This window comes from Pseudomonas danubii (assembly GCF_042980055.1).
GTDB lineage: Bacteria > Pseudomonadota > Gammaproteobacteria > Pseudomonadales > Pseudomonadaceae > Aquipseudomonas > Aquipseudomonas danubii.
In genome coordinates this window covers 5,358,155-5,415,006 of record NZ_CP116502.1, presented here as the reverse complement: position 1 = coordinate 5,415,006, position 56,852 = coordinate 5,358,155, and the positions used below count along the sequence as shown (strand labels likewise).

Annotated in this window: 49 protein-coding genes (2 of these 49 running past the window's edge); 28 read left to right on the top strand and 21 right to left on the bottom strand. The window is 64.9% G+C overall.

Features of this window, described 5'->3' with window-relative positions:
* The 7 genes from gspD to PFZ56_RS24290 all read right to left on the bottom strand — a co-directional run.
* Positions 1 to 1,613, bottom strand: partial view of a type II secretion system secretin GspD gene (gspD, locus tag PFZ56_RS24320; protein ID WP_170003125.1) — the 5' portion only. 307 nt of this gene lie to the left of the window's left edge; the window shows 1,613 of its 1,920 coding nt (coding positions 1-1,613); the start codon lies at positions 1,611 to 1,613; its stop codon lies off the left edge, out of view.
* The gene (locus PFZ56_RS24315) at positions 1,610 to 2,158 is read right to left on the bottom strand and encodes a type II secretion system protein N (protein ID WP_110596061.1); all 549 of its coding nucleotides are present in this window, start codon (positions 2,156 to 2,158) and stop codon (positions 1,610 to 1,612) included. Before PFZ56_RS24315 ends, gspD begins: the two co-directional genes overlap by 4 nt.
* Positions 2,159 to 2,304: 146 nt before the next feature.
* Positions 2,305 to 3,858: an N-acetylglucosamine-binding protein GbpA gene (gene gbpA, locus PFZ56_RS24310; protein WP_170003127.1), complete on the bottom strand. Its 1,554-nt coding sequence runs from the start codon at positions 3,856 to 3,858 to the stop codon at positions 2,305 to 2,307.
* 317 nt (positions 3,859 to 4,175) lie between these two features.
* Positions 4,176 to 5,732, bottom strand: a complete 1,557-nt coding sequence (gene gbpA, locus PFZ56_RS24305) for an N-acetylglucosamine-binding protein GbpA (RefSeq protein WP_102881621.1) — start codon at positions 5,730 to 5,732, stop codon at positions 4,176 to 4,178.
* Between the two features lie 215 nt (positions 5,733 to 5,947).
* Entirely contained in the window at positions 5,948 to 9,583 is a 3,636-nt protein-coding gene (locus tag PFZ56_RS24300) for an ATP-binding protein (RefSeq protein WP_170003129.1), read from the bottom strand.
* A gap of 32 nt (positions 9,584 to 9,615) precedes the next feature.
* The gene (locus PFZ56_RS24295) at positions 9,616 to 10,257 is read right to left on the bottom strand and encodes a response regulator transcription factor (protein WP_102881619.1); all 642 of its coding nucleotides are present in this window, start codon (positions 10,255 to 10,257) and stop codon (positions 9,616 to 9,618) included.
* Between the two features lie 302 nt (positions 10,258 to 10,559).
* Positions 10,560 to 10,997 (bottom strand): Lrp/AsnC family transcriptional regulator, encoded by a 438-nt coding sequence (locus PFZ56_RS24290; RefSeq protein ID WP_102881618.1) that lies wholly within the window; start codon positions 10,995 to 10,997, stop codon positions 10,560 to 10,562.
* A 132-nt stretch (positions 10,998 to 11,129) separates the two neighbouring features.
* Here PFZ56_RS24290 and PFZ56_RS24285 point away from each other — a divergent pair, with 132 nt between their 5' ends.
* Both PFZ56_RS24285 and PFZ56_RS24280 read left to right on the top strand, forming a co-directional pair.
* Positions 11,130 to 12,023 (top strand): DMT family transporter, encoded by an 894-nt coding sequence (locus PFZ56_RS24285; RefSeq protein ID WP_170003131.1) that lies wholly within the window; start codon positions 11,130 to 11,132, stop codon positions 12,021 to 12,023.
* 135 nt (positions 12,024 to 12,158) lie between these two features.
* The gene (locus PFZ56_RS24280; protein ID WP_170003133.1) at positions 12,159 to 13,133 is read left to right on the top strand and encodes a Dyp-type peroxidase; all 975 of its coding nucleotides are present in this window, start codon (positions 12,159 to 12,161) and stop codon (positions 13,131 to 13,133) included.
* Between the two features lie 56 nt (positions 13,134 to 13,189).
* Here the strand turns inward: PFZ56_RS24280 and PFZ56_RS24275 are convergent, their stop codons facing one another.
* From PFZ56_RS24275 to PFZ56_RS24255, 5 genes are all read right to left on the bottom strand, one after another.
* On the bottom strand, positions 13,190 to 13,345 hold the full coding sequence (locus tag PFZ56_RS24275; protein ID WP_170003135.1) for a DUF2474 domain-containing protein: 156 nt from the start codon (positions 13,343 to 13,345) through the stop codon (positions 13,190 to 13,192).
* Complete coding sequence (locus tag PFZ56_RS24270) at positions 13,338 to 13,478, bottom strand: hypothetical protein (RefSeq protein ID WP_170003137.1); 141 nt, start codon at positions 13,476 to 13,478, stop codon at positions 13,338 to 13,340. Before PFZ56_RS24270 ends, PFZ56_RS24275 begins: the two co-directional genes overlap by 8 nt.
* Positions 13,465 to 14,481, bottom strand: coding sequence for a cytochrome d ubiquinol oxidase subunit II (gene cydB, locus PFZ56_RS24265; protein WP_102881614.1), 1,017 nt, complete (start codon positions 14,479 to 14,481; stop codon positions 13,465 to 13,467). Before cydB ends, PFZ56_RS24270 begins: the two co-directional genes overlap by 14 nt.
* A gap of 16 nt (positions 14,482 to 14,497) precedes the next feature.
* A complete protein-coding gene (locus PFZ56_RS24260) occupies positions 14,498 to 15,919 on the bottom strand; it encodes a cytochrome ubiquinol oxidase subunit I (protein WP_170003139.1) in 1,422 nt (473 codons plus the stop codon).
* A gap of 132 nt (positions 15,920 to 16,051) precedes the next feature.
* On the bottom strand, positions 16,052 to 18,376 hold the full coding sequence (locus PFZ56_RS24255) for an FdhF/YdeP family oxidoreductase (RefSeq protein ID WP_170003141.1): 2,325 nt from the start codon (positions 18,374 to 18,376) through the stop codon (positions 16,052 to 16,054).
* A 457-nt stretch (positions 18,377 to 18,833) separates the two neighbouring features.
* Between PFZ56_RS24255 and moaA the strand changes: the two genes are divergently transcribed.
* Genes moaA through moaE form a run of 5 tightly spaced genes read left to right on the top strand, consistent with a single transcriptional unit; the run spans position 18,834 to position 21,996 of the window.
* Positions 18,834 to 19,832 (top strand): GTP 3',8-cyclase MoaA, encoded by a 999-nt coding sequence (gene moaA, locus PFZ56_RS24250; protein WP_170003143.1) that lies wholly within the window; start codon positions 18,834 to 18,836, stop codon positions 19,830 to 19,832.
* 45 nt (positions 19,833 to 19,877) lie between these two features.
* Positions 19,878 to 20,777: a bestrophin family protein gene (locus tag PFZ56_RS24245; protein ID WP_102881610.1), complete on the top strand. Its 900-nt coding sequence runs from the start codon at positions 19,878 to 19,880 to the stop codon at positions 20,775 to 20,777.
* 26 nt (positions 20,778 to 20,803) lie between these two features.
* Positions 20,804 to 21,286, top strand: coding sequence for a cyclic pyranopterin monophosphate synthase MoaC (gene moaC / locus PFZ56_RS24240; RefSeq protein WP_102881609.1), 483 nt, complete (start codon positions 20,804 to 20,806; stop codon positions 21,284 to 21,286).
* The gene (locus PFZ56_RS24235; protein WP_102864824.1) at positions 21,283 to 21,534 is read left to right on the top strand and encodes a MoaD/ThiS family protein; all 252 of its coding nucleotides are present in this window, start codon (positions 21,283 to 21,285) and stop codon (positions 21,532 to 21,534) included. Before moaC ends, PFZ56_RS24235 begins: the two co-directional genes overlap by 4 nt.
* 3 nt (positions 21,535 to 21,537) lie before the next feature.
* Entirely contained in the window at positions 21,538 to 21,996 is a 459-nt protein-coding gene (moaE, locus tag PFZ56_RS24230) for a molybdopterin synthase catalytic subunit MoaE (RefSeq protein ID WP_102881608.1), read from the top strand.
* A gap of 88 nt (positions 21,997 to 22,084) precedes the next feature.
* Here the strand turns inward: moaE and fdhD are convergent, their stop codons facing one another.
* From fdhD to mobA, 3 genes are all read right to left on the bottom strand, one after another.
* Positions 22,085 to 22,912 (bottom strand): formate dehydrogenase accessory sulfurtransferase FdhD, encoded by an 828-nt coding sequence (gene fdhD / locus PFZ56_RS24225; protein ID WP_170003145.1) that lies wholly within the window; start codon positions 22,910 to 22,912, stop codon positions 22,085 to 22,087.
* 54 nt (positions 22,913 to 22,966) lie between these two features.
* A complete protein-coding gene (locus tag PFZ56_RS24220) occupies positions 22,967 to 23,860 on the bottom strand; it encodes a LysR family transcriptional regulator (protein ID WP_110596657.1) in 894 nt (297 codons plus the stop codon).
* Positions 23,861 to 23,968: 108 nt separating this feature from the next.
* Positions 23,969 to 24,586, bottom strand: coding sequence for a molybdenum cofactor guanylyltransferase MobA (gene mobA, locus PFZ56_RS24215; RefSeq protein ID WP_170003169.1), 618 nt, complete (start codon positions 24,584 to 24,586; stop codon positions 23,969 to 23,971).
* A 226-nt stretch (positions 24,587 to 24,812) separates the two neighbouring features.
* On the opposite strand from mobA, the gene moaB reads away from it, so the two are divergent.
* Together moaB and glp are read left to right on the top strand one after the other, a co-directional pair.
* Complete coding sequence (gene moaB, locus PFZ56_RS24210) at positions 24,813 to 25,352, top strand: molybdenum cofactor biosynthesis protein B (protein WP_110653247.1); 540 nt, start codon at positions 24,813 to 24,815, stop codon at positions 25,350 to 25,352.
* Entirely contained in the window at positions 25,349 to 26,554 is a 1,206-nt protein-coding gene (glp, locus tag PFZ56_RS24205) for a gephyrin-like molybdotransferase Glp (protein WP_170003147.1), read from the top strand. Before moaB ends, glp begins: the two co-directional genes overlap by 4 nt.
* Here glp and PFZ56_RS24200 read toward each other — a convergent pair.
* From PFZ56_RS24200 to PFZ56_RS24185, 4 genes are all read right to left on the bottom strand, one after another.
* A complete protein-coding gene (locus PFZ56_RS24200) occupies positions 26,551 to 27,591 on the bottom strand; it encodes an FUSC family protein (protein ID WP_170003171.1) in 1,041 nt (346 codons plus the stop codon). The two genes, glp and PFZ56_RS24200, sit on opposite strands and share 4 nt — an antisense overlap.
* A gap of 122 nt (positions 27,592 to 27,713) precedes the next feature.
* The gene (locus tag PFZ56_RS24195; RefSeq protein ID WP_170003149.1) at positions 27,714 to 29,339 is read right to left on the bottom strand and encodes an NADP-dependent glyceraldehyde-3-phosphate dehydrogenase; all 1,626 of its coding nucleotides are present in this window, start codon (positions 29,337 to 29,339) and stop codon (positions 27,714 to 27,716) included.
* A gap of 140 nt (positions 29,340 to 29,479) precedes the next feature.
* Positions 29,480 to 30,517: an AraC family transcriptional regulator gene (locus PFZ56_RS24190; protein ID WP_110596660.1), complete on the bottom strand. Its 1,038-nt coding sequence runs from the start codon at positions 30,515 to 30,517 to the stop codon at positions 29,480 to 29,482.
* Between the two features lie 9 nt (positions 30,518 to 30,526).
* Entirely contained in the window at positions 30,527 to 31,441 is a 915-nt protein-coding gene (locus PFZ56_RS24185) for a GGDEF domain-containing protein (protein WP_110596661.1), read from the bottom strand.
* 463 nt (positions 31,442 to 31,904) lie between these two features.
* Here PFZ56_RS24185 and PFZ56_RS24180 point away from each other — a divergent pair, with 463 nt between their 5' ends.
* The 8 genes from PFZ56_RS24180 (at position 31,905) to PFZ56_RS24145 (ending at position 41,809) form a co-directional block, all read left to right on the top strand.
* Positions 31,905 to 34,427, top strand: coding sequence for a TonB-dependent receptor (locus PFZ56_RS24180; RefSeq protein ID WP_110596662.1), 2,523 nt, complete (start codon positions 31,905 to 31,907; stop codon positions 34,425 to 34,427).
* Between the two features lie 39 nt (positions 34,428 to 34,466).
* The gene (locus PFZ56_RS24175) at positions 34,467 to 36,407 is read left to right on the top strand and encodes a phytase (RefSeq protein WP_110596663.1); all 1,941 of its coding nucleotides are present in this window, start codon (positions 34,467 to 34,469) and stop codon (positions 36,405 to 36,407) included.
* A gap of 81 nt (positions 36,408 to 36,488) precedes the next feature.
* Positions 36,489 to 37,199: a protein TolQ gene (gene tolQ, locus PFZ56_RS24170; RefSeq protein ID WP_102881598.1), complete on the top strand. Its 711-nt coding sequence runs from the start codon at positions 36,489 to 36,491 to the stop codon at positions 37,197 to 37,199.
* A gap of 16 nt (positions 37,200 to 37,215) precedes the next feature.
* On the top strand, positions 37,216 to 37,662 hold the full coding sequence (gene tolR, locus PFZ56_RS24165) for a protein TolR (RefSeq protein WP_102881597.1): 447 nt from the start codon (positions 37,216 to 37,218) through the stop codon (positions 37,660 to 37,662).
* Positions 37,659 to 38,480 (top strand): energy transducer TonB, encoded by an 822-nt coding sequence (locus tag PFZ56_RS24160; protein ID WP_102881596.1) that lies wholly within the window; start codon positions 37,659 to 37,661, stop codon positions 38,478 to 38,480. Before tolR ends, PFZ56_RS24160 begins: the two co-directional genes overlap by 4 nt.
* Before the next feature lie 201 nt (positions 38,481 to 38,681).
* Positions 38,682 to 39,104 (top strand): cytochrome c5 family protein, encoded by a 423-nt coding sequence (locus PFZ56_RS24155; RefSeq protein WP_262379683.1) that lies wholly within the window; start codon positions 38,682 to 38,684, stop codon positions 39,102 to 39,104.
* 85 nt (positions 39,105 to 39,189) lie between these two features.
* Positions 39,190 to 40,518: a D-arabinono-1,4-lactone oxidase gene (locus PFZ56_RS24150; RefSeq protein WP_170003175.1), complete on the top strand. Its 1,329-nt coding sequence runs from the start codon at positions 39,190 to 39,192 to the stop codon at positions 40,516 to 40,518.
* Between the two features lie 85 nt (positions 40,519 to 40,603).
* On the top strand, positions 40,604 to 41,809 hold the full coding sequence (locus tag PFZ56_RS24145) for a DSD1 family PLP-dependent enzyme (protein WP_170003177.1): 1,206 nt from the start codon (positions 40,604 to 40,606) through the stop codon (positions 41,807 to 41,809).
* 111 nt (positions 41,810 to 41,920) lie between these two features.
* Here PFZ56_RS24145 and PFZ56_RS24140 read toward each other — a convergent pair whose 3' ends face one another.
* Positions 41,921 to 42,871, bottom strand: a complete 951-nt coding sequence (locus tag PFZ56_RS24140; RefSeq protein ID WP_170003155.1) for a transporter — start codon at positions 42,869 to 42,871, stop codon at positions 41,921 to 41,923.
* 260 nt (positions 42,872 to 43,131) lie between these two features.
* Between PFZ56_RS24140 and PFZ56_RS24135 the strand changes: the two genes are divergently transcribed.
* The 3 genes from PFZ56_RS24135 to PFZ56_RS24125 all read left to right on the top strand — a co-directional run bounded on the left by PFZ56_RS24135 (position 43,132) and on the right by PFZ56_RS24125 (position 46,307).
* Entirely contained in the window at positions 43,132 to 44,169 is a 1,038-nt protein-coding gene (locus PFZ56_RS24135; RefSeq protein WP_102881593.1) for an AraC family transcriptional regulator, read from the top strand.
* Positions 44,170 to 44,433: 264 nt separating this feature from the next.
* A complete protein-coding gene (locus tag PFZ56_RS24130; protein WP_170003157.1) occupies positions 44,434 to 45,321 on the top strand; it encodes a Dyp-type peroxidase in 888 nt (295 codons plus the stop codon).
* A 17-nt stretch (positions 45,322 to 45,338) separates the two neighbouring features.
* Positions 45,339 to 46,307, top strand: a complete 969-nt coding sequence (locus PFZ56_RS24125; protein WP_170003179.1) for a Gfo/Idh/MocA family protein — start codon at positions 45,339 to 45,341, stop codon at positions 46,305 to 46,307.
* A 212-nt stretch (positions 46,308 to 46,519) separates the two neighbouring features.
* Here the strand turns inward: PFZ56_RS24125 and PFZ56_RS24120 are convergent, their stop codons facing one another.
* Positions 46,520 to 46,810, bottom strand: a complete 291-nt coding sequence (locus PFZ56_RS24120) for a type II toxin-antitoxin system ParD family antitoxin (protein WP_170003159.1) — start codon at positions 46,808 to 46,810, stop codon at positions 46,520 to 46,522.
* A 167-nt stretch (positions 46,811 to 46,977) separates the two neighbouring features.
* On the opposite strand from PFZ56_RS24120, the gene lexA reads away from it, so the two are divergent.
* The 8 genes from lexA to PFZ56_RS24080 form a co-directional block, all read left to right on the top strand.
* On the top strand, positions 46,978 to 47,595 hold the full coding sequence (gene lexA, locus PFZ56_RS24115; RefSeq protein ID WP_102881589.1) for a transcriptional repressor LexA: 618 nt from the start codon (positions 46,978 to 46,980) through the stop codon (positions 47,593 to 47,595).
* On the top strand, positions 47,595 to 48,212 hold the full coding sequence (gene imuA, locus PFZ56_RS24110; RefSeq protein ID WP_170003161.1) for a translesion DNA synthesis-associated protein ImuA: 618 nt from the start codon (positions 47,595 to 47,597) through the stop codon (positions 48,210 to 48,212). The genes lexA and imuA overlap by 1 nt, the downstream gene beginning before the upstream one ends.
* A 7-nt stretch (positions 48,213 to 48,219) precedes the next feature.
* A complete protein-coding gene (locus tag PFZ56_RS24105; protein ID WP_394304485.1) occupies positions 48,220 to 49,635 on the top strand; it encodes a Y-family DNA polymerase in 1,416 nt (471 codons plus the stop codon).
* The gene (locus PFZ56_RS24100; RefSeq protein WP_394304484.1) at positions 49,632 to 52,736 is read left to right on the top strand and encodes an error-prone DNA polymerase; all 3,105 of its coding nucleotides are present in this window, start codon (positions 49,632 to 49,634) and stop codon (positions 52,734 to 52,736) included. The genes PFZ56_RS24105 and PFZ56_RS24100 overlap by 4 nt, the downstream gene beginning before the upstream one ends.
* A 650-nt stretch (positions 52,737 to 53,386) precedes the next feature.
* A complete protein-coding gene (locus PFZ56_RS24095; protein ID WP_170005092.1) occupies positions 53,387 to 54,046 on the top strand; it encodes a CsgG/HfaB family protein in 660 nt (219 codons plus the stop codon).
* Between the two features lie 28 nt (positions 54,047 to 54,074).
* Complete coding sequence (locus PFZ56_RS24090) at positions 54,075 to 54,446, top strand: DUF4810 domain-containing protein (protein ID WP_102881584.1); 372 nt, start codon at positions 54,075 to 54,077, stop codon at positions 54,444 to 54,446.
* The gene (locus PFZ56_RS24085) at positions 54,443 to 55,102 is read left to right on the top strand and encodes a DUF799 domain-containing protein (protein ID WP_102864846.1); all 660 of its coding nucleotides are present in this window, start codon (positions 54,443 to 54,445) and stop codon (positions 55,100 to 55,102) included. Before PFZ56_RS24090 ends, PFZ56_RS24085 begins: the two co-directional genes overlap by 4 nt.
* Before the next feature lie 238 nt (positions 55,103 to 55,340).
* A protein-coding gene (locus PFZ56_RS24080) for an ATP-binding protein (protein WP_170005090.1) crosses the window boundary here: on the top strand, positions 55,341 to 56,852 show its 5' portion. 207 nt of this gene lie beyond the right edge of the window; 1,512 of the gene's 1,719 nt are visible here — the first part of the coding sequence; it begins with the start codon at positions 55,341 to 55,343; its stop codon lies beyond the right edge, outside the window.

Genomic DNA, 56,852 nt, shown 5'->3' with positions numbered 1-56,852 from the left:
TTGACGTTGTCCTTGATCAGCCCGCCGAGGACGATGATCTGCCCGTCGTTGGCCAGGATGGTGCTCTTGACCGAGCGCTTGTTGGTGATCACGTCGCTGGTGTTGATGCCTGGCGGCGCGGCGGCCAGTTCGGAGCTTTCCTGTTCGACATTCAGGCGCAGGAAGTTGCCTTCATTGATATGCGGCGTGACCTTGAGGGTGATCCCCACATCCTTGCGCTCCACCGTGGTGAAGGGGTTGCTGGCACCGGCGGTGTCGGTGGTGTAGGAGCCGGTCTGGAACGGCACGTTCTGGCCGACGAGGATTTCCGCCGCTTCGTTGTCCAGGGTCAGCAGGCTCGGGGTGGACAGCAGGTTGTTGTTGGAGTCGCTGGACAGGGCGGTGATCAGCGCGCCGAAGTTGCTGCCGCCGATGCCGATGATCGCGCCATCGGGCAGGTTCGGGCGCTTTTCGTCCTGCAGGCTGTTGAGCAGGGTGCCGATGGACAGGCCAGCGCTGTTGAAGTTGGCAGCGGCGGACAGCTTGCCGCGGTTGCCGGCCCATTGCACGCCCAGGGCCTGGTTGATGTCGCCGCTGACTTCGACGATTGCCGCTTCTACCAGCACCTGGGCCCGGGGCCGGTCCAGCTCGTTGATGATGCTTTCGAAGGTCGCCAGCTGGGCCGGCGAGGCCATCAGCACCAGGGCGTTCTGGCTGGTGTCGGCGCTGACCAGCACCGGGCTGTCGGGCTTCTGGCTGTCGCCGCTACGGTTGCCGGATTCCATGCGCTTGCCAATGCCGCTGAGCAGTTCTTCGAGCTTCTTCGCATCGCTGTGGTTGAGGCGGCGTACCCGCGCGGTGTCGCCGACATTGGTCGGCACATCCAGGCTTTGCGCCAGACGCTGCATCTGCTGACGGATCGGCGCCGGGCCCACCAGGATCAGGCGGTTGCTGCGCGAGTCGCCAATGGCCTTGGCGCTGGTCATCGCACTGTTGCTGTCGGCCAGGCTGTCGGTCAGGGTCTTGGCCACTTCGGTGGCCCAGGCATGCTTGAGCTGCACGATGCTGAACTGACGGCCACCGGCGTTATCCAGCTCGTTGATCACCATACGCACCCGCTCGACGTTGTTGGCGCTGTCGGAAATCACCAGGGCGTTGGAGGTGGTGGAAGGTGCCATGTAGGCGTCCGCGGCCACCAGCGGGCGCACCGCGCTGGCCACTTCGCTGGCGTTGGCGTTGTTCAGTTCGATGACCTGGGTCACGAACTCTTCGCTGGCGCCGCTGGGCTCGGCGTGGGCCTTGGTCTTGGCTTCGGCCACCGGCAGGATCAGCACCCGGTCGCCCTGGTCCATGGCGACAAAACCCTGGCTGCGCAGGGCGGTGAGAAACAGCGAGTAGATGCCCTGCTGATCCATGGCGGTGCTGGACTGCACCGTGACCTTGCCGTTCAGGCGCGGGTCCAGAATCATCGTCTTGCCGGTGATCTGGCCCACTTCGTTGACCAGGTCGCGCAGCTCGGCGTCCTTCATGTTCAGGGTCCATTGCTGGGCCGCGGTGGTTTTTTCCGTGGCGTACACGGGATTGATCAGGGTGCCCAGGGTCAGCAGGGACCCGGCGATAAATGCTCGATTCATGATGCTCCAGGGGGTTGCAGAGACGGTTGCAGCAGGCTCCCGCTGCCTGGCTGTGGATGGGGTTGGGCCGCGGCGGCGTCCTGGTCCTGCGGGGTCAGCAATAGCGTTTCGTGCTGGGGCAGGCTCAGGATCAGTTCCTCGCCAAAGCGTTGCACCCGCACTTGGTCGGTGCCGATCTGGCGCAGGCTGCCACCGCCGGGCAGGGGCTCGCCGATGCCATAGAAGCGGCGGCCTTCGGGCGATTCGATCAGGGCCCGGGACTGTTCCGGTTGCCCGGCCACCAGGCTGGCCACCAGGTTCAGCGGCACCCGGGGCAGGTCGCTGGAATGCTCCGGCAATTGCACGCCGAACAGCCGGGCGATGGCTTGCGGGTCGGGCTGGGCCCGGGGCGTCGGCGGCGCGACGGAGGGCGCCTGCAGGCTCGCCGGGTTCAGGCTTTGCCGGAACTGCCAGCTGCTGTAGGCCAGCCAAGTCAGCCAGGCCGCCAGAAACGACAAGGCGCCGACCAGCAGGCCAGCGCGAAGTGAGAGGCGAAGGGCGCTCATAAGCACATGCGCCTGGGCAGGTTTTCACCCTGCCAGTGCAGCAGCACATGGGTTCTTGAATAGGGGGTTGAGCTCATGGGGGGGCTTGACCGCTAACAAGGAGCGTGGCGCCGTGGCGCCACGCTCGGGTGGTTGACGCGATTGAGTTACTTGACGTTCCAGGCCGACTGCCAGGCGAAACCTACGCCCGGCTCGTAGGCATTGGCGCTGCTGGTCCACTGGGTGCACCAGCCGGCGACGGCGCCTGGCTTGCACTCATAGGTCTTGCCGTCCTTGGGTTGCAGCACCACGGTGCCGGCCTTGTAGGATTTCAGGCCATTGGGGAACACGTAGTCGTACTTGGCGCCGCCTTCACCGCCGTTTCCGCCTTCGTTGCCACCTTCACCACCGCCGGCTTCGGCCTTGAGGGTGAAGCGGGCGCCATCTTGCAGCACTTCACCTTTCTTCGAGGTGGCCACGACCACCAGGTCGTAGACCCCGGGGCTGACATTGTTCAGCGGGATGGAGAAGTGCGGGGTGTTGCCGGCCGGCGCTTGCTGGAAGGTCACGCTTTCGCCTTTGGCGTTGAGCACGGTGGCCTTCACGGTGTAGTCGCCGCCCTTGGCGATGGCGTTGAAGTGCAGTTCGGTCTTGCCGTCTTTCAGGGTGTATTCGGTCTGCATGCCGGTGATGGACAGCTGGCCCGGTTTGGCGGCCTGTTCCTTGTCGATCATCACGTTGACGATGTCGCTGCCTTTCTTGACCAGGATTTCGTTCCTGCCGAAATTCGGCACCACTTCGTCCTTGTCGTTGAGCAGGCCCATCTGGTAGCCCTGCTTGGCGGCATTGACCTTCTTCGCCAGCGCGTGCGGCCAGACGTCGGCCTTGGCCAGTTCGGCGCTGTCGATGTTCAGCACCACTTGCTTGGCGTTGAGCTCGCCCTGTGCGTTGAAGACGCGAGTCTTGACCTTGTCGCCGATGCTCAGGGCTTCAGGTTGTACCGCGCCCACGGTGTTCCAGTTCGACGGGATGACCTCGCCATTGTCGATGTTCAGGTCGACCACGCTGTAGAAAGTGGCGTCGGTGTCGTTGACTTTCCAGGTGGCCAGCAGCACGTGGTAACCGGAGCGGTCAGACGGGATGTTCACGGTGTGATGGGTTTCGCCGTTGGCCGGGGCCGGGACGGTGCCAGACGGCCATGGCTGATCCAGCAGTGGGGTCATTTCGAACGAGTCGCGGGTCAGCGGCTGGTTCGGATTCCAGTCTTTTTTGGTGATGTAGAACTGCCAGTAGCGGGTGGCGTGACCGGCTTTGTAGTGCCAGGTGAAGTTCTGCGGGCCCGGCTTGATGGTGGTCTTGGCCCAGCGGGTAGCACTCTGCTCGTTGATCGGGGAGAAGCGCACCAGGCCGCCGGCGGCGATGGTGCCGTCGGCCGGGCCGCATACCTTGAAGTCGCCGGTGCAGGCCTGGGCGTTGCTTGGAAAGTGCTCGAGATCGTTACGGCCAGGCACGCCGATGTACTCGGTGCTTTGTGGTTCGTACATCACCGGGCCGCAGTTGACGTTCAGTCTGCCGCCATCGGAATGGCACATGAAGGCGCGGGACTTGGGGCTCTCGATATAACCGTGGGCGGAGGCTTGCTGGGCGGCCAGTCCCGCCGTCGCCATGGCGATGACGATTGGCAGCTTGAGGAAGGAGCGAGTCCGGTTGGAGTTGATCATGGTGTATGCCTTGAGCAATTAAAAAATGAGTGTTGAAGCGCTGCGAGGGGCCGGTGATGGGGCACAGGGACACCCGTGATGTCCGCTGCTCCGGCAGCCTTGCCAGCGAGCACAGGCTACGTGCTGCTCCAGGGTGTTCACATGGGACGAGTACGAGAGTCGGAAGGCTCTAGAACAGGTTTTTTGCCGGATCTGGCGAGGGCTGGCGCGGCACGTCGAGTGAGCCTTTGCGGCCTTGCGCACGCGAGCCGACGGGAAAAAAAATGAGCGTGACGCTTGCGCGTCACGCCCCAAGGAGCAACTGGGGAGTTGCAGGATTACTGGCGGGTCCAGGCCATTTCCCAGTGAGAACCGATGCCCGGCTCGTAGTGAGTCGCGCCGGCCTTCCACTGCACGCAGTAGCCGCTATAAGGGAACGGCTTGCACTGGTAGGTCTTGCCGTCCTTGGGTTGCAGCACCCGTGTGCCGGCCTTGTAGGCCTTCAAGCCCTCAGGGAACACGTGGTCGTACTTGGCCGGGGTCTCGGGGGTGGTGCCGCCATCATTGCCGCCACCGCCCGGGGTTTCCTCGACCACCGGCTCGGCCTTGAGGTTGAAGCTGATGGTCTGTTGCAGCAGCTCGCCTTTCTTCGACGTGGCCAGCACCACCAGATCGTACTGGCCCGCTGTCAGGCCTTTGAGCGCGAGGCTGAAGTGCGGCGCATTGTTGCCACTGTCGGCTTGCTGGTGAGCGACGGTTTCACCCTTGGCATTGAGCACGCTGGCGGTGATGGTGAAGTCGCCGTTCAGAGCGATGGCGTTGAAGTGCAGGTCGACCTTGCCGTCCTTGAGGCTGTACTCGGACTGCATGCCGGTGACCTTGAGTTCGCCCGGCTTGGCGGCTTGTTCCTTGGCGATCAGCACGCTGTTGATGTCACTGTTCTTGTCGACAAAGATGCTGTTCTTGCCGAACTGCGGCACCACCTGGTCTTTGTCGTTGAGCTCACCGATCTGATAGCCGAGCTTGGCCCGGTTGACCTTCTCGGCCAGGGCCTTGGGCCAGATGCTGTCCTTGGCCAGTTCGGCGCTGTCGATGTTCAGGGTGACCTGCTTGGCCGACAGTTCGCCCTGGTCGTTGAACACCCGGGTCATGACCTTGTCGCCGATGCTCAGGGCCTGGGGTTGAACGGCACCGATGTTCTTCCAGTTCGAAGGCGCGACTTCGCTGTTCTCGATGTTCACGTCCACCACCTGATAGAAGGTGTTGGTGTTGTCGCCCACCATCCAGGTGCCGAGGACGATGTGGTAGCCGCTGCGGTCGGCCGGAATGTTGACCTTGTGGCTGGTGGTGCCGCCGGTCTTGGTCGGCAGGGTGTTGTTCCAGTTGTCGGTCAGCAGTGGCACCGGTTCGAACGAGTCGCGGGTCAGCGGCTGGTTGGGATTCCAGTCTTTCTTGGTGATGTAGAACTGCCAGTTACGGGTGGCGTGCACCGCGGTGTAGCGCCAGTCGAAGGTGTTCAGTCCGGGCTTGATGTTGACCTTGGTCCAGCGGTTGGCGGTCTGTTCGTTGAGGCCGGCGAAGTTGCGCAGGCCACCGGCGGCAATGGTGCCATCTGCGGGGCCGCACTTGGTGAACTCGCCGTGGCAGGCCTGGGCGGTGCTCGGGTAGCCGTCGCGGCTGCCGTTGGCCAGGTATTCGACGCTCTGCGGCTCGTAGGTCACGCCGCCGCAGTTGCTGTTCAGGTTGCCACCCAGGTTGCTGCACATGAAGGCGCGGGATTTCGGTTTTTCGATGTAACCGTGCGCCGCCGCCTGTTGCGCGCTGAGTGCCGCCAGGCCGATGGCCATCGCCAGCGGAAGCTTGAGGAATGAATGGAGGGTATGCCGCGTGATCATCGATTGTTCCCTGATTGGACGTTATTGGATTCAACAAGCAATCGAGAGCTGGCGTAGCGACTCACCGGGAGTCTGGCGCCATTGACTGTCAGTGCTCGAAAGCCGGCGCAAGGTTAGGCAGGCGGGGGCGGCGGTTGAATGAGACAAGTACGAGAATGGCGGCAGTGCCGGGCCGGGGCGCGCAGCCCGGCGCCCCGGCGTCCGCCTCAGGGAGGCTAGCCCTGGACCTGGGGTGTCTGGGGCAGAGGCGGGCTGTCGGCGTCGGGCGCTTCGCGCAGGCTGGCCAGCTGCTTGCGGGCCTCTTCGTAAACCTGCTCCATGGCGTTGAGCAGCGCTTGCTGGCAGTTGCGCACGGACGGCAGATGGGTCACGTCGACCTTTCTCAGGGCGTCGCAGGTTCTGGCCATGTCCTGCGCGTTGATCAGGCAGGCCACGCCGCTCAGGCGATGGGTCAGGTCGTTGATCAGGTGCGGGGTATTGGCCAGGACGCAGGTGCGCAGTTCGGCGATTTCCTGCTGCAGGTTCTTGGTCAGTTCGTTGAGGATGCGCCGATGCAGGGTCGGACTGTTTTCCCCCAGGTCCCTGAGGTGGTCGATGTCGAAGGCGCGCACCCGCTCTTCGCCGGCGCCGGTGTGGCTGCCCAGCACTTCCTGCAGCCGGGCCAGGGTCACGGGCTTGATCATCAGATCGTTCATCCCGGCGTTGGAGCACTGGGTCGCTTCGTTGCTCAGGGCGCTGGCGGTGTAGCCGACGATCAGGCGCGGCGGGGCACCGCTCTGTTGTTCGGCTTCACGCACCGCACGGGCCAGGCTGTAGCCGTCCATGCCCGGCATGTTGCAGTCACTGATCAACACGTCGTAGTGGCGGTGGCGCAGTAACTGCAGGGCTTCTTCGCCACTGCTGACGTGTTCTGCAACGTGGCCGATGCGCTCCAGCTGCAGGGTCAGCACCAGGCCATTGGTGGAGACGTCGTCCACCACCAGCACCCGCAAGGCTTTGCCGGTGATTGGTTTCACCTCCGGTTGTTCCGCCACTTCCGCGTTCGCCGTCTGCCAGCTCACGGGCAGTTCGACGTGAATGCAGCAGCCTTGTCCGGGTTCGCTTTCCAGCCAGATGCGGCCCCCCATCAATTGCACCAGCTGATGGCAGATGCTCAGGCCCAGTCCCGAGCCGCCGTACAGGTGTGCCGTGCGCGCGGTGGCCTGGCGGTAGGGCTCGAAAATCCCCGCCTGATTGGCCAGGGGAATGCCGATGCCGGTATCGCGAACACTCAGGGTCAGCAGGCTGTTGCTGTCCTGTACATGGGTTTCGCGCAGGGTGACCTGGATGTGGCCGCGGTCGGTGAACTTCAAGGCATTGCTCAAGAGGTTGTGCAGAATCTGCTGCAGGCGTAGCGAGTCTACCCAGTACAGCCGGTTGGGGCTGGCCTGATAGTCGAAGTTCAGTTGCAGGCGTTTCTCCCGGGCCTGCACGGCAAACAGCCCGAGACCGTTGGCCAAGAGGGGTTCCAGGGCGGTGGGGTGGGGCGCTAGTTGCATCAGGCCACTCTCTATTTTGTCCAGATCCAGGATGTTGCCGATCAGGTCGATCATCGAGGTCGCCGATTGCTGGGCAACCCGCAGATTGTGCGAGGGCGCCTGGCTGGCGCTGGTCTCCAGTTCCAGCAGACCGACCAGGGCATTGAGCGGGGTGCGCAGTTCGTGGCTCATGGAGGCGAGGAACTCGCTTTTGGCGGCACTGGCTTTTTGCGCAACCTGCTTGGCCTCGCGCAATTTGAGTTCCAGGTTCTTGCGCTCGGAGATGTCCAGCCAGCCCCCCAGCAACCCTTGCAGGACTCCGCGCGCGTTGTAGAACGGCACCAGCCATTGGTACAGGCAGAATTGCTGCTCGTTGATCCACAGGCTGGTGTCGAGAAAGCGGGGCCGGTGATTGGCCAGCAGCAGTTGATGCTCCTCTTGCAGCACCTCGGCGAACTCGCGCGGCATGTTCGGCTGCTCGGTGGGCAGGCAGCCCTCGACCTGTTCCTGGGAGGTGGCGAAGAACTCTTCATAGGCGCGGTTGCAGGTGCTCAACCGACCGTCCAGGTCGCAGACATACAGCGGTGTCGGCAGGCCATTGAGCAGGGAGAACTGAAACGCCAGCTTGTCCTGCAGGCGGGTCTGCGCGCAGATGGTTTCCCGCACCTGGATCTTCAGGCGCCAGTTCCAGATCAGCGACAGCACGAAGATGATCAGGATCACCACACCCACATGCCAGGCCTGCTCGACGACCCAGCTCCAGAGCGCGGTGCTGGAGTGTTGTTCGGCGATCAGTTGGATGTCGCTTTGCGGATTCCTGGCCATGGAATCGAGCAGCTTGTCGAGCACGCTCAGCAACTCTCTGGAACCTGGGGCCACGGCAAAGCGATGGGGGGCGGGCAGGGCGTCGAAGGCCAGGCCGAACTGCAGCCCGGAACCGGACAACGCCTCGGTGCCCACCGGGGTATCCAGGGTGGCGTCGACCTCACGTTGCAGCACCAGGTTCAGGGCCTGGCGATGATCGTCGGTGAGCACCAGATGGATATCCGGGTAACGCTGTTTCAGGTGTTCGAGCAGCGGGTGGTTGCGCGGCAGCGCCAGGTGTCGCCCCAGCATGGCGTCCAGGGAACTGGGGGAGCTGTCGCCATGGCGCACCACAAAGGCCCAGTTGCGAGTGCCGTAGCTCTGGCTCAGGCCGATGCCCCGGGCATTGTCGGGCAGACCCAGGTCGCGGGTGGTCAGGTCGGCGTTGCCGGCGGCCAGTTGTTCCAGGTCATCGGTCCTGGAGCGACTGGGCAGGATGTTGAGTTGCAGGCGAAACGAGTCGGCCAGGGTGCGCAGGATATCGATGCTCAGTCCGGCCCATTGGCCCTCGGCATTGCGGTAGATGTAGGGCGGCGCTTCTTCCACCAACAGATTGATCTGCCGGTGCGCGGTGAGCCAGCTCAGTTCGCTGGGGGTCAGGGAAAACGACTCGGTCGGCGCGAAGGGAAAGGGCTCCTGGCTCGACTGGTTCTGGATCTGGCGCTTGTGCTCCTCGGGAATGGCGTTGAGCACGTAGTCGATCAGTGCCCGCAGGGTGGCATCCTCGCGTCGCACGGCGAAGGCGAAGCCGGCGTCGGGCAATTGCGCAGAAAACTTGCTGTGCAGCCGCAGATCCGGGCGGGCCTGCATGTACAGGGTGGTGCGGAAGCGGTCGCTGATAAAGGCGTCGGCCTGTTTGCCCGCCAGTTGCTCAAGGGCCAGGGCGGTGGTGTGCACGCCGCTGACGTCGGCCCGTGGATAGGTCTTTCTGACGGTCTTGAGGTCCAGGTAGTTGTCCAGTACCAGCACCCGCTTGTCTTCCAGGTCCGGTGGCAGGCTCTTGTCGTTGATGCGCCCGACAATGATCGGCTGGTTGTTCAGGTACGCACGGCTGAGGGACAGGCCGGGGGTCCGTGCTTCAAGCGCGGTGGCCCGTGGCAGCAGGTCGATACGGTGTTCGAGCAGGGCTCGGATCGCGTCCTGGGGCGAGGCCAGTTCGACGTACTCAAAGCGCAGGTCAAGCTGCTTGCCGATGAGCTTGAGGTACTCGTCGGAGATCACTTTGAGCACCTGGTTGCCGGCACTTTCCAGAGGCCGCTCAGGGGGCACGATGGTTGCTACCCGCAGCACCTTGTGGGGCAGGGCGCTGCGCATGTCCAGCAGTCGGGTCAACGACGGGTTGCCAGGCTCTTGCGACGTGGCGCAGTGCGCGGGCAGGCTGAAAAACAGGCTGACCAGCACCATGAAGCTGAACAGCAGGCAGACACGTATCAGCCTCCAGAACTGGGGGGGGCGGGAAATCAGGGGCATAGGGGGGAAGCTCCAGAATTTTTCAGGACAGCTCAGCTCAGGCCGTGTTCCTGGATGTACAGAAACAGGCTGGCCGAGGTGTCCAGGCCTAGCTTGCGCATGGCGCTGCTCTTTTGCGTGCTGATGGTCTGTTTGCTGCGGCACAAGTGTTGGGCGATGGCGCCGATGCTCATGCCGGTGCCGTACAGACGCAGCACCTCGATCTCTCTGGCCGACAACTGCTCGGGCTGCAGCAGCGGCTTGCCATGCAAGGCGGTGCTGGTGTCCAGCAGATGCTGGATCGACGGCGACACGAAAGGTGCCCGCGGGTGGGCGGCAATCGCCTTGGGCAGGTCGTTGAGCAAACCGCGCTTGCTCACCAAGCCTTGGATTCCGAGCTTGAGCAGGCTGCTGATCAGCGCCGGGTTGTCGAGCATGGTGATCACCACGATGGCCAACTCCGGGTAGCGTGAACGCAGTCGCCTGATCAGACGAATCCCATCCACCTGATCGCCGCCGGGCATCATCAGGTCGGTCAGCAGCAGGTCGCAAGGCTGGCGCTGCAGGTTTTCCAACAAGGCTTCCACGCTGTGGGCCTGGGCAACGATTTCCAGTTCGGCGCGGTTTTCCAGCAGGGTATGAATCCCAATCAGGGTCAAGGGATGGTCATCGGCTATCTGGACGCGGATCGGCATGGGTTCTTGTACTCGGCTTTTCGACAGGCATGAGCCCACAACAATGCGCAGCTTCCGCAAAGGAGCAGGCATTTTGCTAGTGGGGTCGTCAGAGGATTCGCAGGGTATCACTGAAATTGACGCCAAAAAGACGTCTGGGGGATTTTAAGAATCGTCTTATGTCTGATGGGAAGCTTTCTGAAAAGCGGCCTAGAAGTCGGGTAGGTTTTTGTAAGAAACGCCTCTAGAACGGCCGCTCCAGAGGGAAATTTCTTGCTTGTTCCAGGGGCTTTTTCTGGGGTGAAGACGCCCAATTCACGGTCTTAATCCAGGGGTGGCAAACGCCGCTTGATCGGCGATTTCTTGATGATCGCGGTGTTGGTTTCGGCGAAATGGTTGAGGCGGTCCAGCAGGCTGTCCAGCTGTTCCATGGAGCGCACTTGAAGGCGGGCGATAAAGCAGTCGTCACCGGTGACCTTGTCGCATTCGGTGAACTCGGCAATCGCCAGGATCTGCCGTTCCACTTCCTGCAGTTTGCCCGGCAAGGGGCGAATGCGGACGATAGCCTGCAACTGGTAGCCCAGAAGTTTTGGATCGATCTCCAGGGTATAAGCGCTGATCACGCCGCGTTCTTCCAATCTTTTCAAGCGCTCGGCAACGCTGGGGGCGGATAGCCCGCTGATCTGCGCCAGGGCCTTGAGGGAGCGGCGGGAGTCCTGCATCAGGGCACTGATCAGTGCCTGGTCGATGGCATCAAGCATGGCGATCTCGTTAGGTAGGATGGCTGTTTTGCCTTGATAAAAAAGGCCTTGATTGAGTCTAGCCTAGGTTTTGAACTGGCGATGGGCTGGTTGCGCTGGGCATAATTTGGCCACTGTTAGAGGAGATTGATGATGGATGCACTGACGCGCCGCGGCTCGCTGGAAATGACCGCCGCCATGCTGATTTCCGGAACCATCGGCTGGTTCGTCCTGGTGTCCGGGCAACCGGTGCTGGACGTGGTGTTCTGGCGTTGCCTGTTCGGCGCCGGGACTTTGCTACTTATTTGTGGCGCTTTCGGTTTTCTTCGTAAGAACATTCTGACCAGGCGTGCGCTGATCCTGGCGGTGCTCAGCGGCGTGGCCATTGTCGGTAACTGGGTGCTGTTGTTCGGCTCCTATTCCCGAGCCTCGATCGCCATCGGCACCGCGGTGTACAACGTCCAGCCTTTTATCCTGGTGGCCCTGGGGGCGCTGTTCCTGGGGGAGAAGATCACCCCGCAGAAGCTGTTCTGGCTGTGCCTGTCCTTTGCCGGAATGCTGGCCATCGTCAGCGCCCACGGCACCCAGGGCGAAACCGGCAACGACTACCTGCTGGGCATCGCCCTGGCCCTGGGCGCGGCCTTGCTGTACGCCTTTGCCGCGCTGCTGATCAAGCGCCTGAGCGGCACGCCGCCGCACCTGATCGCGCTGATCCAGGTGTGCACCGGGGTTCTGTTGCTGGCGCCCTGGGCCAACCTCGGCGCACCGCCCCAGCAGGCCACGGCCTGGGCCAGCCTGCTGACCCTGGGCATCGTGCATACCGGGGTGATGTACGTGCTGTTGTATGGGGCGATCCAGAAGTTGCCGACGGCGTTGACCGGGGCCTTGTCCTTCATCTATCCGATTGCGGCGATCTTCGTCGACTGGCTGGCCTTCGGTCATCGCCTGGGCCTGCTGCAATGGGTGGGCGTCGGCGCGATTCTGCTGGCCGCCGCCGGCATGCAGCAGGGCTGGACCCTCAAGCGTCGGCGCAGCGTTTTGCAATGAGCGCGGGGGGCGCTGGGCGGGGGCCTGCAAAGGGTTTCACGCCAGCCTTCCAGCGGCAGCAAGCGCCCTCGCCACGGCCACAATCTGCTATTTTCCTGTCGGTGATTTTTCCGACCGCAGCCTGTGGAAGCCATAATGACCCAGCCTTACTCCCTGGCCGAGCGCAAGCCCGAGCCGCAAGCCATCTGCAACCCCATCACCCGTAGCGCCATCTTTATCGTCGCCACCCTGGCCCCCGGCGCCAGCGCGGCGAAAACCGTGCGTGAGTGGTGCGCCGATGTCGCCGCCCTGACCCGTTCGGTGGGCAAGCGCGTGCCGGGGGGCAATCTGTCCTGTGTCTGCGGTTTTGGCTCCAGTGCCTGGGACCGGTTGTTCGGCGGCCCGCGTCCGGCTGCGTTGCACGCTTTCCGTGAAGTGGGCGTGGAAGGGCGCCGCGCGCCATCCACCCCGGGCGACCTGCTGCTGCACATCCGCGCCGAGCAGATGGACCTGTGCTTCGAACTGGCCACGCAACTGCTCAAGCCTCTGGGGGATGCGGTCAAGGTGGTGGACGAGGTCCAGGGCTTTCGTTATTTCGACATGCGCAGCATGGTCGGCTTCGTCGACGGCACCGAGAACCCGGAAGGCCGCGAGGCCGTGGATTTCACCCTGATCGGCGATGAGGACCCGCCGTTCTGCAATGGCAGCTACGTGCTGGTGCAGAAGTACCTGCACAACATGGCGGCCTGGAACGAACTGACGGTGGAGGCTCAGGAACGCATCATCGGCCGCACCAAGCTGGCGGATATCGAGCTGGATGATTCAGTCAAACCCAGCTGTTCCCACAGCTCCCTGACCACCCTGGAAGAGAACGGCGAGGAAGTGAAGATCCTGCGCGACAACATGCCCTTTGGCCGTCCGGGCGCCGGGGAATTCGGCACCTACTTCATCGGCTACGCCCGCTCGCCACGGCCGGTGGAGCAGATGCTGGAGAACATGTTCGTCGGTCGCCCGGCGGGCAACTACGATCGCCTGCTGGATTTCAGTACGGCGGTCACCGGCGGGCTGTTCTTCGTGCCATCTGCCGATCTGCTGGAAGACCTGGCCGAGCGCGCTGCAGCCGACCAGTAAACGGCAAAACCCCGGCCCGTTGCTGCGAGTCGGGGTTCCAGGCGTTATACCCATCCTCAGTGGCTGTGCATTCCGGCGGCCTGCATCAGCAGCCGCAACAGGCCGGCCACCAGCCCCAGGCCGATCACACTGGCCAGCCAGATGCCGAGCATCCACAGCAGGCGCTGCCAGCCGGGTGCCGGTTGCGCAGATTGGGTCGTGACCTTATCCATGAGCCAGCTCCAGCATCAGTGCACCGCTGCAGGCGAGCATCAGCACCAGGCCAAAGAACAGCAGACTCAACTGCGCCACTTGCCGGTGCCAGGGCTGGCTGGTCAGGGACTTTGCTCGATCAATGGTAGCCATCGCCAATCCTCACTTTGCCGCGGAACACGTAGTAGCTCCAGCAGGTGTACATCAGGATGATCGGCAGGATGAACAGGGTGCCGATCAGGATGAACAACTGGCTGGACAGGGGCGATGCCGCGTCCCACAGGCTGATGGACGGCGGCACGATGTTCGGCCAGATGCTGAACGCCAGGCCGATGTAGCCGAGGAACACCAGCACCAGGGTGAACACGAAGGGCCAGTGGGAATGATGCTGGCGCAAGGTGCCCAGCAGTCCGCACAACGCCAGCAGGCCCAGCACCAGCAGCGCACTGAAGATCACGATATGGGCATGGCTGAACCAGCGGGTGGCAATCTCCGGGTGCAGCAGCGGGGTCCAGACGCACAACACCGCCACCACGGCCATCAGCGCGAACGCCAGAGGCCGGGTGTAGTGGCGCATGCGCGCTTCGAGCATGCCTTCGGTCTTGACCAGCAGCCAGGTGCTGCCCAGCAGCGCATAGGCCACGATCAGACCCAGGCCGCAGAACAGCGGGAAGGGCGCCAGCCAGTCCAGGGAACCGCCGGCGAACTGGCGATTGACCACCGGGATGCCGGAAATGTAAGTGCCGATCACGATGCCCTGGCACAGGGTCGCCAGCAGCGAGCCGCCGATAAAGGCCCAGTCCCAGATGTGGCGTTTTTGCGGGCTGGCCTTGAAGCGGAACTCGAAGGCCACGCCGCGGAAGATCAGCCCCGCCAGCATGAAGATCAGCGGCAGGTACAGGGCTTCGAGAATCACCGAGTAGGCCAGGGGAAAGGCACCGTACAGCGCTGCGCCACCGAGGATCAGCCAGGTCTCGTTACCGTCCCAGACCGGGGCTACGGTGTTCATCATCACGTCCCGTTCCCGGGCATCGGGGATCAGCGGGAAGAGAATCCCCAGCCCCAGGTCGAAGCCGTCCATGATCACGTACATCATCACCCCGAAGGCAATGATCACGCCCCAGATCAACGACAGGTCTATGCCTTGAATCGTCATGTCGATATCCCTTGTTTCAGTGGTGGTGGTCGCTGGACGCAAAGGTCTCGGCGATGGCGGACAGTGGACGGCGCGGCGTTGGCTCCTGGCCGACAGGGTGGGTCGGCGGGTGCTCGTGGTGGGGCTGCGGGCCCTTGCGCACCAGCTTCATCATGTAGCCTATGCCCACCGCGAACACCGAGAAGTAGATCACCACGAACAGCGCCAGGGAGATGCTCAGTTGGGTCACGCTGTGGTTGGACGCGGCGTCGCTGGTGCGCAGCAGGCCGTACACCACCCAGGGCTGGCGCCCGACTTCGGTGGTGATCCAGCCCGCCAGCATGGCGATCAGGCCGGTGGGGCCCATCCACAGCACCAGGCGCAGGAACAGGCGGTTGCGGTACAGCGCGCCGTTACGCCGCAACAGCAGGCCCAGCACCCCGGTGAGGATCATCAACATGCCGAGCCCGGCCATGATGCGGAAGCTGAAGAACACGATGGCCGAGTTGGGACGGTCTTCCTTGGGGAAGCTCTTGAGTGCAGGGATCTGTTTGTCCAGGCTGTGGGTCAGGATCAGGCTGCCCAGGTAGGGCACTTCCACGGCGTAGTCGGTTTTTTCGCCGTCCATGTTGGGAATGCCGAACAGCACCAGGGGCGAGGGTTCGCTGCCGTGGTTTTCCCAGTGGCCTTCGATGGCGGCGATTTTTGCCGGTTGATGTTCCAGGGTGTTGAGGCCGTGGGCGTCACCGACCACCGCCTGGATCGGCGCCACGATCAGCGCCATCCACAGCGCCATGGACAACATCTTGCGTACTGGCGGCGTGTTGTTGCCCCGCAGCAGGTGCCAGGCGGCGCTTGATCCGACGAAGAACGCCGTGGCGACGAACGCAGCAATCGCCATGTGCGCCAGGCGGAAGGGGAACGACGGGTTGAAGACGATCGCCAGCCAGTCCATGGGCATGATCCGCCCATCGACGATGGAGAAGCCCTGGGGCGTCTGCATCCAGCTGTTGGAGGCGAGAATCCAGAAGGTCGAGATCAGGGTGCCGATGGCCACCATCACCGTGGCGAAGAAGTGCAGCCCGCGGCCGACCCGGTTCCAGCCGAACAGCATGACCCCGAGAAAGCCCGCTTCAAGGAAGAACGCGGTCAGCACCTCATAGGTCAGCAGCGGCCCGGTGATGCTCCCGGCAAAGTCCGAGAAGCGGCTCCAGTTGGTGCCGAACTCATAAGCCATGACCAGCCCGGAGACCACGCCCATGCCGAAGTTGACGGCGAAGATCTTCGACCAGAAGTGATACAGGTCCTTGTAAGTGCTGTTGTGGGTCTTGAGCCACAGCCCTTCGAGCACCGCCAGGAAACTGGCCAGGCCGATGGTGATGGCGGGAAAGATGATGTGGAACGAGACCGTGAACGCGAACTGGATGCGTGCAAGGTCGAGCGCCTGTAGATGAAACATGACGATACCCTCGTAATGGCTTGATGCCCGAGCAGGCACTGCGCGGCCGTCGCGAACCCGTGGGCTCGTGGCGGGGGCAGGGGTACTGCACAGGTAAAGGCTGGGGTGGCGATCGCACCGCCCCAGGCTGGGTCACACGCCGACGGACTGGATCAGGTTGCTGGCCGCAGCCGGCTCCAGGCGGATGGCGATGAACTTGGAGGTCGGCGTGTAGGTGCGGTCGCCATAGCTTTCCAGGGGCACCAGGGGGTTGGTTTCCGGGTAGTAGGCGGCGGACTGGCCGGTGGGAATGTCGTAGGCGATCAGGGTGAAACCGCTGACCCGACGCTCCCGACCGTCGTCCCACAGCGAGACGATGTCGACCTTCTGCCCCGGCTCGAAACCCAGCTGGCGAATGTCCTGTTCGTTGGCGAACAGCACCTCGCGCATGCCGTAGACCCCGCGATAGCGGTCATCCAGGCCATACAGGGTGGTGTTGTACTGGTCGTGGGAACGCATGGTCTGCAGGATCAGGTCCGGCTTGACCTTGAGCTTGCGCACCCCGGCACTGATCAGGTGCTCGGGCAGCACGCTGGGGATGAAGCGCGCCTTGCCGGTGGCGGTGTTCCAGCGCCGCTGGGTGGCGTCGTTGCCCAGGTGGAAACCGCCGGGGTGCAGCAGCTTGAGATTGAAGTCCTCGAACCCCGGGATGGTGTCGGCGATCAGGTCGCGGATGCGTCCGTAGTCTTCGATGGTCCACAGCCAGTCGATGGGGTGCTGGCCCAGGGTGGCGTTGGCGATCCCGGCGATGATCGCCGGTTCCGAGCGCAGGTGCGGCGACTTGGGTTTCAGTTGGCCATGGGAGATGTGCACCATGCTGAAGGTGTCTTCCACGGTGATGCCTTGGGGGCCATTGGCCTGGATATCGATATCGGTGCGGCCCAGGCACGGCAGGATCAGCGCCTCGCGACCGGTCACCAGATGGCTGCGGTTGAGCTTGGTGGCAATGTGCACAGTGAGCTCGCAGTTGCGCAGGGCGGCGTGGGTGCGCGGGGTGTCCGGGGTGGCCTGGGCGAAGTTGCCCCCCAGGCCGATGAACACCTTGGCCCGGCCCTGTTCCATGGCCGAGATCGCCATCACTGTGTTGTGCCCGTGCTCCCGTGGCGGCTTGAAGCCAAAGCGCGTTTCCAGGGCATCCAGCAGCTCGGTGGGCGCCAGTTCGTTGATGCCCATGGTGCGGTCGCCCTGCACGTTGCTGTGGCCGCGCACCGGCGACAGGCCGGCGCCGGGGCGGCCGATATTGCCCCGCAGCAACAGCACGTTGATCACTTCCTGGATGGTCGGCACCGAATGGGTGTGCTGGGTCAGGCCCATGGCCCAGCACATGATTGCGCGCTTGGCCTTGCGGTACATGCGCGCCGCCAGCTCGATGTCGGCCAGCGTCAGCCCGGACTGCTCGACGATGTGGTTCCAGGACGTGGCATCGACCTCGGCCAGGTAGCTGTCCAGGCCCGAGGTGTGCTCGGCGATAAAGGCCCGGTCGAACACCGCTTCGCCATTGTTGGCCAGGGCCTCGCGCTCCCAGCGCAGGAGGAACTTGGCGATGCCGCGAAAGGCCGCCATGTCGCCGCCCAGGGCCGGGCGGAAGTAGGCCGAGGAGGTGGGCTCGGAGCCGTTGGTGAGCATCTCCAGCGGGTGCTGCGGATGCTGGAAGCGTTCCAGGCCGCGCTCCTTGAGCGGGTTGAAGCAGATCACCTGGGCACCGCGTTTCACCGCCTCGCGCAGCGGCTCCAGCATCCGTGGGTGGTTGGTGCCGGGGTTCTGGCCGATGACGAAGATCGCGTCGGCTTCTTCAAGGTCATGGAACACTACCGTGCCCTTGCCCACGCCAACGCTTTCGAACATGCCCACGGCACTGGCCTCGTGGCACATGTTCGAGCAGTCGGGAAAGTTGTTGGTGCCATAGGCGCGCACGAACAGCTGATACAGGTACGCCGCCTCGTTGCTGGCCCGGCCCGAAGTGTAGAACTCCGCCTGGTTCGGCGAGTCCAGCCCTTTGAGGTGGCTGGCGATCAGCTCGAAGGCTTCGTCCCAGGTGGTTTCCACATAGCGGTCCTGGGTGGCGTCGTAGCGCATCGGGTGGGTCAGGCGGCCCTGGTATTCGAGCCAGTAGTCGCTCTGCGCGGCCAGGGCCGAGACCGTGTATTTGTTGAAGAAGGCCGGGTTCACCAGGCGCCCGGTGGCTTCCCAGTTGACCGCCTTGGCGCCGTTCTCGCAGAACTTGACCATGCCGTTTTCCGGCGACTCGCCCCAGGCGCAGCCCGGGCAGTCGAAGCCGCCGTTCTGGTTGGTCTTGAGCATGGCACGGATGTTCTTGAAGGCGTTTTCACTGCCCAGCCAGTTCCTGGTCACCGCGATCAGTGCCCCCCAACCGGCGGCCGCCCCCTTGTAGGGTTTATATCGATCAACTTCGCTCATGATATTTCTCCAATACAGCGCACGCAGGCAACCGCCCGACGTTGAATCAATGTCAGTGATTGTTTTACTGCACAGGCTAAATGCGGTTTTGTGGTGAAGCCGTTTAAGTTCGGATCTGTTTGGGGCAACGGAGTCACTTATAGGGCCCGTTTCATGGGCCACGAATAAAGCCTATTCGGCGCCTGTATGGGCTGTCTAATCGCAATTAATGACCGGCTGATCGAAAGCCTCTATCACGAATTAAAAGTCATGATAATCAATGATTTGAGTTGAACTGCTGTTGCTGATTGCGGGCGGTTTTTTCGTTGATAGAGTGCATCGATCAATCAGTCGTAAATAGCGATTGGACGCAACTTTTAATTGCTCTTAGTCTTGCCGGCAACAACTCCTTAACGGTCGTTTTTGGCCGAGAACTACAACTAAGACCTATAAGTCGAATCCGTCGAAAGAGGCTGTTATGTCAGATCAAGTATTGGTGGATGGCTTTGCTCGACGGGTCGACTATTTACGTATGTCGGTGACCGATCGTTGCGATTTTCGTTGCGTGTATTGCATGGCCGAGGACATGCAGTTTCTGCCGCGCCAACGCATCCTGACCCTGGAAGAGCTGTACCAGCTGGCGCAGCGTTTCGTCGCCCTGGGTACGCGCAAGATCCGCCTCACCGGTGGCGAGCCGCTGATCCGTCCCGGGGTGGTGCAACTGTGCGAGCGCATCGGGCAATTGTCGGGGCTGCGGGAGCTGTGCATGACCACCAATGGCTCGCAACTGGGCAAGCTGGCAGCGCCGCTGTTCGAGGCCGGGGTCAAGCGCCTGAACATCAGCCTCGACAGCCTGGACCCGAAGCTGTTTCGCCAACTGACCCGCACCGGAGACCTGGCCCAGGTCATCGCCGGCATCGATGCGGCCAACGCTGCGGGTTTTGCGCGCACCAAGCTCAACTGCGTGGTGATGAAAGGGCGCAACGACCAGGAGATCAACGAACTGGTGGCGTTCGCCATCGACCGCAGCCTGGACCTCTCGTTTATCGAGGAGATGCCCCTGGGCAGCATCAGCGAGCACAGCCGCAGCGATGCGTTCTTTTCCAGCGCCCAGGTCCGTGAGCGGATCGCCGAGCGCTACACCCTGATGGAGTCCGCCGAGTCGACCCAGGGGCCGTCGCGCTACTGGCGCCTGGCCGAGGCGCCGCAGATCCGCCTGGGCTTCATCTCACCCCATAGCCACAACTTCTGCGGCACCTGCAACCGCGTACGGCTGACAGTGGAAGGGCGCTTGCTGCTGTGCCTGGGCAACGAACACTCGGTGGACCTCAAGGCCGTGCTGCGCGCCCATCCCGGCGACGCCGAGCGCCTGCAGCGGGCCATTGTCGAGGCGATGAAGCTCAAGCCCTATCGCCACCATTTCGAGCTCAACGACGAGGTCCAGGTGGTGCGTTTCATGAACATGACCGGCGGCTGATCGGTCCGCCATCTCCGCCTTCTTTGCTTTACAGGCCGTGCCCCGATGATCGTCAGATCCAAACCCAACCTGATCAGCGTGCTGATCTCCCTCAAGGGCTCGATTGCCAAGCGCATCGCCCTGCGCAGTCTGCTGGTGACCCTGCTGGCCTCGGCCATCGTGCTGATCGAAACCCTGCACCCGGCATACTTTTCCAAGGTCAATGCCACGCCTTTCACCTTGCTCGGGCTGTCGCTGTCGATCTTCATGAGCTTTCGCAACAACGCCTGTTACGACCGCTGGTACGAAGGGCGCAAGGCCCTGGGCGCGGTGCTCACCGAGGTGCGCTCGCTGATCCGCGAAACCCAGGTGCTCGGCGATGCCCAGGCCCGCAGCAGCATCCTGCGGGACCTGTGCGGTTTCGCCCACGCCCTCAAGGCCCGGCTGCGCCAGGAAGACGAGCTCAGCGCGGCAGGCACCTGGCTCAGCCATTGGCCGGCGGCCCGGACGCCGAACCTGCCGGACAGCATCCTGCGCCAGGTGTCGCGCCAGTGCTCGGCCCTGGCGACTTCGGGCGTGATCAGCGAGTGGCGCTACCTGCTGATCGCCAATCTGCTGTCCGGGATCACCGCCGCGCAAACCACCTGCGAGCGGATCAAGGGCACGCCGCTGCCGTTCCCCTACACCTTGCTGCTGCACCGCACCAGCTACATGTTCTGCATCCTCTTGCCCTTTGCCATGGCCGAGCCCCTGGGCTGGCTGACGCCGATCTTCACCGCCATCGTCAGTTACACCTTCTTTGGCCTGGACGCCATTGGCGACGAGCTGGAAGACCCCTTTGGCCACGACGAGAACGACCTGCCGATGGACGCCCTGGTGCGCACCCTCGAACGCGAGATTCTCGACGCCCTGGGGGCCACTGAACTGCCGCCGGCCCTGGTGCCGGTGGACTATGTCCTGAGCTGATCCACTGTCTTTATCCGAGGTTGCACATGAACGAACTCACTCACCTGGACGCCCAGGGCCGGGCCAGCATGGTGGATGTCACCTGCAAGGCCGCAACCGAGCGCGAAGCCCAGGCCCAGGCCTGGGTGCGCATGCTCCCGGCGACCCTGCAACTGATCCAGGACAACGGCCATCCCAAGGGCGACGTGTTCGCCGTGGCGCGCATCGCCGGGATCATGGCGGCGAAGAAGACCTACGAACTGATTCCCCTGTGTCATCCGCTGCTGCTCAGCGGCATCCGCGTCGAACTGCAAGCGCTGCCGCCGGACCGGGTACGGATCACCACCTGCTGCCGGCTCAACGGCGCCACCGGGGTCGAGCTGGAAGCCATGACCGCCGCCAGCGTGGCGGCGCTGACGATCTACGACATGTGCAAGGCGGTGGACCGGAGCATGGTCATCGAGGGCCTGCAACTGCTGAAGAAGCAGGGCGGCAAATCAGGGCTGTTCATCGCTGGAGAAACGCAATGATTCTGGTCAATTACTTTGCCCGCTACCGCGAACAGCTGGGCAGCGGCGGCGAGAAACTGCCCCTGGACGCCGACCTGCACACCGTCGATGACGTGCGCCAGTTGCTGATGGCCCGGGGTGAAACCTGGGCCACGGTGCTGGGGGAAAGCAGCCTGATGTGCGCGCTGAACCAGGACCTGTGCAAGCTCGATGCGGTCATCGAGGACTTCGATGAAATCGCCTTCTTTCCTCAAGTGACCGGGGGCTGAGGCATGAGCGTTCAGGTGCAGACCCAGGCCTTCAACCTTGATCAACTCAGCGCCGGCCTGCAGGCCGGCGATAGCCGTGTCGGCGCGGTGGTGACCTTTGTCGGTTATGTGCGCGACCTCAACCTGGGGGAGGCGGTACAGAGCTTGTACCTGGAACACTACCCGGGCATGACCGAGCGCTCGCTGCAGGGCATCGTGCAACAGGCCCGGGAGCGTTGGCCGCTGAACCGGGTGAGCCTGGTGCATCGGGTAGGGTTGCTGCAGGTGGGCGAGCCCATCGTCTTTGTCGGCGTGGCCAGTGCCCACCGGCAAGCCGCATTCGAGGCCTGCGCCTTCATCATGGATTACCTCAAGACCCGCGCCCCGTTCTGGAAGCGCGAAGTCACCCCCGGCGGCGAACGCTGGATCGACGGACGCGAGAGCGACCGGCGGGCTGCCGAACGTTGGGTTGCAGAACGTTGAGCGGCAGAACGTTGAGCTTATGCCGGTGAGTGAGGCTTGAGGGAAGGTGGGGAACAACGCCGGATGCCTGTCATCCGGCGTTGTGCATTTACACCGGGCTGTAGATCCGCGGGGCGTTGCGGTGGGGCACGTGAATCAGGTTCAGGTGGTGCTTGTTGGCCCATTGCACGGTCAGTGCGGTAGGCGCGGAGAGGCTGACCAGGGTGCCGAGACGGGCGCGCACGGCCTTGTGGATCAACTCCAGGCTGCAGCGGCTGGTGACCACGGTGAAGCCCTGGCGGCCATCGATCCCGGCGTTCAGCAGGGCGCCGATCAGCTTGTCCAGGGCGTTGTGGCGGCCGATGTCTTCCTGGCACAGGCGCACTTCACCCTGTTCATCGACGTACAGCGCCGCGTGCAGGGCACCGCTGCTGCGGGCCATGTGCTGGGCCTGTTCGATGCGCTCGCGCAGGCCTTGCAGATGCTCGGCGGGGGGCAGCGGCGAAGGTTCGAGGCTCTGCAGTTGCGGCAGCGCCTGTTCCAGGGCTTCCACGCCGCATAACCCGCAGCCGCTGGTTCCGGCCATTTGCCGGCGATGGTCCTTGAGGGCCCAGAAGGCCCGGCTGGAAATCTGCACATCGGCCTGGCAGGCCTGGGGAAAGTGGCTCAGGCGGATGTCGTAGATTTCGCTGAGGTCGCTGACGATGTCGTTGGTGATGCTGAAGCCGCGAATGAAATCCTCCAGGTTGCCGGGAGACACCATCATCACCGCCTGGCTCAGGCCGTTGTAGGTGATGGCCAGGGCAATCTCCGCGGCCAGCGGCGCCTCGGCCACTCCGCCCTCGGGGCTGTATTCGCGATAGGTCACGCGCTGCGGCGCGGGGGCCGGTGCATTGGCCTCGGGCTGTTGCTCCGTTTGTTCGATACGGCAAACCATGACGACACCTCAATACAGTCGATTCACTCCGGGGCACGCTGGCTCCGGGGGCGTTCATTCGCCCTTGGTGGCAAAGAGTTTCCTGGCTTCGGCAAAGCACTTTTCGGCAATCGCCGAGCGTGGCTCGGTCTTGCGCATCACCAGCCCCAGGGGCGCCAGCACGCTGGCGTCCGGCAGCTGGATAAAGGCCAGGTTGTCGATGGGCGAATCCAGGCCGCTGTCCAACGGCATGATCGAGCAGCAGAAGCCTTCGTGAATCGCCTGGAACAGCTGGTAGGTGGAATCGCTCTCCAGGATCGGCGTCGGGTTCAGGCCACGGCTGCGAAAGCTCAGGTCGATGGACTTGCGATAGTGCATGCCGGTGCTGAGCATCCCCAGGGGCAGCTCGGCGGCGTCCTCCCAGCTCATCTCGCTGCCTTCGAAATGAAAGTGCCGGGTGTCGTAGAGCAGGCCGACCCGGGTCTCGCCGATCTCGAAGAAGTCCAGGTAGTTGGGGTTGACGTGGTCCAGGTAGCAGACCCCCAGGTCCAGCTGGTTGTTGCCGATGTCCTCGATGATCCGGTCGGAGCTGGCGGACGACAGGCTGAACTTGAGTTCGGGAAAGCTCGCCGACAGCTTCTGTACATAGCTGATGGGGTTGAAGCCGCTCAGCGGCACCAGGCCCAGGCGCAGGTTACCCACCAGTTGCCCACGGCAGGCGGCGGCTTCGGCGAACAGCCCGTCATGGGCCGCCAGCAGGGTCTTGGCCCAGGCCAGGACCCGCTCGCCGGCCTCGGTGAAGCCTTCGAAGCGCTGGCCCCGGGTCACCAGGATCAGGTCCAGTTCGTCCTCCAGGTTGCGCAGGCGCATGGACAGGGTCGGCTGGGTGATGTGGCAGCGCGCTGCGGCCTGGCCGAAGTGTCGGGTCTGTTCCAGGGCGATGAGAAACTTGAGTTGCTTGATGTCCACAATGGCACCTGTGGTGAGGAAATCGGAGTCAGTAGTAACGCAGGTGTCCGGCCGATGGAAAGGCCTTCAATCTTCCCGGGCCGGACCTTCGGGGAACACCTTAGGTGTTCAGGCCAAGGGCCAGGGGTGTGTTTCAGACAGTAGTTCAGGGGTGTTGAAATTGCTCAGTCGCGGGTCGTCCACGGCGCAGGGCAGGGCGCTCAGCCCATGGGGCGCCAGGGCCCGCAGCAGGCTGCGTTCACCCAGGTTCCAGGCTTGGCGCAAGCTCGCTGCCAGCGCCGTTGGAATCAGGCTGAACATGGGTTGCCAGTAGCCGGCCTGCCGCACCATCAGCGGATGAGGGGCGTGCGCTGCGCGGGCATCCAGCAGGGCCTGGATCAGCGCGCTGTCGATCCGCGGCGCGTCGCAGGCCAGCACCAACAGCCATGGATGCCGGGCCACTGCCAGGCCTGCCAGCACGCCCGCCAGAGGGCCGGGAAAGTCCTCCTGCTCATCCGCCACCAAACGATCGGCATAGGGCCGGTACTGCTCGGCGTTGCGGTTGCAGGAAATGATCAGGTCATCGCTGAAGGGCCGCACCACCTTCTGCACATGGGCAATCAGCGGCTGGCCGTGCCAGGTCACCAGGCCCTTGTCCTGGCCGCCCATGCGCGAGCCGCGGCCACCGGCCAGCAGCAGGATCGAGCAGGGCAGGGAACAGGCGGGTGCAGGCTGGATCGGGGTCATGGCGGGACGCATATCAGGTCGGTGGCGCAAACGATGGCATTGTCCTTCGAGCACGTCCAATCGGAAGTGTTGAATGGCCGATTGACGGGCTTTATCAACCGTCACGCAAACCCCCGGGTGACGATAGAGCGGGTCGATAATCTGGTCAGCCAGAACGATTAGACAGCCGCGCTTTCGGGCCTTTAGCCTGCACTCATGGTTTTTATCTTGCCGGTCGGAGAATGACATGAGCGTGAAGTCGGATGCGTTGTTTGTACCCTTGAACATGGCCGTGCTGACGGTCAGCGATACCCGGGAATACGCCACGGATACCTCCGGGCAACTGCTGGTCAGTCGCCTGCTGGAAGCCGGCCACACCCTGAGCGAACGCAACCTGCTCAAGGACGATCTGTACAAGATCCGCGCCCAGGTGGCGACCTGGATCGCCGACGAGCGCATCCAGGTGGTGTTGATCACCGGCGGCACCGGCTTCACCGGTCGCGACAGCACCCCCGAAGCCGTGAGTTGCCTGCTGGACAAGCATATCGACGGTTTCGGTGAGCTGTTTCGCGCCATCTCGATCCTCGATATCGGCACCTCCACGGTACAGAGCCGGGCCCTGGCCGGGCTGGCCAATGGCACCCTGGTGTGTTGCCTGCCGGGCTCCACCGGGGCCTGCCGCACCGCCTGGGAAGGCATCCTCGCCGAGCAGCTGGATGCCCGCCATCGGCCGTGCAATTTCGTGCCGCACCTCAAGCCGGTGCAGGCCTGCGAGTCCCGGGGATGAGCCAGGGCCACTTGATGCCGCTGGAAGAAGCACTGGCCAGCCTGCTGGCCATGGCCGATACCCAACGTCTGACGCAAAGCGAAACCCTGGCCCTGGACCATGCCCGGCAACGGGTGCTGGCCAGCGATCTGTTGGCGACCCTGGACCTGCCGCCCTGGGCCAACAGCGCCATGGACGGTTATGCCCTCAACCTGCAGCACTGGGACGGCCAGCCACTGGTGGTGTCACAGACGATCTTTGCCGGTCAGCCCGGCGACCCCTTGCAGCCGGGCACCTGTGCGCGGATCTTCACCGGCGCCCCGGTGCCTGCCGGCGCTGACTGCGTGGAGATGCAGGAGAACGTCGAGTTGCTGGAGGATGGCCGGGCGCGCTTCACCCAGGCGCTGAAACCGGGACAGAACATCCGTCCCCAAGGCCAGGAGAACCGGGCCGGTGATGTGCTGTTGCAAGCCGGCAAGCGCCTGGGGCCTTTCGAACTGGCGGTGGCCGCCGCTCAGGGCTGCACCGAGCTGCAAGTGGTGCGCCGTCCGCGAGTGGCGTTGCTGTCCACCGGCGATGAACTGCTGGAACCGGGCATGCCCATGCGCCCGGGTTGCATCTACAACAGCAACCGCACCTTGCTCCGCCACTGGCTCGACAGCCTGGGCTGCGAGGTCATCGACGCCGGGATTCTTCCCGACCAGCCACAGCAGACCCGGTTCAGGCTGGAACAGTTGCAGCACGGCGCGGACCTGATCCTGACCACCGGCGGGGTCTCGGCGGGGGATGCCGACTGCCTGGGCCAGGTGCTGAGGAGCGATAGTCGACCGCTGTTCTGGAAGCTCGCCATCAAACCCGGAAAACCGCTGACGGTGGGCCACTTCGGCCAGGTGCCGGTGATCGGCCTGCCGGGCAATCCGGCCTCGGCCCTGGTGACCTTCGGCCTGCTGGCCCGGGCCTACCTGTTGCGGATTCAGGGAGTGGAGCAGGTTGCGCCCTTGAGTGTGCCGGTCAGCGTGGCCTTCAACTGGCCCAAGGCCGGCAGCCGCCGGGAATACCTGCGGGCGCGCCTGGAAAACGGCCGCGCCGTGCTCTACCCGAATCAGAGCTCGGGGGTATTGCTGGGAGCCTCCTGGGCCGATGGCCTGGTGGAGATCCTTGAAGGCCACACCCTGCAGGTGGGCGACGCGGCGCGTTTCATTCCCTTTAGCGAGTTGTTTTAAATCTTCCAGTGCCGGGCGCTTTTGGCCAGTCGCTGGCGCATTTCGCCCAGGGTCGCGGCCAACTGCCGGGTGAGCAGCCGGTAACCGTCAAGGGGCGAATACACAGGCGTCTCCAGGGCCTTGTCGGCATGGCCTTCCAGGGGTTTGTCCAGGCGCTGGGTGCCCCCCGTTTGCAGGGCCCGGGCCATGCCGATCAACTGCACGCGGATCTGCCGGTGCTCGGCCTTGAGTGCCAGTTGCATCTGCGCCATGGCTTGCCGGTCGCTGGCATCGGGGCGGGTGTTGCCGAGGATCTCCAGGGTGCTGATGCACATCCGCAGATTGCGCTGGATGGCGTCCAGCTCGGTCATGGAAATCCGCACTTCCTTGGACACCGAAGGCATCAGCGAACGCAGTTGCAGCATGGCGGCGTTGACCCGGCCCAGGAGCTTGAGGTGTTCGTCGTCGGTCACCGACTGGCCCTGGATGATCCGTCCATACAACTGAGCGCAGTCGCGCAGGGCGCTGGCCAGGGTGTAGCGCCAGGAATACACCGCGTACAGCGGAATGGCGAAGGAAAACGCCAGGGCCAGGGCAATGCCGATGAGAATGTCCACCGCGCGCCACAGGCCGTCGCTGATCTGGTTGTCGCCATGGCCGGCGACGATGAACACGGTGATCGCTGCCAGCAGCGCGGTATACCCGCCCTTGCCGATGGCGTGGTAGGAAAAGTAGCCGCACACCGCCGACATGCCCAGGTAGGTCAGCCAGGGATGGCCGAAGTACGCCTGCTGCACCACCAGCACCAGGCCGACCCCGGCGCCCACCAGGGTGCCGATGGCCCGCTCGGCGGCCTTCTTGCCGATGTTGCCGTGGTGCTGCAGGCCGCCGATCACCACCAGCATGGTCACCGACGCCCACTCGCCGTGGGGCAGGTTGAGGCCAGTGGTCAGGAGAATGGTGGCGATCAGGCCGAGGGCGACCCGCACCGCATGGATCAGGCGGGCGTGACGGTAGCGCCGGTACGGGTCCAGCAGGGGACGCAGCAGGCGCTGCAGCAAGGGCGGCAGGTGGATGCCCCGCAGGTGTTTGAACGGGCCCAGACCGGTTTCTCCAGTAGTTGATGAGTGGCTGAATCAGTAGCCGTGACTCGCCGCGTGGCGAGCCCCGGCCAGGCGCTTCAGAAAATGTAGTCGGTGGTCAGGAAGCTGGAGTCGCGATTGCGGATGATGTCGCTGATCAGCTGTTTGTTGCGCTCCTGGAACTTGGTCGCCACCAGGGTGCGGATCGAGAAGGTGCGCAACGCATCATGCACCGACAGCGTGCCCTCGGCGGAGTTCTTGCGACCGTTGAAGGGGAAGGTGTCCGGGCCGCGCTGGCACTGGGCGTTGATGTTGATCCGCCCGACCTGGTTGGCGAAGGTGTCCACCAGCCGGCCGATCACCGCCGGGTCGCTGCCGAACAGGCTCAGTTGCTGGCCGAAGTCCGATTCCAGGACGTAGTCGATCACCGTGTCCAGGTCGTGGTAGGGCACGATGGGCACCACCGGGCCGAACTGCTCCTCGTGGTAGACGCGCATCTGCGGGTTCACCGGGTACAGCACCGCCGGGTAGAAGAACGACGCCCGGGACTCGCCGCCATGGGGGTTCACCACCTGGGCGCCGTGGGCCTGGGCATCGGCCACCAGGGCGTGCAGGTAATCGACCTTGGTGTTTTCCGGCAGTGGCGTCAGGGTCACGCCCGGCTCCCAGGGCATGCCCGGCTTGAGGCCTTGCAGCTTGGCGTTGAACTGCTGGATAAAGCGCTCCACCACGCTTTCATGGACGAACAGGATCTTCAGCGCGGTGCAGCGCTGGCCGTTGAACGACAGCGCGCCGGTAACGGCCTCGCTGACCGCGTTGTCCAGGTCGGCATCGGGCAGCACGATTCCCGGGTTCTTCGCGTCCAGGCCCAGGGCCGCGCGCAGGCGGTGCGGCTTGGGGTGGAGTTTCTTCAGGTCACTGGCGGCCTTGTTGGTGCCGATGAAGGCGAAGATGTCGATCTTGCCGCTGGCCATCAGCGCGCTGACGGTTTCGCGGCCGCTGCCGTAGATGACGTTGATCACCCCGGCCGGGAAGCTGTCGCGGAAGGCTTCGAGCAACGGCCGGATCAGCAGCACGCCGAGCTTGGCCGGCTTGAACACCACGGTGTTGCCCATGATCAGCGCCGGGATCAGGGTGGTGAAGGTTTCGTTCAGCGGGTAGTTGTAGGGGCCCATGCACAGGGCCACGCCCAGGGGCACGCGGCGGATCTGGCCGAGGGTGTCCTGTTCCAGTTCGAAGCGGCTGGAGCGCCGGTCCAGTTCCTTGAGCGCGCCGATGGTGTCGACGATGTAGTCGCAGGTGCGGTCGAACTCCTTTTCCGAGTCCTTGAGGTTCTTGCCGATTTCCCACATCAGCAACTTGACCACTGCTGTGCGCTGTTCGCGCATGCGCGCCAGGAAGGCTTCCACGTGCTGGATGCGCTCAGCCACGCGCATCGTCGGCCAGGCGCCCTGGCCGCGGTCGTAGGCGCGCACGGCGGCGTCCAGGGCGGTGAGGGCGGTATCAGCGTCCAGCAGCGGTGTGCTGCCGAGAATCACTTGCTGGTCGCCGTCGGCGCCGCTCAAGTAGATCGGGCTGCGGACCTGGGCCAGGGGGCCGTTCCAGGTGCGCAGTTCACCGTCTACCAGGTAGTCGCGCTGCTCCACCGGATCGGGCAGGCGATAGGCTTCGGGGATGTCGGCGGCAGCAGGAAACAGGTTGTTGAGGACATTGGCTGTGGTCATGACTCTACCCCGTGTTGGAAATGGCTGCGGCGCGGATGACAGTGGCGCCATCGCTTCAAGGTTTATACGCCTGAATGGCCTGCGGCTTTAGCGCTTTGTGCAGTTGGCACACCCGCGGTCATGGTTCGAGGTTAAACGTTTCAGCTGTCGCCCAGCAACTGCCGGATCAGGGTCGGGGTGCTGCCGGTCCAGCGCTTGAAGGAGCGGCGGAAGTTGGCCGGGTCATTGAAGTTCAGGTACTCGGCCACTGCCTCGTTGCTCCAGCCCTTGATCTGGTACAGGTACAGGGCCACGTGTTTGCGCACCCGATCCACTTGCTGCTGGTAGCCGCTGTGGTGCTTGCTCAGCTTGCGCTTGAGGGTCGCCGGGCTCATTACAAAGGCCTGGGCCGCCTGTTCCAGGCTTGGCGCACTGCGCACATTGGCTTGCAGGTAGCGGTACAGGGCGTCGAGGAAGCTCGTGGAAAACCCCAACTGCCGCAGGTGCTCGGCGGCTTCCTGGCGCGCCACTTGGCCGGCGGTGGCCGAGGTGCCGGGCCAGGGCCGGGTCAGGTATTCCCGAGGAATGCGCATCAGGTCCAGGGGGCGCTGGAACTGGGTCTGTTCCCCCAGGTGCACCCAGTACTGCTCGACGTAGCGCGGCTCGGCATGGCTGAAGCTGCATTCCCAGGGCAGGCGCTGGCCGGCCAGCCACTGACTCATGGCCACCAGCGAAGTCATGCTGGCTTCCAGCAGGAAGCGCCCGTGCTCGCCGGCGCCGCAGCTGTCCAGCCAGTAGCAATAGGCATGCTGCTCATCCAGCACCAGGCGTGGGCTCAGCAGGGGGCTGAGCAGGGCCTGCTGCTGCACCAGGGTGTCCAGGGCCTGATGCAGGTTCTGGGCATGGCGCAAGGCATGGCTGGCGGCGCCGTAGTGCCCGGGCAGCAGGCGCTGGCCAAACAGGAAACTGCTGTCGTCGGCGTCCAGCAGGCGCCGGCTGTTGCCGATCAGCGCCAGGAACTGCTGCGGGCTGAGACGGGTCTGGCCGGCGAGGATGTCCTCGTGGAACAGCCCGGTGCCGCGCAGCAGGCGATGGCTGTCGATGTCCCGCGACAGCGCCAGGTCGATCAGCGCCGCCGGTTGATAGTGCCCGGGGATGAAGCGGGTATCGGCTTCGTACCAGTGGGTCTTCACGGTCATGATGGCGCCTCAGGCGGTTTTCGCCAGGGGCTGCTTGGCTCGGGCCAGGGCCAGATTGAGGCGTTTGAGCAGGACCTCCGGGGTCTCCTCCAGGGCCATCACCACCGCGGTGCTGGCCGCCAGGTGCAGGCGCTCGCCGTGTTGCCGGGTCTTGTGCGCCAGTCCCTGAACCGCCTGTTGCAGTTCCAGGGCCAGCAGTCGCGCCTGGCTCTCGCCGGTGTTGGGCAGCAGCACCACGAAGCGGTCGCCGGCCAGCCGGCACAGCAGGTCCTGGCGTCGCAGGTTGAGCAGCAGCACATGGCTCAGGGCTTGCAGCACCGCATCCCCTTCGGCGTGGCCGTAGTCCTGGTTGATCGCGGCGAAGTGGTCCAGGTCCAGGGCCAGCAGCGACAAGGGCTGCTGTTGGCGGCGACTGTCTTGCAGGCTGGCGGCCAGCTCGCGCTTGAGGTAGTCGGCGCCGGCTAGCGGGGTGAGCTTGTCGAACTGGCGGTGCTCGCGAAACAGCCGTTCCTTCTTTTCCATCTGCGCGCTGATGGCCAGCTGTTCGCGGTGCCAATGGTAGATGCCGATGGTCAGCAGGATCATGCCGATGGGCATCGGCGCCGATTCCAGCCAGTGGTCCCAGGTGATGCTGGGAGGCAGGCGGATGAACTCGTCGAGGCTGTCGATCCACCAGGAAAAGAAAATGCAGCTCAGGCCCAGGGCCAGGTAGTGGGTGACCCGCCCGGCAGGGCGGCTCTTGAGCACCAGCGCGAGCCAGACCAGGGCCAGCAGCGCCGAACCGCCTTCGCCGATGATGTCCAGCCATTGCCACTCGCTGACCGGTTTCAGCGTGCCGCAAGCCAGATGCAACAGCAGCCCGGCGTTGGCCGCCAGCAACAGCGCGGCCAGTTTCCAACGGTGGGGGTTGAGCACGCAGAACATGGCCGCGATCCTTTTGCCGGGAGTGAGAGGGCGCCAGCACAGCAGATGTTTGTGACAGTGCGGTGACGTCGGGAGAAACCGCTGAGAGGTCGAATCAGCTCACGCCGGTGGCGTTTTTTTGCCGACACAAGCCTCGCTGAATTCGCCTTAGGTGGCGAGGATGCCTGCTCATACTGGCGTGCGCAGCGCACCTAAAGCCTGCCCGCGACTGCTCCAGCCAGCCACCGCAATTGCCCGGCAGCCGCCGCGGCGCAAACGGTCGCGAGCCCAGTCCCAGTCTGCTATCAGACGCTGAATCACAGGTCATTTCAGCTCATTGTGCCGACCGATCTGCGGGCAAAAGGGTGTTTACGTTACCCGTCGCTCGACCCTGTCACAGAACCGTCATTCGCCATCCCTAGCGTGCCCTCCCAGTTGCCGGGCCCCTTGCCCGGCGTTAGCGGACTCTTGGGGGAGGACCATCATGTACAAGCGCAGCAGTCCCGGGCTTGTCAGCTTTACCTTGACCGCGCTGGCCATGGCCATCGCCAGTGAACGCTTGAGCGCCGCCGAAACGGCCGCCACCGAGCACGTGCAAGTGGTAGGCCAGGCGGCCAGCATCGATCAGGCGCTCAAGGAGCAACGACGTTCGGACAGCATCGAAAGCGTGGTGCACGCCGACGGCGTGGCCCAGTTGCCGGACCAGAACGTTGCCGAGGCGGCGCAGCGCCTGCCGGGCATCAGCATCGAGCGCGACCAGGGCGAAGGGCGCTTTGTCAGCGTCCGCGGCCTGGGCCCGGACCTCAACAGCGTGACCATCAACGGCACCCTGGTGCCCTCGCCGGAAAGCGCGCGCCGCGCCGTGGCCCTGGATGTACTGCCCTCGGAGCTGGTGCAGTCGCTGTCGGTGATCAAGACCCTGACCCCGGACATGGACGCCAACTCCCTGGGCGGCACCGTGGACGTGAAAAGCCTCTCGGCCTTCGACCACAAGGGCCTGTTCTACAGCGGCAGCAGCGAGGCCAGCTACGACCAGAACACCCGCCAGACCAGCCCGAAATTCTCCGGCGCGGCGAGCAACCGCTTCAGCCTCGGCGACGGCGTCGACAACTTCGGCGTGGCCGCGGCCCTGAGCTGGCAGAAACGCGATTTCGGCTCCGACAACGTCGAGACCGGCGGCGCCTGGGACTTCGAACAAGGCGCCAAGCTGCAGGAATTCGAGCAGCGCGACTACGCCATCAGCCGCGAGCGTGCCGGTGGCGGCCTGAACTTCGACTACAAGCCCGACGACAGCAGCAGCTACTACTTGCGTACCCTGTACAGCCGCTACAAGGACAGCGAAACCCGCAACTCCACCAGCATCGAGTTCGCCGACCCCCTGGCCGCCGGGGAGCGCGGCGACGCCGAGGCCAAGCGCAAGCTCAAGCAGCGCGAGGAAACCCAGGAGATCCAGTCCTACGTGTTCGGCGGCGAGCGCCAGCTGGGCCTGTGGACCCTCAGCGGCCAGACCGGCTACAGCCGCTCCAGCGAAGACAGCCCGGCGCATATCGCCGGAGCCACCTTCAAGGGCAACAGCGATTTTTCCGACAGCGGCTTCTACGACAACGGCAAGCCGCGCCCGGTGATCGGCGCCGGTTTCTATGACCCGGCCAACTTCACCCTGGACAAGGTCGACTGGGAACAGCAGAAGACCACCGACACCGAGAAGAACCTGCGCCTGGACCTGGCCCGGGACTATGACTTGAGTGGCTACGCCGCGCAGTTCAAGTTCGGTGGCAAGCTCAGCCGGCGCAACAAGGACAACGACCTGGAAGCCTGGGTCTACAAGGACTTCGACACCCTGGGCTTTACCGACCAGCAGCTCAACCTCGGGCAGTTCCAGAAAGGCAGCGTGGACTATTCCCTCGGCCGCTTCGGCCCGGGCATCAGCGGCGGCGCCATCAAGCAACTGATCGGCGGCCTGAATCAGGCGGCCTTCTACGACGAGGAAGAATCCCGGGTCAACGACTTCAAGATCCGCGAAGACATCAACGCCGGCTACTTCATGAACACCCTGGACATCGACGACTGGCGCTTCATCGCCGGCCTGCGCTACGAGGGCACCGAGTTCGAGGCCAAGGGCACCGGGGTCACCGACGGCGCCTTCACCGCCACCGACACCCAACGCCGCTACCAGCACTGGCTGCCGGGGCTGCATGCGCGCTACCAGCTGGACAAGAACACCCAGCTGCGCGCGGCCTGGACCAAGAGCGTGGTGCGCCCGACCTTCGGCCAACTGGCCCCGGGCTTTGTCATCGACGGCGACGAGGCGACCTTCGGCAACCCCGACCTCAAGCCCCTGGAGTCGAGCAACCTGGACCTGGGCATCGAGCACTACATGGGCCGCGCCGGCAGCGTCTCGGCCTTCGTGTTCTACAAGGACATCCAGAACTTCGTCTACAACACCGACCTGGCCGGCACCGGCGCCTGGAGCGGGTTCTCCGAGGCGCACACCTTCGCCAACGGCGACAGCGCCAAGCTGTACGGCCTGGAACTGGCCTATTCGCAGAAATTCGACTGGCTGCCGGCGCCGTGGAACGGCCTGCTGCTGGGCGCCAACAGCACCTTCAGCCGCTCCAGCGCGAGCATCGAGGGCTTCGACCAGAAGGCCGGGGTCAACCGCAAGCGCGACATCGACCTGCCCAACCAGTCGGACACCGTGGGCAACCTGATGCTCGGCTGGGAAGACGACAAGCTCAGCCTGCGCCTGTCGGCCAACTACAAGTCGGCCTACCTCTATGAACTGGCCTCCATCAGCGACAAGGCCCACGACCTGCACGTGGACGCCCAGACCTTCGTCGACTTCAGCGCCAAGTACGCCCTGACCAAGCACCTGCAACTGAGTTTCGAGGCGCAGAACCTCACCGACCAGCCGTACTTCGTCTACACCGGCAACCGCTCCTACAACGCCCAGTACGAGGAATACGGCCCGACCTACAAGCTCGGCCTGACCTTCACCCATTTCTAAGTAGCGGGCCCTTGCCCGACAGCACACTCAAGGATTGTGATGAGCACTGTATTGACCGCAAGAAACCGCCTGCTGGGCCTGTGCATTGGCTTGACCGGTGGCGTCGCCTTGGCCAGCAGCATGGCCCTGGCCGCCCCCAGCGTGCCGGGCCTGAACCTCAAACCCTGGGCCGAGCAGACCTCGGGCGTCACCGGCCTGGGCTTTGTGCCTGCGGGCACGGGCACCGACCGGTTGCTGGCCAGTGAACGCGAAGGCCTGTTGCTGCTGGATGAACAGGGCCGTCAGCTGGCCCGCTTCAAGGGCTCGTTCAACGGCCTGGACAGCCGCGCCGCCGGCCAGCAAATGCTGGTGGCCAGCCTCGACAACCAGCGTCAGCAAGCGCTGCTGGTGAGCCTTGACCCGGCCACCCGCACCTGGGGCCAGCCGCTGTACCTGCCCACCCGGGACTACCCGGTCAACGGCCTGTGTCTGTACCGCGACGAGGCCAGCAACCTGTTCCTGTTCCTGGTGGGCGAGGAGGGCAAGGGCGAGCAATGGCTGGTGGGCCATGGCGCACAACTGAGCACCGAGCCGCAGCGGGTGCGTGGCTTGCCACTGCCGCCAGAGGCCAAGTTCTGCCAGGTGGACGACGCCGCCCAGCAACTGCTGGTCAATGAACAGAATGTCGGCTGGTGGGCCTACCCGGCCCATGCCGAAGCCGACACCCTGCGTCAGCCGGTGGCCCTACGCGCGCCTTTCGGCGAGATCAAGAAAAGCGCCGGGGCCATGGCCCTGGTGCCGGGTGGGGTGCTGGGCCTGGACCCGAAAGCCGCGCAACTGCACCTTTATCAGCAACAGGAAAAGGGCTGGGCCGCCCAGGCCACGCTGCCCCTGAGCGGCCTCAAGGAGCCGGAAAACATTGCCCTGCGTACCAGCGCCAAGGGCCTGCAGGTGCTTCTGCGTGACGATGAAGACGGGCGCCTGTACCAGGGCCAGTTGAACTGGCGGGCCACCCCGATGGCCTTGCCGCCGGTACTGCCCATCGTGCAGGCGGCGGTGCAGAGCGAGCCGGTGGGGCGCCAGGGCGATGCCGCTGATGATCCGGCGATCTGGGTCCACCCGCAGCAGCCGTCCCTGAGCCGAGTGCTGGGCACCAACAAGAAGCAGGGCCTGCTGGCCTACGACCTGCAGGGCAAGCTGCTGCAGGAACTGGCAGTGGGGCGTTTGAACAACGTCGACGTGCGCCCCAACTTCAAGCTCGGCGAGCAGGCCGTGGACCTGGCCGTGGCCAGCAATCGCGATCACAACAGCCTCAGCCTGTTCGCCATTGACCGCGCCAGCGGCGAGTTGCGCGAAGCCGGGGAGATCGCCACGCCGCTCAAGGACATCTACGGCATTTGCCTGTTCCAGCCCGCCAGCGGCGAGCTCTATGCCATTGCCAACGACAAGGACGGCACCTTCCTCCAGTACCGCCTGAGTGCACCGTCCGGCATTGCCCAGGGCGAGCTGGTGCGCCAGTTCAAGGTGGCCAGCCAGCCCGAGGGCTGTGTCGCCGATGACCAGCGCCAGCGGCTGTTCCTCGGTGAGGAGGATGTTGGCGTCTGGGCCCTGGACGCCCGGCCCGAGCAGCCGGCGACCCTGCACAGCGTGATCAAGGTCGGCGGCCTGTTGCAGGCCGATGTCGAGGGCCTGGCGCTGTATCAGAGCAGCGCTCGGGATTATCTGGTGATTTCCAGCCAGGGCAACGACAGCTACCTGGTGCTGGACGCCGAGCCACCGTACGCCTCCCATGGCGCGTTCCGGGTCAGCCTCAACGCCCAGGCGGGGATCGACGGCGCCTCGGAAACCGATGGCCTGGAAGTCACCTCGGCCAACCTCGGCGGGCCTTGGAGCCAGGGTTTGCTGGTGGTCCAGGACGGGCGAAAGCGCATGCCCGAGCAGACCCAGAACTTCAAGTTCGTGCCCTGGGCCGAGGTTACCCAGGCCCTGAAACTGCCCTGAGCCGGTTGTCATCACCCGGTCATTTGAATGTCATCGAATAGCCCCGCCAGCCCTGGCGGGCAGCCGAGAAGGAGTTTCACCATGCAGGCCACACTCGAACACATGAGCATCTGGGGGCTGATCAGCGATGCCAGTTTGTTGGTCAAGGCGGTCATGCTGACCTTGCTCCTGGCGTCCCTGCTCAGCTGGTACCTGATCATCCAGCGCGGCGCCGTGCTGCGCGCCTGTGAACGCCGCTGCAACACCTTCGTCCAACGCTTTCGCGCCGCGCCCGAGCTGCTGCCGCTGTACCGCGAAGTGGCCCCGCAGGCTGATGGCGAAGGCGGCGTGGAGCCGATCTTCGTCGCCGGCTACCAGGAATTTGGCCACCTGCGCGGCCAGTCCGGCGGTAACGGCGAAGGCGTGCTGGAAGGCGTGGAGCGGGCCCTGTACGTGGCCATCAGCGAACAGGAAACCCGCTTGGAACAAGGCCTGCAGTTTCTCGCCACGGTGGGTTCGGTGAGCCCCTATATCGGCCTGTTCGGCACCGTATGGGGGATCATGAATTCCTTCCTCGGCTTGTCCCAGGTGCAACAGGCGACCCTGTCCACCGTGGCCCCGGGCATCGCCGAGGCGCTGATCGCCACCGCCATCGGCCTGTTCGCGGCGATTCCCGCGGTGATCGCCTACAACCGCTTCTCGGCCCGCAGCCAGACCCTGCTGACCCGCTACTACGCCTTTGGCAACGAACTGCAGGTGCGCCTGCACCGCACCTTGCAGGGCACCCCGAGCCACTTGGCCGTGGCGGCCTGAGAGAAGGAGCAAGCCGATGTTAGTCAGGCCGCAACGCAAGCACGGACCCAAGGCGGAAATGAACGTGGTGCCCTACATCGATGTGATGCTGGTGCTGCTGGTGATCTTCATGGTCACCGCGCCGATGCTCACCCAGGGGGTGAAGATCGAATTGCCCAAGGTCGCCAGCGAGGCCCTGGCCACCGACAGCCGCCAGCAGATCCTCACTCTGTCGGTGAAAGCCGAGGGTGGTTACTACTGGAACCTGGGCAGCGAACTGGACACTCGGCACCAGACCGACAGCGCCGTGGACCTGGAGCAGATGCGCGCCAAGGTGGCCCAGGTGATTGCCCAGCGCGGCGATACCCAGGTGTACATCCGCGCCGATCAGGACGCCGCCTATTCCAGCGTGGTGGCGGCCATGGCGGCGTTGCAGCAGGGCGGGGTGCACAACCTGGGGCTGGTGACCGAGGCCCCGCAATGACGGCGATGATCATGCACAACCCCACCGCGATGCCCCTGCGGCCCGAGGCATCCGGTTTCTGGCGCAACAGCCTGGCGGCCAGCCTGGCCCTGGCCCTGCACGCCGGAGTGCTGGTGGCGCTGGTGCTGGGCTGGTCGGTGGACAAACCGCAGGTCGAGGCGCCGGCGGTACTGACCACCCAACTGGTGATGCTGGCGCCGCCTGCCGCCCCCGCGGAACCGCTGCCGGCGCTGGCCGAGGTGGCGCCGCCGCCACCGCCACTGCCACTGCCCGCGGCTGCGCCGGAGCCGGTCAGGCCCCGGGTAGACCCCCAGGTGCAGGCGCAGAAGCTGGAGCAGGCGGCCCTGGCGCGCAAGCGGGTGGAAGACAAGAAACGTGAGCAGCTGCAAGAGCAGCAGCGCCAGCAGCGCGAGCGCCTGGAGGCCGAGCAGCGCCAGCGCGATACCGAGCAACGTGTGGCCCAGGAACAAGCACAGGCCCAGCGCGCCGAACAGTCGCGGCTGGCCGCCGAGCGCGCGCGCCGGCAGGCGGCCCAGGCGGCGGCCGACAGTCGCCAGTACCAGCCCCTGAGCAAGGAGGCCCCGGACTACCCGCAACGGGCCCTGGACAAGAACCTGGAAGGCGACTGCACCGTGGAATACAGCGTCAATCCCCAGGGGCGGGTGGAGAACCCCAGGGTCATCGACGGTTGCCATCCGCTGTTCATGCGCCCGTCCCTGGCGGCGGTGGCGACTTTCCGTTACCAGCCACGGCTGATCGATGGCCAGGCGGTGACGGTGCCGGCGGTGCGCAACACCTTCCACTATCGGATCCAGTAAGGCGCGGGGGCGGCGTGCGTCCGTTACCGTCCAGGCAGCCTCCTGGCGGACCGACTCAGCTCCCTTGGCTGGCCGACCCTGCACCCTTGGCTGGCCGCCAATGCCCTCAACCCCAGGGGGCGGGTGTCTTAGTGTTGCTCAATAGGGGCCGCCTCTGTTGTCGGGGCGGGCCCTTTGCCCTGGCCGCACTGAGGACCACCGATGCCCACTGTCACCCCCGCCTGTTCGCGCCCGTTGCGGCGTCCCTCTTGCCTGCTGATTCGCCGCGCCCTGGGCCTGTTTCTGGGCCTGCTGCTGAGCGCTTGCGGCGAGGCTGAACCGCCTGCCGCCGTGCGCCTCGACGCTGCGCCACTCGACGCTGCGCGTCTGAGCCCGGCCGACCCGGCCCTGGCCCAGGTCTACGCCAGCAGCTGCCAGCTGTGCCACGCCAACCCGGCCTCCGGTGCGCCCCTGGCCGGCGACGCCAAGGCCTGGGCCCCGCGCCTGGCCCAGGGTGCCGAGACCCTGCTCGATCACAGCATCAACGGCTACCAGGGCATGCCCCCCATGGGCCTGTGCATGCAGTGCAGCGAAGCGCAGTTCCTGGCCCTGATCAGCTTCATGTCCGGCCATTCATTCCAATAAAAAGACAAGGTCTTCGTTTATGCACATGCACCTCTCTCGACGCCGGCTGCTGCAAGGCGCCGGTGCCCTCGGCGCCTTCGGCGCGCTGTGCAGCAACCCGCTGCTGGCCGAGCTGGCCCGGCCCCCGCGGCTGATCCCTTGGCGCAATTGGTCTGGCGCGCAAAGCTGCCTGCCCGCAGCGCGGCTGGCGCCCAAGGACCTGGATGAGTTGCGCCAGTTGATCCGCCAGGCCCCGGGCAAGATCCGTCCGGTGGGTTCCGGCCACTCCTTCAGCGCCCTGGTGCCCACCGACGGCACCTTGCTGTCCCTGGCCTATTTCAACGGCCTGCTGGCCCATGATCCGCAGACCCTGCAAGCCGAGTTCGCCGCCGGCACGCCGATGTCGCTGATGGGCCCGGCGCTCAAGGAGGTGGGGCAGGCGTTGTGGAACATGGCGGATATCGACTACCAGACCCTGGCCGGTGCCATTGCCACCTCGACCCACGGCACCGGGATCGGCTTTGGCTCCTATTCGTCCCAGGTCTGCGGGCTGCAACTGGTGACCGCCAGCGGCGAGGTGCTGGACTGCGATCCCCAGCGCAACGCCGAGGTGTTCCACGCCGCCCGGGTGTCCCTCGGGGCACTGGGGGTGGCGACCCGGGTGCGCCTGCAGAACCGCGCCGCCTATCGCCTGCGGGAAAAACAATGGATCGCCAGGACCGATGAACTGCTGGAAGACATGGCCAACAACCTTCGCGACAACCAGCACTGGGAAATGCTCGTGGTCACCCATTCCGACTACGCCCTGGCGGTGGCCCTGAATGAGACCGACGACCCGGCGACCCCACCCAGGGACCCGGCCGAGGAGGGCGGCAACGAGTTCGTCAGCCTGATCGAGAACCTCGACAAGTACGTCAGCGACTTCCCCGACACTCGCCGTCACCTGCTCAACAGCCTGCGCTGGCTGGCCCGGTTTGATGAGCGGGTGGGGGATTCCTATCAGGTCTACGCCAATGTGCGCAGCGTGCGTTTCAACGAGATGGAGTACTCGGTGCCGGCGCACCTGGGGCCGCAGTGCCTGCGGGAGATCCTGGCGCTGATCCGCGACAAGGACCTGCGCACCTGGTTTCCCATCGAGTACCGCTACGTCAAGGCCGACGACATTCCCCTGAGCATGTTCGAGGGGCGCGACAGTTGCTCGATCTCGGTGCATCAGCACTACAGCATGGATCACCACAACTTCTTCGCCGCGGTGGAGCCGATCTTCTGGAAGTACCAGGGGCGTCCACACTGGGGCAAGCACCACAGCCTCAATGCCCGCACCCTGCAGGGGCTTTACCCGCAATGGTCGGCCTTCGCCAAGGTGCGCCAGGCGCTGGACCCGCAAGGCAAATTCATCAACGCCCACCTGGCCTCGGTGCTGGGTGTGGCGTGAACAGGAGATCAGACCCATGAACCGTCGTCATTTCATGGCCGGCACCCTGGGGGCCGGTGTGTTGTTGGCCGGTGTCGGTGCCTGGCTGCGGCCCGGCGACCGGGGAGCGCCCTACAGCCCGTATTTCGCCGAGCTCAATCGCGAGCTCAAGGCCAACGGGCCGATGCAGCCGGTGATGCTGATCGACCTGGATCGCCTGGACCACAACATCGATGTGGTCATGCAATCGGTGCAGCGCGGCGGCAAGCACCTGCGCCTGGTGGAAAAATCCCTGCCGTCGCCGGGGCTCCTGGCCTATATCGCCCAGCGTGCCGGCACCCGGCGCCTGATGTCCTTCCACCAGCCGTTTCTCAACCACGACGCCGAGGTGTTTGCCGACGCCGATATCCTCCTCGGTAAACCCTTGCCGATCCGCGCCGCCGAGCTGTTCTACCAGCAGCTCAAGGGCCCGTTCGACCCGCGCCGGCAACTGCAATGGCTGCTCGATACCCCCGAACGCCTGCAGCAATACCTGGGGCTGGCCCAAGGCCTGGGCACGCGGATGCGCATCAACATCGAGCTGGATGTGGGGCTGCACCGTGGCGGCGTGGCGGACCACGCCGTGCTCGGGCAGATGCTGGCGCTGATCAGCGCCAACCCCCGGCACCTGGAGTTTGCCGGGTTCATGGGCTACGACCCCTTTGTCGACATGGGCGTACCGGGGATTCTCGGGTCACCGCAAAGCCTGTTCGATAAGGTCATGCAGCGCTACAACGGCTTTGCCGATTTCACCCGTCAGCAGTACCCGGCGCTGTGGCAGGCCGAGCTGACCCTGAACACCGCCGGCAGCCCCAGCTATCGCCGGCACGAGCAGGAACGCCTGAGCAGCGAGGTCTCGGTGGGCACTGCGCTGCTCAAGCCCAGTCACTACGACCTGCCCTCCCTGGAGCAGCATGTGCCGGCTGCCTTTATCGCCACCCCGGTGCTCAAGAGCACCGGGCCGGTGCGGATTCCGGCCCTGGACGACCAGTCGCGGCTGTTGTCCTGGTGGGACCGCAACCAGCGCCAGACTTTCTTTATCTATGGCGGCCACTGGCTGGCGGATTTCGAATCGCCGGCGGGCTTGCAGAGCAACCAGCTGTTCGGTCGCAGCTCCAACCAGGAGATGGTCAACGGCTCCCGCGCCGTGGGCCTGCAGGTGGACGACCAAGTCTTCCTGCGTCCGCAGCAGAGCGAAGCGGTGCTCCTGCAATTTGGCGACCTGCTGGCGCTGCGCGGCGGACGCATCGTCGACCGCTGGCCGGTGTACTGATCCCCGCCCTGTAGCCGCTGCCGAGCTTTGGCGAGGCTGCGCAAAGGCCCGCAGGGCCTTGCTTGGCGATCTCCCGCCGAACTCGTAGCGGCTTCAATTCTGCCGCGGGTTTCACAGGGCAAAAGGAATGCTCAGCTTGGCCCAGAGCATGTCGCCCTCGGGGCGGTTTTCCACGTCGAATTCCTTGGCCCAGCGGATTTCGGCGCTGGCGTATTCAAGAAAGCGCAGGTGCAGCGCCGGGCCGATGGCGAACACTTGCCCGCGCACCCCGTCACTCACGTCCTCGCCCATGAAGGTCACGGTCTTGCCGTATTGCTTGTCGTCGCTGGTCTGCTTCAGGTAGTAGCCGTTGAGCCCCAGGCTCAGGTTGTCGGTCAGGCGGTAGCTGGCCGAGTAGTCGAAGTGCAAGATCTGCCCGGAACGGTAGTCGGTGGCGTGGTTTTCCCGGTTGAAGCTGTAGGTGGTCTTGAACGACAGCTCGGTGCGTTCGCTGGGCAGCCAGGTCATGGAGAACAGCGGCTTGTAGGTGGTGAAGTTGTTGCTGGTGTTGGCCAGTCGCTCGGCATCGTATTGGCCCGTGGGCAGGGTCACTTCCACGGCCGCGCCCAGGGTCAGGCTGGGCCCCAGGTCCCAGAGAATGATCGGCGCGAAGGTGGTGTCGCCCATGCTTTCGCGGCGGTCGCTCTGGCCATACAGCGACACCTGTTGGCGCAGGTAGGGCTGCGCCACGTAGCCCCCCAGGCGGCCGCCGAAGACCCGCAGTGGGCTCAGGTAATCCAGGCGCGGGATGATCGCGTCGGAGGTGATCTTGACTTCCTGCACCTTGCCGCCAAAGGCGCTGATGTCGAGCTTCTTGGCCTGGTAGTGGTTGTAATAGAGGTTGAAGGCGAACATGTGTTCCGGGAGCTGGTCGGGGCTCAGGGGCAGCACGTAGAAGCCGTCGGTGCCGGGGCCGATGTTGTCGACCCCGGATTCGCTGGCCAGGGCATTCAGGCTGGCGCAGGCGGCCAGTGCTACGCCCAGGTGCAGGGGCAGAGAGCGAGTGAGGCGGGTCGGGTGCATGGTTGGGCTCATTCTTATTGTTAGTGAGGAACGCGGCGGCAGGCGCGCCGCAGGCCCCATAGAAATAAGCCTTGGGCCGGGCGTGGGGCAGGGTATTGGCGGACAGGGAGGGGAACTTTGTCGGACAGGCCGCAATGCTTTGTTACATTCCTCCGTAAAACCCCGTGGGACGGGATATGCTGCAGCGGTCGGTGATGCCTTGGCACCGGCGGTAGCAGACAATAAAAACAGCCGCTCAAGCGGCCCGGAAGCCGATACCCATGCACATCAAAGCCGTCGATCCCCACGACCAGCTGGCCCTGGTTTCACCCTTCCTGTTGCAGACCCTGGCGGACGTCGCCACTGACAAAGGGATCAGCGCCGAACGCCTGTGTCGCGGCCTGGGCTTCACCCTGGAAGACCTGCAGGACCCGACCCTGCGCATCTCCTACCGCCAGGCGGTGGCGATGATCGAGCGCGCCCTGGCGGCGCTGCCCCAGCAAGGCCTGGGGCTCTGGGTCGGCAGCCGCAATGTGCTGGGCACCCTGGGCTTGCTGGGGCATGCCCTGTCCCTGTGCCGGACCCTGGGGGACGCCTTCGAGTTGGGCATCCGTCATCAGCACACCTCTGGGACCATCGTCAGCGCCGATCTCGGGCGTCAGGGCCAGGAGTTCTTTGTCGAGTTGCAATGCCGCCTGCCCTACGGCGAGGTGCAGATCTTTGCTGCGGAAGAGTTCTTCGCCAGCCTGCTGATCTATGGCCGGGCCCTGCTGAGCAGGGATTTCCAGGCCCTGCGGGTTGAGTTCATGCATGCCGCGCCGGCCTACGCCGAGCTCTACGGGCAGTTGCTGGGCCCCCATGTCCGCTTCGGCTGCCTGCACGCGCGCATGGTGATCGAGGCTCGCTGGCTGCAGATGCCCTTGCCCAATCATCACCCGGTGGCCCTGCGCCAGGCCCTCAAGCTGCTGGAGCTGGAAAGCGCCCAGGTGCACCAGAAGATGGACCTGATCCAGGCGGTGGAGCGCGCCCTGAGCCGGGACCTGCGGGCCGGCAGCCATATCGAGCAGGTGGCGGGGGACCTGAACATGAGCGGGCGCACCCTGCGCCGGCGCCTGACCGAACACGGCCTGACCTTCGAAGCCCTGCTGGAGCGGGTGCGCCAGGCGCGGACCCTGAACCTCTTGGGCAACCCGGAGCTGTCCATCGAACGCATCACCGAAGAGGTGGGTTACAGCGACGTGCGCAGTTTCCGCCGGGCCTTCAAGCGCTGGACCGGGCTGAGCCCCAGCGCCTTTCGCGAAGAAGCGGCGCTGCATTGAAGAGCGCCCCTGTAACGGCTGCCGAGCCCGCGAGGCTGCGCAAAGGCCCGCAGGGCCTTGCTTGGCGATCGCCCGCCGAGCCTCTAGCGATCTCAGGACTTTTGCGTCTCCTGCGGAGCCGTTCGCAGCCTGCGGCAGCGGCTACACAGATCCCGGCCCGGCATTTTCACCACGGCCTTGCATCGCCGCTGCGCGCCTGTCTGTATCGACGCTGACGCCGACAGCTCAGGACGGTAAACTCGCGGCCTTTATTCAGGAGTTCCCATGAGTTATTACCAGCCCGGCATCCTCGCTGCACCCGTTCCGTCCCAGGCCCGTCACCTGTTCTTTGCCCTTGAGTCCATCGAGGCGTTGCCCCAGGCCCTTGACCAGTTGCTGGCACGGGTCGACGGCGCAACGGCGGTGGCAGGCTTTGGCGCCTCGCTGGTCAAGGCCCTGGGCGCTCGGGTGCAAGGGCTCAAGGCGTTTCCGGCGCTGACCGGCGTCGGCGTCGACAACCCTTCGACCCAGCACGCGCTGTGGGTCTGGCTGCACGGTGACGAGCGCGGCGAGCTGCTGCACCGCAGCAACGAGCTGGAGGCCGCGCTGGCCCCGGCCTTTCGTCTGGTCGGCATGCAGGAAGCCTTCCGCCACAAGAGCGGACACGACCTGACCGGTTATGAAGATGGCACCGAGAACCCTCATGAAGAGGCCGCCGTGGCTGCGGCGCTGGCCGAGGGTGAAGACGGCCTGCGCGGTGGCAGTTTTGCCGCGATCCAGCAGTGGCAGCACGACTTCAAGGGCTTTGCCGCGATGCACCAGCAAGAGCGCGACCACATCATCGGCCGGCGCCTGAGCGATAACGAAGAACTGGACGATGCCCCGGAATCGGCCCACGTCAAGCGCACCGCCCAGGAAAGCTTCACCCCGGAGGCCTTCATGGTGCGTCGTTCGATGCCCTGGATCGAAGGTGACAAGGGCGGCCTGATGTTCCTCGCCTTCGGTCACAGCCTGAACGCCTTCGAAGTCCAGCTGCGGCGCATGAGCGGCCTGGAAGACGGCATCGTCGACGGCCTGTACCGCATGAGCCGGCCGATCACCGGTGGCTACTACTGGTGCCCGCCGCTGCACAACGGTCAGCTCGATCTGCGCGCGTTGCAAGCGCCGAAATGAACACCGAGGCCGGGTCGCTGGGCACCGTACGCTGGGGCATGATCGGTTGCGGCAGTGTCACCGAGCGCAAGAGCGGCCCGGCCTTCTACAAGGTTCCGGGTTCGGCGCTGGTGGCGGTGATGGGGCGCCGGGCCGAGGCGGTGCGCGACTATGCGCAGCGCCACGGCATTGCTCGCTGGTACACCGATGCCCAGGCCCTGATCGACGACCCCGAGGTGGACGCGGTGTACATCGCCACGCCCCCCGACAGCCATTACGCCTACAGCCTGCAAGTGGCCGCCGCCGGCAAGCATTGCTGCGTGGAAAAGCCCATGGCCTTGCATGCCGGGCAGAGCCTGGCCATGCAGCAGGCCTTCGAGCAGGCCGGGCTGCACCTGTTCGTTGCCTACTACCGGCGTTCCTTGCCGCGCTTTGCGCAGGTGCGGCAATGGCTGGCGGACGGGCGCATCGGAGAGGTCCGGCACCTGCACTGGAGCCTGAGCAAGGCCGCCTCCGAGGCCGACCGCAGCGGCGCGGCCAACTGGCGGACCGACCCACAGATTGCCGGTGGCGGTTATTTCGCCGACCTGGCCAGCCATGGCTTGGACCTGTTCCAGTACCTGCTGGGGGACATCGTCGAGGTGGCCGGCATCAGCACTCGCCAGGCCGGGCTGTATGCCGCCGAGGATGCAGTCAGCGCCAGCTGGCGCTTCGCTTGCGGGGCTCTGGGCAGCGGCGCATGGAACTTCGTCGCCGACCGCCGGGTGGACCGGGTGGAGATCATCGGCAGCCAGGGGCGCATCACCTTTTCCGTGTTCGACGAGCATCCGCTGCAACTTGAAGCCCAAGAGTCCCTGAGCCTGGTCATCGACAACCCCGTGCACATCCAGTGGCATCACGTGCAAGGCATGAACGCCCATATCCGCGGCGAGTCTCGGCACCCGGCCCTGGCCAGCGAAGCCCTGAAGACCGACTGGGTCATGGATCGGATTCTGCAGCGCGGCTGAGCCCGGGGCGTCCGCCTTTCGGGCCTCTTCGCCGGCAAGCCGGCTCCTACGGGGGGGCAGGGCATTTCCGTGTAGGAGCTGGCTTGCCAGCGAAGGCGTTCTTGAGGCGGGTGCCAGTCACGCGGGCCGCTTCGCCAAAGTGTCTTTGGGAAAACCGCAGTGCGTCGACGATGTCGGTTCGGGCTGCATTGGAGATCCGCTACTGGACCATCTCAGTGTTGCTCTTGATCCGTGGCAACCGCTTCCCGTCCCAGCTCATCCAGGTATTGCTGCAGGTTTTCTTCCCGTACCTGGCTGAAGCGTCTTTGTTGCCGGTCCGCGATACCGATCGCAGTGGCTTGGCGCAACGCCTCGATTTTCGCCGCGTCCTCGGCAACCCGTTGTTCCAGCAGACGCAAACCTTCGCGCATGACCTCGCTAGCGTTCTGATAGCGACCGGATTTGACCAAGTTGTTGATGAGCTGCTTTTGGTGGGCGGTGAGGACAACGTTTCGCGTTGGCATGCCGTGCTCCTGGGCTGGGCGTTTGAGGAAAGGCGTTGGCTGGCGGCCGGATTCAGCCGTGAAGGGTGCTTGACGACCGGTGGCTGCGGGCGTTCATCGACTTCTACGCTGGTTTTCTGGCAGGACTGATTGGCGGTTCTTGTCAGATAAATCCGAGAGGAGTACAAATGTACTCCATGACGACTTTATCCCCCCGCCGCAGTGCCATCCTGACCTTTATCCGCGAACGCATCGCCGATCACGGCCAGCCCCCGAGCCTCGCTGAAATCAGCGAGGCGTTCGGTTTTGCCTCGCGCAGCGTGGCGCGCAAGCATGTGCTGGCGCTGACCGAGGCCGGGTTTATCGAGGTCAACCCCCATCAGGCCCGGGGCATTCGCCTGCTCAATCAGCCGCGGCGCCCGGAGCTGTTGGAGATCCCGGTGCTGGGGCGGGTGGCCGCCGGTGCACCGATTGGCGTCGATGCCGAAATACACGGTCAGTTGTGGCTGGACCCGGGGATGTTCTCCCGCACTCCGGATTACCTGCTGCGGGTCCAGGGCGATTCGATGATCGATGACGGCATCCTCGACGGCGATCTGGTGGCGGTGCGCCGCAGCAGTGAGGTGCGCAACGGCCAGACGGTGATCGCCCGCCTGGACGGCGAGGTCACCATCAAGCGTTTCGAGCGCAAGGGGCAGGGCATTCGCCTGTTGCCGCGCAACCCGGCCTATCAGCCGATCGAGGTTACCGACGACCACGAACTGTTTATCGAAGGTGTGTTCTGCGGTCTGGTGAGGCCAGGCTGATGGGCGCCGTGGTCGCACTGGATACCCTGTTCAATGGCGGACGGGTGTGGAAAGGCCGCCCGGCGTCTGCGCCGGTCAGCCTGCACCCGACGGGGCATGCTGCTTTGGATGCGGTGCTGCCCACGGGCGGCTGGCCGGAGGCGGCGCTGACGGAAATTCTCATTGCCGCCCAGGGCCTGGGCGAGCTGCAGTTGCTGTGGCCGAGCCTGGCGCGGCTGACCATGGCGGGGGAGCGGGTGGTGCTGGTGGCGCCACCGTTCGTGCCCTATCCCCAGGCCTGGCAGAACGCCGGGGTGGATGTGCGCCAGCTGTCGATCATCCAGGCCGGGGAGCGCGATGCCCTGTGGGCCGCCGAGCAATGCCTGCGTTCCGGCAGTTGCGGCGCGGTGCTGTGCTGGCCGCAACAAGTCGACGACCGCGCCCTGCGGCGCTTGCAGGTGGCGGCGGAAAGCGGCCAGACCCTGGCCTTCGCCTACCGGCCCCTGGACGCCGCGCACAACCCGTCGCCGGCGGCCTTGAGGATCAGCGTGCAGGGCCGCCCTGTGCAGTTGCGGGTGCTCAAGTGCCGGGGCGGACTGGCCCATCCGGCGCCTATTGCCTGGCCCGCCGGGCACTGAGGTTGGCATGCGTTGGGTGTGCATTCTGTTCCCGCAATTGGCGCTGGACGCGGTGTTGCGTCAGCGCGCCGAACCCGAGGCGCCCCTGGCGCTGCTCAGTGGCACCCCGCAGCGTCGAGTGATCCAGGCGGTGAATGGCGCCGCCCGCGAGCTGGGCCTGCGCCCCGGGCAATCGCTGACCGCTGCCCAGGCCCTGACCAAGGCTTTTGCCAGCGCCGAATACGACCCGCAGCAGATCGAGCACTGGCAGCAGTTTCTGGCCGCCTGGGCCTACGGTTTCAGCTCCCAGGTCAGCGTTGCCTACCCCCGTACCCTGGTGCTGGAGATCGAGTCCAGCCTGGGCCTGTTCGGCCCCTGGCCGCAGTTGGAGGCGCGCCTGCGCCGGGAGTTGCAGGCCCTGGGCTTTCGTCATCGCATCGTCGTCGCGCCCAACCCGGCGGCAGCCCGGGTCCTGGCCAATGCCTATGACGGCTTGGCGGTGGCCGACTGCGCGGCCCTGGTCCAGGCCCTGGGGGCCATGCCCATCGAGCGCCTGGGCCTGGCCCCGGAGCAGGCCACGGCCCTGTCGCGCATGGGGGTGCGCAGCTTCGAGCAACTGCGCGAGCTGCCCCGGTCCAGTCTGGCCCGGCGTTTTGACGGCCGCTTGCTCAAGCACCTGGACACCTTGCTCGGCGAGCGTCCGCTGGGGCTGGCGTTCTATCAGCCGCCGGATCGTTTCGACCTGCGCATCGAGCTGAATTTCGATGTGCTGTCTCATCAGGCGCTGCTGTTCCCCTTGCGTCGGCTGACCGCCGATCTGGCGGCCTTTCTCTGTGGCCGCGACAGCGGCGTGCAGCGTTTCGCCCTGCACCTGGAGCATGCCGAAGGTGCCGACACCCTGATCCCGGTGGGGTTGCTCAGTGCCGAGCGCGATCCGGCGATGCTGTTTGAACTGGCCCGCGGGCGCCTAGAGCAGATCCAGGTGCCGGCGCCGGTGCGCAACCTGCGGCTGGTGGCCGAGGACTTGCCGCTGTTCGTGCCCCAGCACACTGAACTGTTCGATCCGCGTCCGCAGCAGAACCTGCCCTGGGAGCAGTTGCGCGAACGCCTGCGGGCCCGCCTGGGGGATGACGCGGTGCAGGGCCTGGGGCATCGCGCCGATCACCGGCCGGAGCGCAGTTGGCAGGCCCAGACTGATCCGCGCCCCTGTCCGGCCAGCCCCGGATTGCGCCGTCCTGGCTGGCTGTTCACTGAACCCCAGGCCCTGAACGAAGGCAGCGTGCGGATTCTCATGGGCCCGGAGCGCATCGAGTCCGGCTGGTGGGACGGCGCCGACGTGCGCCGCGACTATTACCTGATCGAAACCTGCGCCGGCCAGCAGGGCTGGGCCTATCGTCAGGTCGGCGAGCCCGGGCCCTTGCTGCTGCAAGGCTGGTTCGCATGAGCGCTTACGCCGAGCTGCACTGCCTGTCCAACTTCAGTTTCCAGCGTGGTGCTTCCAGTGCCCAGGAACTGTTCCAGCGCGCCAAGGCCCTGGACTATCAGGCCCTGGCGATCACTGATGAATGCACCCTGGCGGGGATTGTCCGGGCCTGGCAGGCCTCACGCGATACTGGCCTCAAGCTGATCATCGGCAGCGAAATGCAGGTCGAGGACGGCCCGCGCCTGGTGCTGCTGGTGGAGGACCTGGCGGGTTACCAGGGCCTGTGCCGGTTGATCACCCGGGCCCGGCGCCGGGCCGAGAAGGGCAGCTATCGCCTGCTGCGCGAAGACTTTGCCGAACCGCTGCCGGGGCTGCTGGCCCTGTGGCTGGCGGACGATGGCCCGGCGCCGGACCACGGCCACTGGCTGCGCCAGATATTCCCCGAGCGCCTATGGCTGGCGCTGGAACTGCATTGCGGCCAGGACGATGCCCGGCGCCTGCAGGATCGGCTGGCCCTGGCCGCGCAATGGGGGCTGCCAGCCGTGGCCTGTGGCGATGTGCACATGCATGTGCGCGGGCGCCGGGCGCTGCAGGACACCATGACCGCGATCCGCCATCACCTGCCGGTGGCCGAGGCCGGGCAGCGCCTGTTCGCCAATGGCGAGCGTCACCTGCGGCCCATCGAAGTGCTGCAAGGGCTGTATCCCCAAACCCTGCTCGACGAGTCGCTGACCATCGCCGGGCGTTGCGCTTTCGACCTCGGCCAACTGCGCTACCAATACCCCCGGGAGCTGGTGCCCGAGGGGCATGATGCCGGGTCCTGGCTGCGGGTGCTGACCCAGCGCGGCATTCTGCGCCGCTGGCCGGCCGGGGCTCGGGCCGAGGTACTGAAGCAGATCGACAAGGAGCTCACGCTGATTTGCGACCTGGGCTACGAGAGTTATTTCCTCACCGTGCACGACATCGTCGATTTTGCCCGGCGCCAGCACATTCTCTGCCAGGGCCGGGGTTCGGCGGCCAACTCGGTGGTGTGTTTCGCCCTCGGTATCACCGAGATCGATCCGGATCGCTCGACCCTGTTGTTCGAGCGCTTCCTGTCCAGGGAACGCAACGAGCCGCCGGACATCGACGTCGATTTCGAGCACGAGCGCCGCGAAGAGGTGCTGCAGTACGTGTTCCAGCGTTACGGCCGGCATCGCGCGGCGCTGACCGCGGTGGTCAGCACCTACCACGGCGCCGGGGCGGTGCGCGATGTGGCCAAGGCCCTGGGCTTGCCGCCGGATCAGGTCAATGCCCTGGCTGACTGCTGCGGCCATTGGAGCGATACGCCGCCCAGTGTCGAGCGCCTGCAGGAGGCCGGGTTCGATCCCGAGAGCCCGGTGCTGCGCCGGGTCCTGAGCCTGACCGGGCAATTGATCGGTTTTCCCCGGCACCTGTCCCAGCACCCCGGTGGCTTCGTGATTTCCGAGCAGCCCCTGGACCATCTGGTGCCAGTGGAAAACGCGACGATGGCCGAGCGCACGGTGATCCAGTGGGACAAGGACGACCTGGACATGGTCGGCCTGCTCAAGGTGGATATCCTGGCCTTGGGCATGCTCAGCGCCATCCGCCGTTGCTTCGACCTGATCCACGGCTACCGCGGCCAGCGCTACAGCCTCACCAGCATTCCGGCCGAAGACCCGGCCACTTACCAGATGATCGGCCGCGCCGACACCATTGGCGTGTTCCAGATCGAGTCCCGGGCGCAGATGTCGATGTTGCCCCGGCTCAAGCCGCAGAACTTCTATGACCTGGTGATCGAGGTGGCCATCGTCCGCCCCGGGCCGATCCAGGGCGGCATGGTGCATCCCTACCTGCGTCGGCGTAACCGTGAAGAGCCGGAGACGTATCCGTCGCCGAAGTTGGAAGCGGTGCTCAAGCGAACTCTGGGCGTGCCGCTGTTTCAGGAGCAGGTGATGCAGATCGCCATTGTCGCTGCCGACTACACCCCGGGGGAGGCCGACCAGTTGCGCCGTTCCATGGCCGCCTGGAAGCGCCATGGCGGCCTGGAGCCGCACCGCGAACGGCTGCGCAAAGGCATGCGCAAGAACGGTTACAGCGACGAGTTCGCGGCGCAGATCTTCGAGCAGATCAAGGGCTTTGGCAGCTATGGCTTTCCCGAATCCCATGCCGCCAGTTTTGCCTTGCTGACCTACGCCAGTTGCTGGCTCAAGTGCCACGAACCGGCGGCCTTCGCCTGCGCCCTGATCAACAGCTGGCCGATGGGTTTCTACAGTCCGGACCAGATCCTCCAGGACGCTCGGCGTCATGGTCTGCAGATCCTGCCGGTGGATGTGAGCGCCAGTGACTGGGACTGCAGCCTGGAGCCGCTCCCTGCCCAACCCGGACGCGCTGAAAAGGGCCTGTCCGGGCAGCCTGCCGTGCGCCTGGGGCTGCGCATGATCAAGGGCTTTCGCCAGGAGGACGGCCGGTGCATCGAAAGCGCCCGGCAGCAGCGGGCCTTTGTCGATATTGCCGACCTGGCCGAGCGCGCCCGGCTGGATGTCCGCGCCCAGGAGCTGCTGGCGGATGCCGGAGCCTTGCGGGCGCTGGCCGGAGATCGCTATCGGGCGCGCTGGGAAGTGGCCGGGGTGGAGAAGCAACTGGGGCTGTTTGCCGAGCTGCCACGCCAGGAGGAAGCCCCGGTGAGCCTGCCCCGGCCCAGCGTCGGCGAAGACTTGCAGGCCGATTACCACAGCCTCGGCACCACCCTGGGGCCCCATCCTTTGGCGCTGCTGCGCGCGCAGCTCAAGGCCCGGCGCTGCCGCAGTTCCCGGGAACTGCTGGAGGTGGAGCACGGGCGTTCGGTGAGCGTGGCCGGGCTGGTCACCGGACGCCAGCGCCCGGGCACTGCCAGCGGGGTGACCTTCGTCACCCTGGAAGATGAGTTCGGCAACGTCAATGTAGTGGTCTGGCGCGACCTGGCCGAACGCCAGCGTCGGGTGCTGGTGGGTTCGCAGTTGCTTAAGGTCGACGGCACCCTGGAAACCGTGGGTGAAGTGCGCCACCTGATTGCCGGGCGCCTGACGGATCTGAGCCCGTTGCTGGATGGCATCAGCGTGCGCAGTCGGGACTTTCGCTGACTGCCGCCGAGTCTCTAGCGGTCTCAGGACTTTTGCGTCTCCTTCGGAGCCGTTCGCAGCCTGCGGCAGCGGCTACAAAAGCCTGGCTCGGCACTGACCTGTAGCCGCTGCCGAGCTTGGGCGAGGCTGCGCAAAGGCCCGCAGGGCCTTGCTTGGCGATCTGCCGCCGGGCCTCTAGCGATCTCAGGACTTTGCGTCTCCTACGGAGCCGTTCGCAGCCTGCGGCAGCGGCTACAAAAGCCTGGCTCGGCACTGGCCTGTAGCCGCTGTCGAGCTTTGGCGAGGCTGCGCAAAGGCCCGCAGGGCCTTGCTTGGCGATCTGCCGTCGAGCCTCTAGCGATCTCAGGACTTTGCGTCTCCTGCGGAGCCGTTCGCAGCCTGCGGCAGCGGCGACACAGATCCCGGCCCGAGGTTTTGGAGCGATCACAGGTGGACGCTAATGATTTTTTATTCCTTTTCGGCATGATGGCGCTTTGGCATAATCGCCGCCGATGATGCCCCCTGCATCAAGTTTCAGAACGTCCCGCCGATGCTTTTCGAGCCCGCACAGACTGGGGCCAGAGACTTACGGCAGGGCGAAAGTGCATCTAGACGATGCACCCAAATGGATACTCAAAAAGGAACCTAGAGTGAGAGTGATCTCGAAGTTGATGTTGTCCGCTACAGCACTGGCGGTGCTGACGGGCATGAGCGGTTGCGCCACTGAAAGCTCCCGCGCCTTGCCGGTGGAAAAGGTCCAGAGCGCCAGCCAGGTGTGGACCGGGGCCCGGGTGCCGATGGCGGTGGGCAAGTTCGATAACCGTTCCAGCTACATGCGCGGGATTTTCTCCGACGGCGTCGACCGCCTCGGCGGTCAGGCCAAGACCATCCTCATCACCCACCTGCAGCAGACCAACCGTTTCAACGTGCTGGACCGCGACAACATGGGCGAGATTCAGCAGGAAGCGGCGATCAAGGGCCAGGCGCAGAAGCTCAAGGGCGCGGATTTCGTGGTCACCGGCGACGTCACCGAGTTCGGCCGCAAGGAAACCGGCGACCACCAGCTGTTCGGTATTCTCGGCCGCGGCAAGACCCAGGTGGCCTACGCCAAGGTGGCGTTGAACATCGTCAATATCAGCACTTCCGAAGTGGTGTATTCCACCCAGGGCGCCGGCGAGTACGCCCTGTCCAACCGTGAAGTGATCGGCTTTGGCGGCACCGCTTCCTACGACTCGACCCTCAACGGCAAGGTGCTGGACCTGGCCATGCGCGAGGCGGTCAACCGCATGGTCGAAGCCATCGATACCGGGGCCTGGAAACCCGGCCGCTGATCAATATTGCTGACAGGGAGACGTAAGCATGTTCAAGACCATCACCGCGCGGCCACTGCTGGCCGGCGCCTTGCTGGGCAGCGTTTTGCTGGCCGGTTGCAGCGGGCCGAAGACGCTGTACCAGTGGGAAACCTATCAGGCCCAGACCTACGAATACTTCAAGGGCGAGGAAGCCCGCGAGGCACAGGTCGAGGCGCTGGAGCGCGACCTGCAGAAGATCAAGTCCACCGGCAAGGCCGTGCCGCCGGGTTACCACGCTCACCTGGGCATGCTCTATGCGGGCCTGGGCAAGGATGACCAGATGGTGCAGCAGTTCAATACCGAGAAGGCGCTGTTCCCCGAGTCTGCCTCGTACATGGACTTTCTGTTGAAGAACGCCAAGCAGGGAGCCGCCCAATGAACTTCACCACCTTGCGCAACCTCCTGGGCCTGTTGAGCGTCAGCCTGCTGGTGGGCTGCGCCGCGCCCAAGACCGTGGACTATTCGGCCTACAAGCAGGCCCGGCCGAAGTCGATCCTGGTGCTGCCGCCGCTCAATGAGTCGCCGGACGTCAAGGCCACCTACAGCATGCTGTCCCAGGTGACCTTTCCCCTGGCCGAAGCCGGTTACTACGTGATGCCGATTGCCGTGGTGGATGAAACCTTCCGCCACAACGGCCTGACCAACCCGGCGGACATCCACGGCCTGTCGCCGGCCAAGCTCAACCAGATCTTCGGTGCCGACGCCGGGCTGTACATCACGGTCAAGGAATATGGCACCAGCTACATGCTGATCAGCAGCGAGACCGTGGTCACCGCCAGCGCCACCCTGGTGGACCTCAAGACCGGCACCACCCTATGGACCGGCAGCGCTCGCGCCTCCAGCGAGGAAGGCAACAGCGGCAACAGCGGCGGCCTGGTGGGCATGCTGATCACTGCCGCGGTGAAGCAGATCATCAACACCTCCACCGACGCCGGGCACCCGATCGCCGGCATCACCAGCCAGCGCCTGCTGTCGGCCGGGCAACGCACCGGTCTGCTGTACGGTCCGCGCTCGCCGAAATACGGCACCGACTGAGGTCCTTGCGGGCGGGCAATCCGCCCGTTGTCTGGGAGGCGCTTGCTGGCGTCCTCCTGGACTGGCCGGGATCGCCTATCCTGTCTCTTCAGTGCTGTTGAACCGGGCGTGTCCAGGTTTTCCGGTCCAGGGCTGAAAACCGTGAAACCATCCGCCCGGGCCGTGCTCAAAGGCTCTGGAGGCTGTGCGCAACCTCTTGAAAACCCATGCTGTATCACGTTTTTCGTAGAGTCCGTTCATGCCGTTCTTATCAGATCATCACGGGTGCCAGGGGTGGAAAGGCGAGATGGCCGAACGCATCCGTGCCTTCGACTGGTCCGTCACCAGCCTGGGTTCATTGCAGCACTGGAGCCATAGCCTGCGCAGCACAGTGCAACTGATGCTCGGCTCGCCGGTGCCGATGGTGATGCTCTGGGGGCCGCTGGGCTACATGATCTACAACGATGCCTACGCGGTGTTCGCTGGCGGGCGCCACCCTTATCTGCTGGGTTGCGCGGTGGAGCTGGGCTGGCCGGAAGTGGCCGAGTTCAATCGCGGCGTGATGAACACCTGCCTCAGTGGCGGCACCTTGTCCTACCGCAACAAGGAACTGGTGCTGCTGCGCAACGGCGAACCGGAAAACGTCTGGCTGGACCTCTACTACAGCCCGGTGGCCGGTGACGACCAGGCCCCGGCCGGGGTTATTGCCATCGTCGTGGAAACCACCGCCCATGTGATATCCGAGCAGCGCCGGCAGGCCGCCGAGGATGACCTGCGGCAGATGACCCGCAACCTTGAGCAGCGGGTGCTGGAAGAGGTCAATGCACGGCTGAGCGCCGAGGAGCAGTTGCGTCAAGCGCAGAAGCTTGAAGCCATTGGCGGCCTCACCGGTGGCGTGGCCCATGACTTCAATAACCTGCTGCAAGTGATTTCCGGCAACCTGCACCTGCTGGCCCGCCATGAGCCGGACAACGCCAATGTGCAGCGCCGTACCGGGGCCGCACTGGCGGCGGTGGAGCGCGGGGCCAAGCTGTCGGCCCAACTGTTGGCCTTTGCCCGGCGCCAGCCGTTGTCGCCGGCGATCTACAACCCGCGCCATCTGTACGAGGGGCTGGGTGAACTGCTGCAGCGCGCCCTGGGTGAAACCATTGCTATCAAGGTGCAACTGCCCGACCAACCCTGGTGCATCCATGTGGATCGCAATCAGTTGGAAAACGCCGTGCTCAACCTGGCAATCAATGCCCGGGACGCCATGGGCGGCGAGGGCACCATCAGCATCAGCGCGGAGAATCTGCTGCTGGACCGCAGCTTCTGTGCCGGCAAGGACATCAACCCCGGCGAGTACCTGCGCCTGACCGTGGCCGACAGCGGCAGCGGCATGTCCCCTGAAGTGCTCAAGCAGGCTTTCGAGCCGTTTTTCACCACCAAGTCCGACGGCCATGGCACCGGCCTGGGCCTGAGCATGGTGTTCGGGTTCGTCAAGCAGAGCGGCGGCCATATCGACATCCTCAGCCTTCCCGGGCAGGGCACCCGGGTGCAGATGTATTTCGCCCGCAGTGTCGCTCAGGAGGCCCAGCGTGCATCGGCCTGCCCGGCGCGTGGGCCAACAGGGCAGGAACGCATCCTGGTGGTGGAGGACAACGCCGATGTGCGCAGTGCGGCGGTGGAAATGCTCAAGCACGAGGGCTACTGGGTGCGTACCGCGGCCAATGGCGATGCCGCCATGCAATTGCTGATGGCAGGGCTCAAGGTCGATCTGATCTTCACCGAC

Bases quoted from the DNA above. Each gene is read 5' to 3' on its own strand.
- PFZ56_RS24315 (WP_110596061.1), bottom strand. From the start codon at position 2,158: ATGAGCGCCCTTCGCCTCTCACTTCGCGCTGGCCTGCTGGTCGGCGCC.
- gbpA (WP_170003127.1), bottom strand. From the start codon at position 3,858: ATGATCAACTCCAACCGGACTCGCTCCTTCCTCAAGCTGCCAATCGTC.
- gbpA (WP_102881621.1), bottom strand. From the start codon at position 5,732: ATGATCACGCGGCATACCCTCCATTCATTCCTCAAGCTTCCGCTGGCG.
- PFZ56_RS24300 (WP_170003129.1), bottom strand. From the start codon at position 9,583: ATGCCCCTGATTTCCCGCCCCCCCCAGTTCTGGAGGCTGATACGTGTC.
- PFZ56_RS24295 (WP_102881619.1), bottom strand. From the start codon at position 10,257: ATGCCGATCCGCGTCCAGATAGCCGATGACCATCCCTTGACCCTGATT.
- PFZ56_RS24290 (WP_102881618.1), bottom strand. From the start codon at position 10,997: ATGCTTGATGCCATCGACCAGGCACTGATCAGTGCCCTGATGCAGGAC.
- PFZ56_RS24285 (WP_170003131.1), top strand. From the start codon at position 11,130: ATGGATGCACTGACGCGCCGCGGCTCGCTGGAAATGACCGCCGCCATG.
- PFZ56_RS24280 (WP_170003133.1), top strand. From the start codon at position 12,159: ATGACCCAGCCTTACTCCCTGGCCGAGCGCAAGCCCGAGCCGCAAGCC.
- PFZ56_RS24275 (WP_170003135.1), bottom strand. From the start codon at position 13,345: ATGGATAAGGTCACGACCCAATCTGCGCAACCGGCACCCGGCTGGCAG.
- PFZ56_RS24270 (WP_170003137.1), bottom strand. From the start codon at position 13,478: ATGGCTACCATTGATCGAGCAAAGTCCCTGACCAGCCAGCCCTGGCAC.
- cydB (WP_102881614.1), bottom strand. From the start codon at position 14,481: ATGACGATTCAAGGCATAGACCTGTCGTTGATCTGGGGCGTGATCATT.
- PFZ56_RS24260 (WP_170003139.1), bottom strand. From the start codon at position 15,919: ATGTTTCATCTACAGGCGCTCGACCTTGCACGCATCCAGTTCGCGTTC.
- PFZ56_RS24255 (WP_170003141.1), bottom strand. From the start codon at position 18,376: ATGAGCGAAGTTGATCGATATAAACCCTACAAGGGGGCGGCCGCCGGT.
- moaA (WP_170003143.1), top strand. From the start codon at position 18,834: ATGTCAGATCAAGTATTGGTGGATGGCTTTGCTCGACGGGTCGACTAT.
- PFZ56_RS24245 (WP_102881610.1), top strand. From the start codon at position 19,878: ATGATCGTCAGATCCAAACCCAACCTGATCAGCGTGCTGATCTCCCTC.
- moaC (WP_102881609.1), top strand. From the start codon at position 20,804: ATGAACGAACTCACTCACCTGGACGCCCAGGGCCGGGCCAGCATGGTG.
- PFZ56_RS24235 (WP_102864824.1), top strand. From the start codon at position 21,283: ATGATTCTGGTCAATTACTTTGCCCGCTACCGCGAACAGCTGGGCAGC.
- moaE (WP_102881608.1), top strand. From the start codon at position 21,538: ATGAGCGTTCAGGTGCAGACCCAGGCCTTCAACCTTGATCAACTCAGC.
- fdhD (WP_170003145.1), bottom strand. From the start codon at position 22,912: ATGGTTTGCCGTATCGAACAAACGGAGCAACAGCCCGAGGCCAATGCA.
- mobA (WP_170003169.1), bottom strand. From the start codon at position 24,586: ATGACCCCGATCCAGCCTGCACCCGCCTGTTCCCTGCCCTGCTCGATC.
- moaB (WP_110653247.1), top strand. From the start codon at position 24,813: ATGAGCGTGAAGTCGGATGCGTTGTTTGTACCCTTGAACATGGCCGTG.
- glp (WP_170003147.1), top strand. From the start codon at position 25,349: ATGAGCCAGGGCCACTTGATGCCGCTGGAAGAAGCACTGGCCAGCCTG.
- PFZ56_RS24195 (WP_170003149.1), bottom strand. From the start codon at position 29,339: ATGACCACAGCCAATGTCCTCAACAACCTGTTTCCTGCTGCCGCCGAC.
- PFZ56_RS24190 (WP_110596660.1), bottom strand. From the start codon at position 30,517: ATGACCGTGAAGACCCACTGGTACGAAGCCGATACCCGCTTCATCCCC.
- PFZ56_RS24185 (WP_110596661.1), bottom strand. From the start codon at position 31,441: ATGTTCTGCGTGCTCAACCCCCACCGTTGGAAACTGGCCGCGCTGTTG.
- PFZ56_RS24180 (WP_110596662.1), top strand. From the start codon at position 31,905: ATGTACAAGCGCAGCAGTCCCGGGCTTGTCAGCTTTACCTTGACCGCG.
- PFZ56_RS24175 (WP_110596663.1), top strand. From the start codon at position 34,467: ATGAGCACTGTATTGACCGCAAGAAACCGCCTGCTGGGCCTGTGCATT.
- tolQ (WP_102881598.1), top strand. From the start codon at position 36,489: ATGCAGGCCACACTCGAACACATGAGCATCTGGGGGCTGATCAGCGAT.
- tolR (WP_102881597.1), top strand. From the start codon at position 37,216: ATGTTAGTCAGGCCGCAACGCAAGCACGGACCCAAGGCGGAAATGAAC.
- PFZ56_RS24160 (WP_102881596.1), top strand. From the start codon at position 37,659: ATGACGGCGATGATCATGCACAACCCCACCGCGATGCCCCTGCGGCCC.
- PFZ56_RS24155 (WP_262379683.1), top strand. From the start codon at position 38,682: ATGCCCACTGTCACCCCCGCCTGTTCGCGCCCGTTGCGGCGTCCCTCT.
- PFZ56_RS24140 (WP_170003155.1), bottom strand. From the start codon at position 42,871: ATGCACCCGACCCGCCTCACTCGCTCTCTGCCCCTGCACCTGGGCGTA.
- PFZ56_RS24135 (WP_102881593.1), top strand. From the start codon at position 43,132: ATGCACATCAAAGCCGTCGATCCCCACGACCAGCTGGCCCTGGTTTCA.
- PFZ56_RS24130 (WP_170003157.1), top strand. From the start codon at position 44,434: ATGAGTTATTACCAGCCCGGCATCCTCGCTGCACCCGTTCCGTCCCAG.
- PFZ56_RS24120 (WP_170003159.1), bottom strand. From the start codon at position 46,810: ATGCCAACGCGAAACGTTGTCCTCACCGCCCACCAAAAGCAGCTCATC.
- lexA (WP_102881589.1), top strand. From the start codon at position 46,978: ATGTACTCCATGACGACTTTATCCCCCCGCCGCAGTGCCATCCTGACC.
- imuA (WP_170003161.1), top strand. From the start codon at position 47,595: ATGGGCGCCGTGGTCGCACTGGATACCCTGTTCAATGGCGGACGGGTG.
- PFZ56_RS24105 (WP_394304485.1), top strand. From the start codon at position 48,220: ATGCGTTGGGTGTGCATTCTGTTCCCGCAATTGGCGCTGGACGCGGTG.
- PFZ56_RS24100 (WP_394304484.1), top strand. From the start codon at position 49,632: ATGAGCGCTTACGCCGAGCTGCACTGCCTGTCCAACTTCAGTTTCCAG.
- PFZ56_RS24095 (WP_170005092.1), top strand. From the start codon at position 53,387: ATGTTGTCCGCTACAGCACTGGCGGTGCTGACGGGCATGAGCGGTTGC.
- PFZ56_RS24090 (WP_102881584.1), top strand. From the start codon at position 54,075: ATGTTCAAGACCATCACCGCGCGGCCACTGCTGGCCGGCGCCTTGCTG.
- PFZ56_RS24085 (WP_102864846.1), top strand. From the start codon at position 54,443: ATGAACTTCACCACCTTGCGCAACCTCCTGGGCCTGTTGAGCGTCAGC.